Consider the following 56,090-nt stretch of genomic DNA (forward strand, 5'->3'; position numbering starts at 1 on the left):
GCGGCGGACGGGCGAGCGGGGCCCGCGGGCTGGAGTGTCTGGTGCATGGTTCCAAGGCTACGGGCGGGCACTGACAGCCACCTCCGTATTAAGGGTGGAACAGATCACCTGTGGAGGGCGTCCGTCGCTCCATGTGCCCGCTCACCTGCTCAGAGTGCCTGCGCGGCGGGCTTGACCATGCCGCGCACTGTGCGCGACTTCACAAACTCGCCCATGGCCGTCATCTCCCATTCGCCCGAAAACTGCTTGATCAGCTTGGCCATCATCACGCCGGTCTGCGGCTCGGCGCTGGTGAGGTCGAAGCGGACCAGCTCCTCGTTGGTCGCGGCGTCGATGAGGCGGCAGTACGCCTTGGCCACTTCGGTGAACTTCTGGCCGGAGAAGGAGTTGACCGTGAAGACGAGGCCCGTCGCGTCCGCGGGCAGCCGGCCGAGGTCGACGACGATCACCTCGTCGTCGCCCGCGCCCTCACCGGTGAGGTTGTCGCCGGAGTGCTTGACGGAGCCGCCCAGGATGGAGAGCTTGCCGAAGTAGCAGCTGTCGATGTGGTTGCGCTGCGGGCCGTACGCGATGACCGAGGCGTCCAGGTCGATGTCCCGGCCGCGGAACGCGGGCTCCCAGCCGAGGCCCATCTTGACCTGGGAGAGCAGCGGGCGGCCGCCCTTGACCAGGGACACGGTCTGGTTCTTCTGGAGGCTGACCCGGCCCTTGTCGAGGTTGATCTTCCCCGCGCCGGGGGCGGGAGCGGCGGCGGGAGCCGCGACCGGTGCGGGTGCGACCGGCGCGGGCGCCGGGGTCGCCCCGGGGGCGCCGCTGGTGAGCCAGGGGGAGGCCGCGTACGTGGGGGGCGCCGGGGGCACGGGCGGGGCGACCGGGGCCGGGGCGGCGGCCGCCGGGGCCGGCTCGTCCTCCACCGATACGCCGAAGTCGGTCGCGATGCCGGCGAGGCCGTTCGCGTACCCCTGGCCGACCGCGCGCACCTTCCACACGCCGCCGCGCTGGTAGACCTCGACGACCACCAGAGCGGTCTCGGTGCCGAGCCGCGGCGGGGTGAAGGTGGAGATCTCCGCTCCGCTGCCGGCGTCCCGCACGGTGGCGGTGGGCTCGATGCCCTGGAAGGACTGGCCCGCGGCGTCGGGGCTGGCGGTGATGACGATCCGCTCGATGCCGGGCGGGACCGCACCGGTGTCCACGGTGATCGAGTCCGGTGCCGTGCCGCCGCCCGAGCGGTAGCTGACGCCGGGGCCGGACGGCTGGTTGAAGAAGATGAAATCGGCGTCGGAACGCACCTTGCCGTCGGCGGCGAGGAGCAGCGCGGACACGTCGAGCCGCACCGGGGCAGCCACGTCCACCGTCACGCGGACGGCATTGAGCGGCAGGTTGGAACCAGGGGTCATAGCGGTCATGCCGGGAGAACGACCGAGGTGGCTTTGCCGTTCCCTTACTTTCACCCGGTTTCCCGGTTCTTCACTCTCGTCCCGCTCCCGTCCCGCTCCCGCCCTACTCCCGTCCCGCCTCCCGTCCCGCCCGCGACTCAGGCGCGGCCCTGGTTGCGGGGGTGGTTCCTGGCCGTCCGCTCGTTGCCGAACTTGTAGGAGCCGGTCCAGCGCGCCATCACGAGCTGGGCGTCGCCGGCTTCGACCTCGGCCAGGAAGGCGGCGGCCCGCCCGCCCCGGAGGGTGGCCGCGGACCGGCCCCGGTGGGTGATGACGACGCTCTGGTCGCCGCGTTGTTCGTATGAGAATCCGTGGGGTCTGGGCATGGGGCCGAGCGTGCCGTCCCCGGGCGGTGGCCTGCAACGCAATATGTCCCGAGCCGACCACGCGCTGACCCCGAGCCGCCTCGCGATGCGGTGTCAGCTCTGCCGAGTAAGATCCCTTTTGCGGTGATTTCATGCGCTAGGGAAGAGGTCTTGTTCATGCCTGCTGGTGCAGCTCTTACGGCCGAATCGATCGGCCCGGTGGACGTCGCCGTGGTCACCTTCGACGGCAATCGGTTCAACGGTGACGTGGCCCCCGCCCTGCGCGAACTCCAGGAGAGCGGAGTGGTGCGCATCCTCGACCTCACGTTCGTCCGCAAGGAGCGGGACGGCGCGGTCTCCGTGGTGGAACTCGCCGACTCCGAGGTGGCCGATCAGTTCGAGCGGGTCCTCGGCGAGGAGTTCGACCTGCTGAGCGACGAGGACCTGGAGACCGTGGCGCAGGGCCTGGCCCCGGAGTCCTCCGCGCTCGTGGTGGTGTGGGAGAACGCCTGGGCCACGCGGCTGGCCTCGGCGGTACGGGAGTCCAACGGGCGGGTGCTCTTCATGGAACGCATTCCACGGGACGGCGTCGAACGAGCCGTCGCCGCACTGACCGAGAAGTAGGGAGGAGAGTCATGCGTCGACGCATGGGGCGCCCGGGTCTGCTGGGCGCGATGGCCCGCACCGCGGTCGTGGCGGGCACGGCCACCGCGGTGTCCGGCCGGATGCAGCGCGGCCAGGCCGAGCGCAGCGCGCAGCAGCAGGCCGCGGCGGACGCCGAGCAGCAGGCCCTCGTCAACCAGGCGGCGGCCCAGGCGGCCGCGCAGCAGCAGGCCTGGCAGGCGCAGCAGGCCCAGCAGCCGGCCGCCGCGCCGGCTCCCGCGGTCGACCGGGTCGGCCAGCTCACCGCGCTGGCCGAACTGAAGGCCCAGGGGCTGCTCACCGACGAGGAGTTCGCGACGGAGAAGGCCCGGGTCCTGAGCGCGTGACCGCTTGAGCGCGTGACCGCTTGGTCGCACGGCTGTGCCGGGCCCCCTCCGATGCGACGGCCCCTAGCCTCCCGTGACCCGTCGCGGGAGGTTCAGGGGGTTGGCCTCGCGGAGTTCCGCCGGGAGCAGGGCGTCCGGCACCGACTGGTAGGCCACCGGGCGCAGCCAGCGCTCGATCGCCGTGCCGCCGACCGAGGTGGAGTGGGAGGTCGCCGCCGGGTAGGGGCCTCCGTGGTGCTGGGCCGGGGCCACTGCCACACCGGTCGGCCAGCCGTTGACCACGACCCGGCCCGCCAGTGTCGTGACCTGGGAGATCAGCTCCGCCGCCGGACCCGGGCCGCCGTCCACCTCGGCGGCCGACAGCTGCAGGGTCGCGGTGAGGTTTCCGGGGAGCCGCCCGAGCAGGGCGGCGGCCTCGTCCTGGCCGGCGTACCGGGCCAGCACGGTGACCGGGCCGAAGCACTCCTCCAGGAGCACCTCGTAGGGCCCGCCCTCCAGCAGGGTCCGCACCGGCACGCTCAGGTAGCCCGCGCCGACGGTGTGCTCGCCGCCGGCGCCGGGGGTGACCGGGGCGTCGACCCCGGGCAGCGCGGCGCGTTCGCGGACCCCGGCGACGAAGTTCTCCCGCATCCGGTGGTCGAGGAGCACCCCCGGCCCGGTCTCCCCGAGCGCCTTGCTCAGGGCCCCCGCGAGCCGGTCCCCGTCCGCGCCCTCGGGTACGAGCACCAGGCCCGGCTTGACGCAGAACTGGCCGACGCCGAGCGTGACCGAGCCGGCCAGCCCGCCGCCGATCTCCTCGGCGCGTTCGGCGGCCGCCGCCGGGGTGACCACGACCGGGTTCAGGGAGCCCAGTTCCCCGTGGAAGGGGATCGGTACGGGCCGCGCGGCGGCGGCGTCGAACAGGGCCCGCCCGCCCCGGATGGACCCGGTGAAGCCGGCGGCGCTGACCAGTGGGTGCCGGATCAGCTCCAGGCCCGCGTCGAACCCGTGGACCACGGCGACGACCTCGGCCGGCAGCCCGGAGGCGACGGCGGCCCGGCGCAGCAGCGAGGCGCACAGCTCGGAGGTGGCCGGGTGGTCGGGGTGCGCCTTGACCACGACCGGGCAGCCCGCGGCCAGCGCGCTGGCGGTGTCGCCGCCGGGCACGGAGAAGGCGAGGGGGAAGTTGGAGGCGGCGTAGACCGCGACCACGCCCAGCGGCACCTTGTAGCGGCGCAGCTCAGGGCGGGGCGGAGTGGCGACGGGATCGGCGCGGTCGATGCGGATGTCGAGGTAGGAGCCCTCGTCCACGGCGTCGGCGAAGGCGCGGAACTGGCCCGTGGTGCGGGCGAGCTCGCCGGTGAGCCGGCCGGGGCCGAGCGCCGTCTCGGCGTCCGCGGCCTCGATGACGTGGGAAGCTGCCTCGTCGAGCAGATCGGCGGCGGTGCGCAGGAAGGCGGCGCGCCTCCCGGCGTCGGCCAGCGAGCCGCGGGCGGCGTGGGCCGCGCGCACGGCTTCGTCCACCTCCCGGGGTGTGGCCTCCACCGCAACCTGCTCGCGGTGCTTCCCGGTGCGGGGGTCCACACTCCAGACTGGTGTTGCTGCCATGGCGAAACTGCCTCCTGGATCTACGCTGACCCGCGCGGATGCGTTCAGTATGGTGAACGCTGTTCCGTTGGATGAATGATCACATCCACCGTGGACTCTATTTCCGTGTCTTCCGGGTGACAAGAGACAGCAAGAGACAGAGGGGCACGAAGGCGGATGACCACCACAGCTGAGTCGGGGGGCTCGGGAGCACCGGCGGCCGTCAAGTCGGCGGTACGCACGGTCCAGTTGCTGGAACACTTCGCTTCCCGGCCGGGGCTGCACAGCCTGGCCGACATCCAGAGCGACCTCTCCCTGCCCAAATCCAGCCTCTACATGCTGCTGCGCACCCTGGTGAACCTGGGCTGGGTGGAGACGGACGCGACGGGCACGCGGTACGGCATCGGCGTACGGGCGCTGCTCGTCGGCAGCTCGTACATCGACGGGGACGAGGTGGTGGCGGCGGCGCGGCCCACGCTGGACCGGCTCTCCGACGACACGACGGAGACGATCCACCTGGCCCGCATGGACGGGACGAGCGTGGTCTACCTGGCGACCCGGCAGTCCCAGCACTACCTGCGGCCCTTCACCCGCGTCGGGCGGCGGCTGCCGGTGCACTCGACGGCCCTCGGCAAGGCGCTGCTGGCCACGCACACCGACGAAGAGGTGCGCGCACTGTTGCCGCGGCGGCTCGAAGCCGTCACCGAGCACACCATCACCGACCGGGAGCGGCTCATCGAGGACCTCGCACTGGTGCGGGAGCAGGGGTACGCGGTGGACCGGGAGGAGAACACGCTCGGGCTGCGCTGCTTCGGCGTGGCGGTGCCGTACCGGACGCCGGCGCGGGACGCGGTGAGCTGTTCGGTACCGGTCGCCCGGCTGACGCCCGGGCACGAACGGGGCATCAAGGCGGCATTGTTCGCGGCCCGCGACCGGCTGTCGGTGGCGACGCGGCGGATGTAGCCGCGCGCGGCGGAGGGGCTGTGGCGGAGGGTCTGGTTCCTCCCCCGGGCGGGGGAGGCGGTTCCCCTTCAAGGGGGAGGTGGCGGGGGCGCGGACACGGGACCGTTGAGCCATGACCACACGAGCGGTACACAGCAACGATGTGACGGACGCGGCGCGGCCGTCGGAGCCGTCGACCGCCTCGGCCCCCGCCCTGGGGACCGGGCGGCAGATCCTGCGGGCGGTGGCCCTGATCTCCACCCTCCCGTACCTGGCGATGAAGGCCGCGTGGCTGGGCGGGAGCCGGATCGGGATACCGGACGGCAGCGTGCTCCTGGAGCGCGGGCTGTTCTTCACCGTGGCGAACGCGGGCACGCTGGTCATGGACGCCACCGTGATCCTGCTCGTGCTGGTGCTCACCCGCCCCTGGGGCACGCGGGTGCCGTCGTGGCCGCTGGTCGTCCCGGCCTTCGTCGCGACCGGGCTGCTGATCCCGATCTTCACCGGGTTCCCGGGCCAGATGGCCGTCAAGGCGCTGGGCATGGGGCCGGACGAGGTGGCTCAGGCGGCTCAGGAGCCCTTCCTCGACCCTTGGGTGTTCAACGTCGTCTACATCGGCTTCATGCTTCAAGGACTCGCTCTGGCCGGGCTGTTCGTGCCCTATGCGCGGGAGCGCTGGGGGACGCTCTGGCAGGGCGTGCTGGGGAAGGGGCTTCCGTCGTCCACGGGGGTGGTGGCGGGAGCCTCGGCGGTACTGGGCCTGGCCGTGGCCGCGGTGCAGCTGTACTGGGCCTTCGGAGGCACGGCCGGGCTGAGCGCGAAGCAGGTCGCGGTGTACTCCGCGGAGACGGGCGTGGTCAACGCGGTCCACGCGATATGCGCCCTCGTGGCCGTCGCCGGGGTGCTGCTGCTGGCCAGGGGCGGGCAGCGGGCGGCGCGTTGGCCGCTGGTCCTCGCGTGGACCGGGTCGGCGGCGACGCTGAGCTGGGGGGCGTGGCTGCTGATCGCCGTGCTGGGACCGGACGCTGTCGGCGGACAGCCCTCCACGATGATCCATCTGGCCTACGCTGGCCAGATGGTCACCGGAATACTCGGCGCGGTCGTTCTCGCCCGGTTCCTCGCCTCCCGCCGTACGGCCTGACCCGGATGGGGGCGAGGGTCGGTCTGAGCCGGCTGCTGGGGGCGCGGGCCCGGCTGCGCTGGGTGCACCTGATACTCGGCGGGGCCCTGCTGATGCCGTACTTCCTCCTCATGGAGGTGGCGGTCGGTGTCCTCGCCGGTGGGAGCTCCGCACAAAACTCCCTGCCGCTCAGCCTGGCCGCCTACGCCCTCGCCCTGCCGCTCGTCACCGTGACCGGGCTGTTCGGACTGGTCCGGCCGATGTCCGTGACGGCGGTGCGGGCCCTGTGCAAGGTGCCGGGGGAGCGGTTCGCCGAGGGGCCGGCCCGGAGCTGGGCGGCCCGGGGGCGGGCCTCGGCCTGGTGGACCCTGCACCTGGGGGTCGGCGCCCTGGTCAGCGGGATGAGCCTGGCGGTGCCGCCCATGGCGGCGGTGCTGCTCGCCCTGCCGTTCGTGAGCGCGCTGCGGGAGCTCCCGGTCGGGATCGGCCCGTTCGACGCGCAGGCCGAGCCGTACGCGGCTCCCTTGCTCGGGATCCTGCTGCTGGCCGGGCTCGTGCTGTGCGCCGCCGGGGCGGGGGCGCTGCTGGCACGGCTGGCCCCCGTACTGCTCGGGCCGACGGCGGCGGACCGGCTGGCGGCCGCCGAGGAGCGCGCCGCGGATCTGGCGGTCCGCAACCGGCTGGCGCGGGAACTGCACGACGCCGTCGGGCACGCCCTGAGCGCGGTCACCCTCCAGGCGAGCGCCGCCCGGCGGGTGCTCGACAGCGACCCCGGCTTCGTCCGGGAGGCGCTGGCCGCGATCGAGGACACCACCCGGCGCACGGTGGGGGAGCTGGACGCCGTCCTCGGCCTGCTGCGCGAGGGCGACGGAGCGGGCGCCGGGGGGAGCGGGCTGCCCGCCGCCCCGACGCTCGCCGCCGACCTCGACGGCCTGCTGGCCCGCAGCCGGGCTTCCGGGACGCCGATCACCGCCCGCCAGGACCCGGGACCGGCCGGCGACTGGGGGCGGCTTCCGGCGATCGCCTCCCGCGAGGCGTACCGGATCGTGCAGGAGGGACTGAGCAACGCACTGCGGCACGGGACGGGCCCGGTCGATCTGCGGATCCTCGTACGGGTGCGCGGTGAGCAGGGGGAGCCGGGGGGACAGGGGGAGCGCGGCGGGCAGAGGAAACCCGGTGGGCAGGGGGAGCGCGGTGGATACGAGGAACTGGAGATCACCATGACGAACGATCCGGCGGCCGCGGCCGCTCCGGGGGCCCGCACCACCGGGGGCCGGGGCCTGCACGGCACCGCCGAGCGGGCCGCGCTGCTCGGCGGGCGGGTCGAGGCCGGGCCGCACGAGGGCCGCTGGCGGCTGCGGGCCGTCCTCCCGCTCGGCGAGGTCCCCCGGTGACGCCGCCCCCGGTGACGCCGCCGCCGACCGGGCCGCTGACACCGTCGTTGACGCCGCCGCCGACCGGGCCGCTGACACCGTCGTTGACGCCGCCGCCGACCGGGCCGCTCACCCCGCCGGTGACGCCGCCTCCGACCGTGTGGTCGACACCGCCGCCGAGCGCGCCCCAGACCCTGCCCGCGACCGCGACCGCGACCTCGACCGCGACCGCGACCTCGACCCTGCCCCAGACCCTGCCCGCGACCGCGACCTCGACCCTGCCCGCGACCGCGACCCCGCCCTCGCCCTCGGCCGCGCCCCCGCCCCCGCCCCCGCTCTCGGCCTCGGCCTCGGCCTCGGCGGCCGCCGGGCCGGCCCGGGCGCCGTTGCGGGTGGTCGTGGCCGACGACGAGCGGATGGTCCGTACCGCCCTGCGGGTCATCCTCGACGCCGAGCCCGACCTGGAGGTCGTCGGGGAGGCGGCCACCGGAGCCGAGGCCGTGGCCGTGGTCCGGGCGCTCGCCCCGGACGTGGTGCTGATGGACGTGCGGATGCCGGAGATCGACGGCATCCGGGCCACCGAGCGGATCCTCGCCACCATGGCCGAGCCGCCCCGGATCGTGGTGGTGACCACCTTCGAGAACGACGCCTACGTGTACGACGCGCTGCGCGCGGGAGCCGCCGGTTTCCTCCTCAAGCGGGCCGACCCCGACGAGCTGACCGCCGCGGTCCGGCTCGTGGCGCGCGGGGACTCGCTGCTCTTCCCGGCGGCCGTCCGCTCCCTGGCCGCCGCCCACACCCCGCCCGGGGCCGGCCCGGCCGCCGCCCCCTGGGTCGCCCGGCTCACGGACCGGGAGGCCGAGGTGCTGCGCCTGATGGCCGCCGGGCTCTCCAACCACGAGGTGAGCGAGCGGCTCGGAGTCGGCCCGCAGACGGTCAAGACGCACGTGGCGGCGGTGCTGGCCAAGACCGGCTCCCGGGACCGGACCCAGGCGGTCATCGCGGCGTACGAGGGAGGCTTCCTCATGAAGAAAGGCTGAGAACTCCGCCACAATCGGGGCAGAGCGGAACGGCCGGGGCGGCTGGGGCGTCCTTCTGGGGGATGAACAAGACGATCAGGCGTGCGTCGGTCTTCTGTCTGCTTCTGGTGCTGGCCCTTTTGGTGCGGGTCACCTGGGTGCAGGCGTACCAAGGCCAGGCCCTCGCAGACGACAAGAACAACCGGCGCAACCTCATCGGGAAGTACGAGAACCCGTTGGGGAACATCATCGTGGGCGGGGAGGCGATCACTGGCTCCACGGACACGGGCGGCAAGGACTTCCGGTACAAGCGGACCTACACCGACGGGCCGCTGTACGCGCCGATCACCGGCTACAGCTCCCAGGCCTTCGAACAGAGCATGCTGGAGGGCGTCTACAAGAACATCCTCAACGGCACCGACAACCGGCTCAAGACGATCATGGACACGCTCACCAACAAGCGGGCGGCCCCGGGCAACGTGCTGACCACGATCGACAAGGACGTCCAGAAGGCCGGCTGGGACGCGCTCCAGGGCAAGCAGGGCTCGGCCGTGGCCATGGACCCGGTGACGGGAGAGATCCTGGCCGTCGTCAACAACCCGTCCTACGACCCGGGCAGCATCTCCGGTGCCGGCGACGCCGAGCAGAAGGCCTGGGAGGCGCTCAGCGCCGACAAGGGCAAGGCGCTGGAGAACACCGCCCTGCGCAAGCCGCAGGCGCCCGGATCCACCTTCAAGCTGGTCACCCTGGCGGCGGCCATCGAGAACGGCCTGGTCACCAACATCGACACGCCGACCGGGGTCCCCGGCGACTACACGATCCCCGGGACGAGGACCAAGCTGCGCAGCGAGGTGGACGACTCGCTCTGCAACAACGCGACCCCCCGCAACGCGCTGAAGCTGTCCTGCAACAACGTCTTCGCCGATCTCGCCCACAAGCTCGGCCAGGACAAGATGCGCGCCATGGCGGAGAAGCTCGGCTTCAACGTGGTGCAGAAGACCCCCGTGTGGACCACCCCGTCCAGCAAGTACCCGGAGAAGAAGATGTCGGTCGACCAGGTCGCCCAGACCGGTATCGGCCAGTTCGACGTCCAGGCCACCCCGCTCCAGATGGCCATGGTGACGGCCGCGATCGAGAACGGCGGGAAGCTGGTCTCCCCCCACATGGTCTCCGAGGTCACCGACTCCAACGGCAACGTGCTGGAGAGCTTCAAGGACCCGAAGTCCGCGCAGGTGATGAGCGGGAAGACGGCCTCGATGGTGCAGGACGCCATGCGGACGGTCGCCACCGAGGGCGGCGGCAAGAACGTCCAGATCCCGGGCGTCGAATCGGGTGCCAAGACCGGTACCGCCCAGCGGGGCGTGAACAACAGCCTGCCGCCGCTCGCCTGGTACACCACGTACGGAAAGAAGGACGGCAAGCAGATCGCCGTCGCCGTCGTGATCGAGAACTCGGACACCGACCGCTCCGAGATCGGCGGCGGCAAGCTGGCCGCGCCCATCGCGCAGAAGATGATGCAGGCCTGGCTGAAGAAGTAGGCCCGCGCCGGGAACCGGAGGGGTTCCCGGCGCGTTGTCCTTCCCATGATCAGGACCGCGCAGCCCGAAGACCTCGACGCCATCGCAGCCCTCCACACCCGGGCCCGGGCCACCTATTACCGGGGCCGGATACCCGCGGAGGCCTACGGCGGCGCCGCCGAACTGGCGCGCACCCGCGAGGGCTGGTCCCGGGCGGTGGCCCGTGCCGCGGCGGACGGCGGGGTGCTCTGCGCCGAGAGCGGCGGCGAGCTCACCGGGGTGGCGGCCTTCCGCACCGCCGACGGCGAGACCACCCTCACCCAGCTGCACGTGGATCCCGTCCACTGGCGCCGCGGCACCGGAGCGGCCCTGCACGCCGCCTGCCTCGACACCTGGCGCCGCGCGGGCGTCCGCAGGGTCCGCCTGGAGGTCTACGAGCACAACCTCCGCGCCCAGGCCTTCTACGCCATCCACGGCTGGCTCCCGGACCCCGCCGGACCCCGGGCGGCGGGCACCCACCGCATCCTGTGGCTCACGGTGGGGGACCCGTCCGGGGAGTGACCCGTCCGGGGAATGAGACGCCCAGGCGGATGGTTGAACACGGAACAGTTGATTCCGTGGAGGGAAGAAGGAACATGCGCGTCGAGATCTGGAGCGACATCGCCTGCCCGTGGTGCTACATCGGCAAGGCCCGGTTCGCCAAGGGGCTGGCCGGCTTCGCACACCGCGAGGAGGTCGAGGTGGTCTACCGCTCCTTCGAGCTCGACCCGAACGGCCCCAAGGGTCAGGTGGCGCCCGTCCTGGAGATGCTGTCCAAGAAGTACGGCCGCACCCTCGACGAGGCCCGCGGCATGGAGGAGCACGTCGCCGCGAGCGCCCGCGCCGAGGGGCTGACGTACCGCACGGAGGGCCGTGACCACGGCAACACCTTCGACATCCACCGCCTGCTGCACCTGGCCGCCGACCGCGGCCGCCAGGAGGAGCTGCTCGACCTCGCCTACCGCGCCAACTTCGGCGAGGAGCGCTCCGTCTTCGATCCCGAGGTGCTGGTCGTGCTCGCGGTCGAGGCCGGACTCGACGAGGGGGAGGCCCGGGCGGTGCTGGGCGACGAGTCCGCGTACGCCGCCGAGGTGCGGGCCGACGAGCGCGAAGCGGCCGAACTGGGCGCGAACGCCGTGCCGTTCTTCGTGCTCGACCGCCGCCTCGGGATCTCCGGCGGGCAGCCCGCGGAGGTGTTCACGCAGGCGCTGGAGCAGGCCTGGGCCGGCCGCGAGGTCCTCGCGCCCGCCGCCCCCGAGGGCGAGGCCTGCGAGCCCGACGGAGCGTGCGCGGTACCGCGCCCGTAAGGCCCTGTCATAAGTAGTCCTTTGGTGTGGTGCGTAAAACCCGGCAATGGACTTGGGGAGGGTCCTGGCGCAGAGTGAAGGTCATGGACCTATCTGTGCCAGGAGCCGTCCGCGGCGAGTTCGCGCACTCCACCACCTACCTCAACACCGCCACCTGCGGGATCCTCCCGCGAGCCGCCGTCGCCGAGGTGCGGCGGCTCGCGGAGGCGGCCGGGGCCGGACTCCCGGAGGGCTTCGGCGACTTCGGCCGTGTCGAACGGGTCCGGGAGGCCTTCGCCCGCCTCGTCGGGGTCCCCGCGGACCGCGTGGCCGTCGGCGCGTCCGTCTCCACCCACGTCGGCCTGGTCTCCGCGGCGCTCCCGGCCGGATCCGAAGTCCTGTGCCCCGAGGAGGACTTCGCCTCCGTCATCAACCCCTTCGTGGTGCGCGACGACCTCAAGGTCCGCTTCGCCCCGCTGGAGTCCCTCGCCGAAGCCGTCGGCCCGGACACCGCACTGGTCGCGCTGAGCGCCGTACAGTCCGCCGACGGGCGTACGGCGGACCTGGCGGCCGTCCGCGCCGCCGCCACCGCGCACGGGGCGCGGATGCTGGTCGACGCCTCGCAGGCGGCCGGCTGGTTGCCCTTCGACGCGAGCCCGTACGACTACACGGTCACCGCCGGCTACAAGTGGCTGCTCGCCACGCGCGGCGTCTCCTACCTCACCGTCTCGGAGCAGGCCCAGGACGCCCTGACCCCGCTGCACGCCGGCTGGGTGGCGCTCGCCGACATGTGGGACGCCATCTACGGCCCGCTGCGCGAACTGGCCCACGGAGCCCGGCGCTTCGACGAGTCCCCGGCCTTCCTGGCCTACCACGCCGCCGAACCCTCGCTGGCCCTGCTGGAGCGGATCGGCATCGACGCCGTCCACGCCCACGACACCGCCCTGGCCGCCCGCTACCGCGCCGGCCTCGCCCGCCTGGGCCACGAGCCCGTCCCGGGCGGATCTCCGATCGTCTCGGTGCCGGGCCTCGCCGGCCGCCAGGCCGCCCTGCTCGCCGCGGGCATCCCCACGGCCGCCCGCGCCGGCAGCCTGCGGGCCTCCTTCCACGTCTACAACACCGAGGCGGACGTGGACCGGCTGCTGGACCTCTTGGAGGGCTGACCGGGACGGGCTGACCCTGACGGGCCGATCTGGCGGGCTGACCCTGACGGGCCGACCCTGACGGGCCGACCCGACGCGCCGACCCCGGAAGGCCCGCCGGCTCAGGCGGAAGGCAGGGCCGCCGACCAAGCGGAGCCCGCCGCCGCGAGAGCCGGGGCCGGGTCCACCGACAGGGCCCCGGCCAGGGCCGTCAGCGAGGCGCCGACGGCGTCCTGCGAGGCCGCCGTGCCGTAATGGTTGACCCGGACCATCTCCCGGGCCAGCGCGCCGCCGCCCGCCGCGAGGGGGGCCGCTGGATCCGCCGCGAGGGCCTTCGCCACCACCAGGGAGGCCTCCGGGACCCGCAGGGTGGTGGCCACCGGGGCCGCCGCCGCGTCCCGGCCGACGTACGGGGTGATCCCCAGCGCCACCGCACCCGCGCGGGTCGCCGCCGCGGCGGCCGCGTGGCGGGCCGTCACCGACGCCAGTCCCTCGGCCGCGATGCGGTCGAGGCAGGCCTCCAGCGCCAGCATCTCCAGCTGCGCCGGCGCGTGCGGAAGCGCCGTGCGCCCGCCGTCGATCCAGCGCTCCTTCCAGTCCAGCAGGGAGAGGTACGAGCGGCGCGGCGCCGAGGCGTTCTCCGCGAACCGGGCCCACGCGCGGTCGGAGACCGATACGGCCGAGACCCCCGCCGGTCCGCCCATCGCCTTCTGCGCGCCGATCACGCACAGGTCCACGCCCCACGCGTCCGGCAGCAGCGGCTCCGCGCCCACCGAGGCCACCGCGTCCAGCATGAACAGCGCCCCGTGGGCCCGTACGGCCTCGCCGATCTCCGCGACCGGGTTGGTGTTCCCGGTGGCCGCCTCCGCGTGGACCAGGGACACGAAGTCGATCTCCGGGTGCTCCGAGAGGGCCCGGTCCACCTGGGCGGCGGACACGGCGGTGTCGAAGGGGACCTCCAGGTCCACGACGTGCGCCCCGCAGTCGCGCAGCCAGTTGCCGAAGGTGGTCCCGTAGGGGCCGGTCACCACGTTCAGCGCGGTCGAACCGGGCCGTGCGCCCGACCGGATGCACCCCTCCAGCGGCAGCAGGGCCTCGCCCTGGGTGATCACCACGTCGGCCCGGGTCCCGAGCAGCTCCGCGACCCCCCGCTCGATCGACGCGAAGCGCGCGGCGGTCAGGGGCGGAAGGTCCAGGAGGGGGTGGTTCACGGCGCCGCTCTCTTCGTTCTCTCGGGTTGGGCTCGTTCGTCCGGATACGTCCGGACCGGTCTGGAGAGCCTACCCAGCCCGCACATAGAGTGCCGCCATGAGCGACGAGGTCAACGGAGACAGCGCGAAGTCGGGTCTGCTGCACGTGAAGGGGCGGGTGCTGGTCGGGCCCGAGGAGGTCCGCGACGAGCTCTGGGTGATCGGCGGCCGGATCTCCTACGAGCGCCCGCGCGGTGCCCGGGAGGTCACCGAGGTCACCGGGTGGGTCCTGCCCGGGCTGGTCGACGCGCACTGCCACGTGGGACTCGACGCCCACGGGCCGGTGGACGCGGACACCGCCGAACGGCAGGCCCTGACCGACCGGGACGCCGGCACCCTCCTCATCCGCGATGCCGGATCCCCCTCCGACACCCGCTGGATCGACGGCCGCGAGGACCTGCCGAAGATCATCCGGGCGGGCCGGCACATCGCCCGCACCCGCCGCTACATCCGCAACTTCGCCCACGAGATCGAGCCCGCCGACCTCGTCGAGTACGTCGGCCGCGAGGCGCGGCGCGGCGACGGCTGGGTCAAGCTGGTCGGGGACTGGATCGACCGCGAGGCCGGGGACCTGACCGCCTGCTGGCCGCGCGCCGAGGTCGAGGCGGCCATCGCCGAGGCCCACCGGCTCGGGGCGCGCGTCACCGCGCACTGCTTCGCCGAGGACTCCCTGCGGGACCTGGTCGAGGCGGGCATCGACTGCATCGAGCACGCCACGGGGCTCACCGAGGACACCATCCCGCTGTTCGCGGAACGCGGGGTGGCCATCGTCCCGACCCTCGTGAACATCGCGACCTTCCCGAAGATGGCCGCCGGCGGCGAGGCCAAGTTCCCGCGCTGGTCGGCGCACATGCGCAGGCTGCACGAGCGGCGCTACGACACCGTCCGCGCCGCCTACGACGCGGGCATCGGGGTCTACGTCGGCACGGACGCGGGAGGTTCCCTCCCGCACGGCCTGGTCGCGGCCGAGGTGGGCGAGCTGGTCAAGGCCGGGATCCCGCCGCTGCAAGCCCTCTCGGCGACGGCCTGGGGCGCGCGCGAGTGGCTCGGCAGGCCCGGCCTGACCGAGGGTGCACCGGCCGACCTGGTGGTCTACGCGACCGATCCGCGGGCCGACGTACGGGCGCTGGCGGATCCGCGGCGGGTGGTGGTGAACGGGACGGTGGCGGCCTGAGGCTCACGGGCCTCATGGGCCTCATGGGCCTCACGGGCCTCACGGCCCGCAGGGGTGCGGGAGTTGACGGGGCGTGACGCCGGCGGCCGCGCGGTCGTTGTGTACGCCCGGTGCGGGTCCTGGTGGCCGAGATTTCCGGGATGGGAGGGAACTCCCGTTCCGGATGAGGCGGATGCATTCGAACCTATGCGTGGAAACCACCCTTTGGGGTGAACTCACGTCGGGTTGACCCCCGTTCACTCTCGGTGCGTAAAGATTCCGGGGTCGAGGCCGTCGGCGCGCGCAATGTCCCCCATTGGCGGCGCGACGGCTCCCATCTCCCTGGGGGTTCCACCACCTTGAACAGCAACACCTTCCGCATGCCCGTGGCCGCGCTCGTCGCCACGGGAGCGGTTGCCCTGCTCGCCGCCCCGCCCGCCTTCGCCACCGGCTCCGCCGGTTCCACCGGATCCCGCCCGGGGGCCGGCAAGGCCAGTGCCGTCGTCCTGCGCACCACCCTGGACGTGGGCCTGCTCAACAAGACCGTGCACGTCCCGCTGAACGCGACCCTCAACGAGGTCAGCGCCCCGGCGGATTCCGCGAAGACGGCGCTCACCGTCACCCTCGACGGGGTCGAGGGCGGGCAGCCGGTGAGCGTCCTGCGGGCCGACGTCGCCACCTCGAAGGCCACCTCCGACGCCGACCGCGCCGCGGCGGAGGCGAACCTCGCCAAGGCCCGGGTCCACGTGCCGGGCCTGCCCCTGCTGTCCGTGATCGAGGTGGAGAAGGTCACCTCCAAGGCCGTCTGCGAGGCGGGCGAGAAGCCGGTCGCGAGCTCCAACGTCCTGGGCACCGTGACCGTCCTGGGCAAGAAGGTCACCCTCTCGGCGGGCGGCCCCACCAAGGTGGAGGTCCCCAAGGTCGGCCTGGTGGCCCTGGAGCTCTCCGCCACCCAGACCACCTCCACCACGGCCGCCGCGACCGCGCTGCGGCTCAAGGTGTCGGTGAACCCGCTCGATCTGAACGTCGCCGAGGTCGAGGGGGAGATCGTGCTCGCCGAGGCCCGCTGCGAGTCCCCGGCCGCCCCCGCCCCCACGGCCGGCGCCTCGAAGCTGCCCGACGTCAAGCCCCAGACGGCCACCACGGGCGGCTCCGGGTCCCAGGCCGGCCTCGCCGAGACCGGAGGCGGCTCGCTCACCCCGTACGTGACGGGCGGTGCGCTGATCCTGCTCGGCTTCGGCGCCGCCGCGCTGGTCGTGACCCGGCGCGGCAGGGCCTCGTAGGGCCGGAGTCTCGTGGGGCCAGGGCCTCGTGGGGCCTGGGCCGTCCTCGCGCCCTACTTCGTCGCGCGCGTGAGCCCCTGCTCCCCGGCGCCGCGTGACATCACGGCCTTCGTCACCTCGCGGTCGGCGGCGGCGTACGTGCTGTCGGCGGAGGAGGTGGCGGCCTCGCAGGAGGTGCAGACGACGCGGAACGGAGGCCGCATGTCGGAGAACTGGGTGAGGTACTCGGCCTTCACCACCTCCCAGCGGCCCGGGTGGGCGGCCGCCGGGGCGAAGGTGAAGCGGGGGATCGAGGACATGTTGCCGCGGGCCTTCTCGGCCTCGTAGAAGCTGGCGACCTGGTCGCCCATGCCGTAGACCACCCAGGTGCCGTTGACCTTCTCGTACGGCTGCGGCACGTGGTTGTGGGTGCCGAGGATCAGGTCGATGTCGGGGAGGCCGTCCGCCCCGCGCGAGGCGGTCAGCGTCTGGGCCAGGTCCAGTTGCTGCTTGTCCGGGGCGGTCTGCCACTCGGAGCCCCAGTGGACGCTGAGGACGACGACGTTCGCGCCGGCCGCGCGCGCGGCGCGGGCGTCGGCGACGATCCGCGCCGGGTCGATCAGGTTCACGGCCCAGGGCTTGCCCTCGGGGAGCGGGACGCCGTTCGTCCCGTACGTGTAGTCCAGTTGCGCGACCTTGGCACCGCTGGCCTCGATCACGGCCGGGGCCTTGGCCTCCTCGGCGCCGCGGGCCGATCCGACGTGGCGGATGCCGACGCGGTCGAGGTGGTCGAGGACGCGGACCAGGCCGTCGTACCCGTCGTCCAGGGTGTGGTTCGAGGCGGTCGAGCAGCTGTCGTAGCCGGTGTCCTTGAGGGCGTCGGCCAGTTGGTGCGGGGCCTTGAAGAGGGGATATCCGGTGTAGGGGCCGCCGGGCCGGCCGTACGGTATCTCGTGGTGGCATATCGCCAGGTCGGCGGCGGAGACGATGGGCTTGACCCCGGCGAGTATCTTCCGGAAGTCGTAGCCGCCCTTCTCCGCGGAGTCGTCGGCGGCCCGCTGGATGATCGACGGGTACGGGATGATGTCGCCCGTGCCGACGAGCGTGAACGGCTTCCCGCCGGGCGGGGCCGAGGCCGTGGCTCCGGCCGCGGCGTCGCCGCTCGGACTCGCGGCCGCCCCCGGCTTCGCCCCCAGCCGTTGCTTCGCCGCCGCGCCGCCGTCCTCGCCGGCCAGCTGCGTCACGCCGTAGGCGGCGCCCCCCACCACGGCCAGTCCGACCACGGCCGCACCTATCCTGCCGACTGTGTTCATCCCCGTACCCCCGGTGTCGCATGGTCACTACCTGCGGAAATAGTCGCGCACCGGTGCGACCGTCGCGATGCGCGACCCGCGCAAACGCGCCATCGGGGTGAGGCCCGCGCGGTGCGGGCCCCACCCGGCGACGTGCCCCCGGCGCGTGGTCAGTGCGTGGTCGGCACGTGGTCAGCGCGCCGCGAGGGCCAGGTCGAGCGCCTGGAGGAGGCGGCCCGTCGTCGCGCGGTCGCGGACCGCCAGCCGGAGCCAGGAGCGGTCCAGCCCCGGGAAGGTGTCGCCGCGGCGCACGGCGAAGCCCAGCGCGCGCAGCCGGGTGCGGATCTCCGCCGCTCCCTCGACCCGGATCAGCACGAACGGCCCCGCCGCCGTACCCGCCACCGAGATCTCCTCGAACTCCGCGAGCCCCGCCAGGAGGTGCTCCCGGTCCACCGCGATCTGCCGGGCCGCGGCCTCCGCCTCGGCCAGCGCCGCGGGGGCCACGCACGCCTCGGCCGCCACCAGCGCCGGCGTGGACACCGGCCACAGCGGCTGCGCCGCCGCCAGCTTCGCGATCACCCCGGGCTCGGCCAGCACGTAACCGATGCGCAGCCCGGCCAGGCCCCAGGTCTTGGTCAGGCTGCGCAGCACGACCAGGCCCGGTACGTCCGTCCGCCCGGCCAGCGCCTCGCGTTCGCCGGGGACCGCGTCCATGAAGGCCTCGTCGACCACCAGGATCCGCCCGGGCCGGGCCAGCGCGGCCAGGGTCGCCGCCGGGTGCAGCACCGAGGTCGGGTTGGTCGGGTTCCCGACCACCACGAGGTCGGCCTCCTCCGGTACCGCCGCCGGGTCCAGCCGGAAGCCGTCCGCGGCCCGCAGCACCACCCGCTCCACCCGGTGGCCCGCATCGCGCAGGGCCGCCTCCGGCTCGGTGAACTGCGGATGCACCACCACGGGCCGTACGGCGCCCAGCGCCCGCGCGATCAGTACGAACGCCTCCGCGGCCCCCGCGGTCAGCAGCACCCGCTCGACCGGCAGCCCGTGGCGCCGGGCCACGGCCGCGCGGGCCGGACGGCCGTCGGGGTACGCGGACAGGACGTCGAGCGAAGCCGCGATCCGGTCCTTCAGCCACTGAGGGGGCGTGTCGGACCGTACGTTCACCGCGAGATCGACCAGTCCCGCGCCCCCGTCCGAGACCTCCGCATCCCCGTGGTGGCGCAGATCGTGCGTGTGGGCCGTGGCGACGGCGCAGGTCGCCGCCACCGACCGCCGCTTGGGCACGAGGAGTTCCCCGCCCCCGGCGAGCGCGGCGGCCTCCGCCACCGACGCGGTGCCGGCGGCCTCGCGGGCGGCGTCCGAGGGGTGCGGTACCGGGATCGCGGCCAGGCGCTCGGCCGGGTAGCTGAGCAGGGGAACGCCGAAACGTTCCGCCGCACCCGCGATCCCCGCCTCCAGGACCTTGCCCTCCACGGTGGCCAGGGCCGTCACCGCATCCGACGCCAGGCCGGCGCCGCGCAGGGTCTCCTCCACCAGCGCGCAGACCTCCGCGACGGACACGCCCGCGCGGCCACCGACCCCGACGACCAGTTGCGTCGCGTACTCGCCCAACAGGTTCACCCGTTCTCCGTCGTCGTGTGCGTGGTGCTGCTCGTGCTCGTGCTCATGTTCGTGCTCATGGTCGTGGACTTCGTGCGCGGGTGCGTCGTGCGCGGGGACTGTACGCACGGCCGGCCCGTCAACCGGCCGTGGTCCGCCACCCGGGCGCGGAAGTGCGCGGGCGGCGCGGAGTCGGTATGCAGGGGCACATGGCCGTGATCGTGGCGTTGGGTGCGTTCCTGATGACCCTGGCAGGCGGATGGACGGCGCAGCGCGTCACCGACCGCCGCCACCTCGTGCTGGGCCTGGCCGGCGGGCTGATGCTCGGCGTCGTGGGCCTCGACCTGCTCCCGGAGGCCATGCACGCCGCCGGTGACGAACTCTTCGGCGTCCCGCTCGCCCTGCTGCTCTTCGTCGGAGGCTTCCTCGCCGCGCACTGCGTGGAACGCCTCCTGGCCGTCCGCCAGGCCTCCCACGGGGCCACGAACGGCGACGGGCACCCGGACCACGGGAAGAGGGTCCCCCAGGTCGGCCTGACGGCGGCCGCCGCCATGGTCGGCCACAGCCTCGCCGACGGGGTGGCCCTCGGCGCCGCGTTCCAGGTCGGCGGGGGGATGGGGGTGGCCGTGGCACTGGCCGTCATCACCCACGACTTCGCCGACGGGTTCAACACGTACACGCTCACCCGGCTGTACGGCAACGCCCGCCGCAAGGCCCTGCTCATGCTCTTCGCGGACGCGGCCGCCCCCGTCGTGGGGGCCGCGTCCACTCTGCTGTTCACCCTTCCGGAGGAACCGCTCGGGGCCTACCTCGGCTTCTTCGGAGGCGTCCTGCTGTACCTGGCCGCCGCCGAGATCCTGCCCGAGGCCCACCACAAGCACCCCGCGCTGTCCACCCTGATGTGCACCGTGGGCGGGGTGGCGGGGATCTGGCTGGTCGTGGGCCTGGCGGAGTGACGCGGCGGCCGGCCCCGGGCGTCTCCGGTTCACCGGTGCGCTGCCGCGGCCTCGGCAAACCGCAGGGCCACGGAAGGCTCCGCCGCCCAGTGCGTGTGCAGGTAGCTGGCGTGCACACCGCCGGCCACGAACCCCTCGACCCGGCGCTCCGGATGCGTGAAGCCCCACGCGGGCGCGGCGCCGGCGCCCGGCTCGATCACCGTCCGGTGGAACTCGTGCCCGCGCAGCCGGGTCCCGGCCGGTGCGAGGACGCTGTCCGAGACGGCGACCGCCTCGCGGTAGCCGAGCGTGAGCCGCTCCGACATCCGCGCGTCGGCGTCGAGCACCCCGCACATGGGCTTGCCGTCCAGCGACCGGGCCAGGTACAGCAGCCCCGCGCACTCCGCGGCCAGCGGGCCGCCGGCCGCGGCGAACGCGGCGACGGCCTTGCGGAGCGGCTCGTTGGCGGACAGCTCCGGGGCGTACACCTCGGGGAACCCGCCGCCGATCACCAGGCCGGTGGTGCCGGGCGGGAGTTCCTCGTCCCGCAGCGGGTCGAAGGTCACCACCTCCGCACCGGCGGCGGTGAGCAGCTCCGCGTGCTCGGCGTACGAGAACGTGAAGGCGGCCCCTCCGGCAACCGCGACGACAGGTCCCCCAGCCCGCCCTTCCACCGTTCCCCGGGCTCTGCCCGGACCCCGGTCCTCAAACGCCGGACGGGCTGAAAGATCCAGCCTCGCCGGCGTTCGAGGCGCGGGGTCCGGGGCGGAGCCCCGGTTTCGGGAAGGGGCGGGGTGGGGGAGAAGAGCTTGGTCGGGAGCCCAGGCCTCGCAAGCCAGCGCCGGGGCCGTCCGAGCCAAGGCCATCAGCGCGTCCAGGTCGCAGCCCTGGCGAACCTGGTCGGCCAGCGCGGCGACGGAAGACACCGCATCCGCCCGCCGCTCGGCGACCGGCACCAGCCCCAGGTGCCGCGAGGGCGCGGCCACCTGCGGAGCCCGCCGCAGGACGCCGAGCACCGGCATCCCCGCTTCCTCCAGCGCCTCCCGCAGCATCACCTCGTGCCGGTCGGAGCCGACCTTGTTCAGGATCACGCCGCCGAGCCGCACCTGCGGGTCGAAGGAGGCGAAACCGTGCACCAGCGCCGCCACCGACCGCGACTGCGAGGACGCGTCGACGACCAGTACCACCGGCGCCCGGAGCAGCTTCGCGACCTGCGCCGTCGAGGCCAGTTCGCCCCGTCCCGCGGCCCCGTCGTAGAGCCCCATCACGCCTTCGATGACGGCCAGATCGCATCCGGCCGCCCCGTGCGCGAACAGCGGAGCCACCAGCTCCGGTCCGCACATGAAGGCGTCCAGGTTGCGCCCCGGCCGGCCCGTGGCCAGCGCGTGGTAGCCCGGGTCGATGTAGTCGGGCCCGGCCTTGTGCGGGGACACGGCGAGGCCGCGCTCCGAGAAGGCCGCCATCAGGCCCGTCGCCACGGTGGTCTTGCCGCTGCCGGAGGAGGGCGCGGCGATGACCAGTCTCGGTACGTTGAACGAGGTCACCACTCGATGCCCTTCTGGCCCTTCTGGCCGGCGTCCATCGGGTGCTTGACCTTGGTCATCTCGGTGACGAGGTCCGCGAACTCCACCAGCTTCTCCGGCGCGTTGCGCCCGGTGATCACCACGTGCTGGGTTCCGGGACGGTTGCGCAGCACCTCGACGACCTCGTCGACGTCGATCCAGCCCCAGTGCATCGGGTACGCGAACTCGTCCAGCACGTACAGCTTGTGCGTCTCGGCGGCCAGATCGCGCTTGACCTGCTCCCAGCCCTCCTTGGCCGCCTGCTCGTTGTCGAGCTGGGCGTCGCGCTGGACCCAGGACCAGCCCTCGCCCATCTTGTGCCAGACGACGGAGCCGCCCTCGCCGGAGGCGCCGAGCACCTTCAGCGCGTTCTCCTCGCCGACCTTCCACTTCGCCGACTTGACGAACTGGAACACCCCGATCGGCCAGCCCTGGTTCCAGGCGCGCAGCGCCAGACCGAAGGCGGCCGTCGACTTGCCCTTGCCCGGTCCGGTGTGGACGAAGACGAGCGGGCGGTTGCGGCGCTGACGCGTCGTGAGTCCGTCGTCCGGAACGACGGACGGCTGTCCCTGCGGCATTACGCGGCCCTCCTGAGGGTCGGGGATGGAGTACGAACGTTCTTCACGAGCCCGGCCAGCGAATCGGCCCGCAGCCCGTCGAGGGTGACGGCCGGGCCGCCCAGATCGGCGGCCAGCGCTCCGGCCAGCCCGAGCCGGACCGGCCCCGACTCGCAGTCCACGACCACGGAGGCGACCCCGCCGGCCGCCAGCAGCCGGGCGCTGCGCGCGGAAAGCTCGCGCGGGTCCCCGCCGACGGCGCCGGCCGAGGTGGCCCGGCCGTCGGTGACGACCACGAGCAGCGGGCGCCGGCTCGGGTCCCGCAGCCGCTCGATCCGCAGCACCTCGTGGGCCTTGAGCAGCCCGGCGGCGAGCGGGGTGCGGCCGCCGGTCGGCAGGTTCTCCAGCCGGGTCGCGGCGGCGTCGACGGAGGAGGTGGGCGGCAGGGCGAGCTCGGCCGAGGAACCCCGGAAGGTGATCAGGCCGACCTTGTCCCGGCGCTGGTAGGCGTCGAGCAGCAGGGACAGCACCGCACCCTTGACCGCGCTCATGCGCTGCCGGGCCGCCATGGAACCGGAAGCGTCGACGAGGAACAGGACGAGGTTGCCCTCGCGGCCCTCGCGGGTCGCCTGCCGCAGGTCGTCCTTGCGGACGACCAGCCCGCGCCCGGTGCGGCCGCGCGCCTTCTGGTGCGGGGCTGCGGCGTGGACGGTCGCCGCCAGGTGCAGTTTGGTCAGCTGGCCCCGGGGGCGCTGGGCGCCGGTGGTGCGGCCGTGCGCGGTGCGGGCGCGCGAACGCCGGCCGGACGCGCCCTCGCCGAGGCCCGGGACGCTCAGCATCTTGGTGCGGAAGGGCTCGGCGGCCCGTACGGGTGCCTGCTCGGCCGGACCGGCCGCCGCCTCGTTCTCCTGGGCGGAGGGCTGCGTCTCGGGCCGCTGCTCGGGCGCTTCCGGCGCCTCCGGCCCGTCCTCGGCCTCGGGCGCGTCCGGGCCGGAGCCCTGCGGGGGTACGCCGCCCCCGCCATCGGGGCCGCCGCCGTCCGGGCCGCCGTCCTCCGGGCCCTTGCCCGGACCCTCCGGCTCCGGCTCGGGCTCGGGCTCCGGCTCGTCGTCCGGGAACCCGTCCAGGATCCGGTCCAGCTTCTCCTCGTCGAGACCCGGCGCGTCGAAGGGGTTGCGGCGGCGCCGGTGGGGGAGCGCCAGCAGGGCGGCCTGCCGCACGTCCTCCTTGCGCACCTCGGTCCGTCCGGCCCAGGCGGCGAGCGCGGTCGCGGTACGGGCCATCACGATGTCGGCGCGCATGCCGTCGACCTCGAAACCGGCGCAGGTCGCCGCGATCTGCAGCAGCGAGGTGTCGCCGAGGCGCACCTGCGGGAGCAGCGCCCGCGCGGCCACCACCCGGGCGCGCACCGCTTCCTCGTCCCCGGACCAGCGGCCCGCGAACCCCGCGGGGTCGTCCTCGTAGGCGAGCCGGCGACGCACCACCTCGACCCGCTGGAGGGGCTCGCGGGAGGCGGCGACCTCGACGGTCAGCCCGAACCGGTCGAGCAGCTGCGGGCGGAGCTCGCCCTCCTCGGGGTTCATCGTGCCGACGAGGAGGAAACGGGCGGCGTGCCGTACGGAGACGCCCTCGCGCTCGACGTAGGAGGCGCCCATCGCGGCGGCGTCGAGGAGCAGGTCGATGAGGTGGTCGTGGAGCAGGTTGACCTCGTCGACGTACAGGATCCCGCGGTGCGCGTCGGCGAGCAGGCCGGGCTCGAAGGCCTTCACGCCTTCGGCGAGGGCGCGTTCGATGTCGAGGGCGCCGACGAGCCGGTCCTCCGAGGCGCCGACGGGCAGCTCCACCATGCGGGCGGGCCGCGCGGCGGCCGGTCCCGGCTCGTGGGGGCCGTCGGGGCAGGCGGGGTCCGGGGCGGTGGGCGCGCAGCTGAACCGGCAGCCGGGGACCACGTCCACCTGCGGCAGCAGGGTGGACAGGGCGCGGACGGCGGTGGACTTGGCGGTCCCCTTCTCACCGCGCACGAGAACACCGCCGACCGCGGGGCTCACGGCGTTGAGCAGCAGCGCGAGGCGCAGGTCGGTCTGGCCGACCAGTGCGGTGAACGGGTAGGGCGTGCTCATGCGGTGGCCCCTTCTTGTATGGGTGTACGGGTACGCGTGCGCGGGCGGGCGTGGACGGCGGGTCCGGGCTGCGGGTGCGCCGCTGCGCGGGGCGGAGTTCCCCTACCCGCCCTTCGCCCGTTCCCCGGGGCTCCGCCCCGGACCCCGCGCCTCAAACGCCGGCGGGGCTGGATGTGATCGGCGTCGGCCCGCACGTGACCGCCGGGGGCCGGAAAATCCAGCCCCTCCGGCGTTTGAGGAGCGGGGGTCCGGGGGCTGGCCCCCGAGGGGTCCGGGGCGGAGCCCCGGGGAACGGTGGAAGGGCGGGTAGGGGACGGCCCCCGCAGGGCTGCGCCGGTCATGGCGCGCCCGGGGGGAGGAAGGGGAGGCCCGACGGGGCTCCGGTCTCGATGAGCCGCATCAGCGCGTCCGTGTCCGCGTGTTCCTCGATCAGGTCGCCCAGCAGGTCGAGCTGTTCCTCCCGCAGGGAGGCGAACGACGTGTCCGGGGCCGGGACGAAGCGGCGGCCGGCCGCAGCCGCGACCTCGCGGAGGAAGGCCCGGCGGAAGCCGTCCGACTCCAGCGAGCCGTGCCAGTGGGTGCCCCACACCGACCCGACCCGGCATCCGTCCAGGAAGGGCGTTCCGCCGAGGACTTCGGCCACGCCGTGGTGGATCTCGTACCCCTCCACCGGCTCGCCCAGCGCCGAGCCGACGGGCCGGGCCAGGGTCTTCTCCCGTTCGAAGCGGACCCGTACCGGAAGGAGCCCGAGCCCCGGCACGGAGCCGGCCTTCGACTCGACCTCGTCCTCGATGTGTTCGCCGAGGAGCTGGAACCCGCCGCAGATGCCCAGGACCGGCCGGCCCTCGGCGGCCCGCCGGGCCAGCGCGTCCGCCAGCCCGCGTTCGCGCAGCCAGGCCAGGGCCTTGACCGTGCCGCGGGTGCCGGGGACGACGACCAGGTCGGCGTCGGCCAGTTCCTCGGCGCGGTCCACGAACCGCACGACCACCCCGGGCTCCGCCGCGAGCGCGTCGACGTCCGTGAAGTTGGACATCAGCGGCACCGCGCAGACCGCGACCCGCAGCACGTCCTCGCCGACGGGCGGGGCGACCACGGATTCCCGTACCGCGCCCCGCAGGGAGACCCGCAGGCCGTCCTCCTCGTCGATGCCCAGCCCGTGCTGGAAGGGGAGCACCCCGTACGTCGCCCGCCCGGTCAGGCCGCGCAGCATCTCCATGCCCGGCTCCAGCAGGGTGACGTCGCCGCGGAACTTGTTGACCAGGTAGCCCGCGATCAGCGACTGGTCCTCGGGCGAGAGCAGCGCCGTCGTGCCGAAGAAGGACGCGAAGACCCCGCCCCGGTCGATGTCGCCGACGACGACCACCGGGAACCGCGCGGCCCGCGCGATGCCCATGTTCACGATGTCGGTCCGGCGCAGATTGATCTCGGCCGGGCTGCCCGCCCCCTCGCAGATCACGGCGTCATACGTGCCCCGCAACTGCTCCAGGCAGTCCGTGACGATGCCGAGCAACTGCTCCTGCCGCCCCCCGTGGTAGCCCCGCGCGCTCATCTCGCCCACCGGCTTGCCCAGCAGCACCACCTGGCTGCTCCGGTCACTGCCGGGCTTGAGCAGCACCGGGTTCATCAGTGCGGTCGGCTCCACGCGGGCCGCCTGGGCCTGCATGGCCTGTGCGCGGCCGATCTCGGCGCCCTCCCTCGTCACGAAGGAGTTCAGGGACATGTTCTGTGCCTTGAACGGGGCCACCTTCACGCCCTGCCGGGCCAGCCACCGGCAGATGCCCGCCGTGACCACGCTCTTGCCCGCGTCCGAGGTCGTACCGGCGACGAGGAGGCCCCCGCCGCGCTTCGCGCCGTCGCTCATGCGCGCCGCCCCTTCTTCTTCGTCGTACGGGAGACCAGCGTCCGGGAGACCAGCGTCCGGGCGGCCACACAGGCCCCGAGCGCCAGCCACGTCACCTGGCGCGACAGCCGCACCGCCCGTTCGATGTCGGCGACCTCCACCGGCCGCCCGGCCGCTCCGTTGAGCACGGCCCGGTGTTCGACCCGGCCCGCGTACGCCAGGGTTCCGCCCAGCCGTACGCCGAGCGCCCCGGCGAAGGAGGACTCCACGGGGCCCGCGTTGGGGCTCGGGTGCTTGGCGGCATCCGCGCGCCAGGCCCGTACGGCTCCTCGCCGGTCGGGCCCGGCCAGTACGGCGGCGAGGGCCGTCAGCCGGGCGCCCGGCCAGCCGGCCACGTCGTCGAGCCGGGCCGAGGCCCAGCCGTAGCGCAGGTGGCGGGGGGACTTGTGGCCGACCATCGCGTCCAGGGTGTTCACGGCGCGGAAGGCCAGCAGCCCGGGGACGCCCGCGACGGCGCCCCACACCAGGGCCCCGACCACGGCGTCGGAGGTGTTCTCGGCGACCGATTCGACGACCGCGCGGGCCATCTGCTGCTCGTCCAGCGCCTGCGGGTCGCGCCCGCACAGGTGGGGCAGCCGCTCGCGGGCCACCTCGGCGTCCCCGGCGGCGAGCGCGCCGCCGATGGCGCGGGCCTCGCGGCCCAGCGAGGTGCCGCCCACGACGGCCCAGGTGGCGGCGGCGGTGAGGGCGATGCGGGCGGCCGCGGGCCGGGAGCGCACGGCGCGGGCGCCCAGCGCGCCGACGGCGGCCGCGCCTCCAGCGCACAGCAGGGTGTGCAGGGCGCCCCGCGCGCGGTCGTCGCGCCACAGGGCGCGTTCGACGGCGGCGGCGGCTCGTCCGAAGGCGGCCACGGGGTGCCCTCGGCGCGGATCCCCGAGGATCCGGTCGCCGATCAGGCCCGCCGTGACGCCGTACGCGAAGACGCGATCGGCACGCATGGTGGCAGGTATGTCCTCACTCAGGGTCCGCGCCCTGGTTCGACGTGTCCGGCGGCGAGAGTTCCTGGCTCCCGGCCGCACACGGGGTCCGCGTGCGCCGGTGACAGTGGCGGGACCGCGCCGGATTCGCACCGGACTTCCTCTCCATGCCGCCGTAATGGCTCGCGCAGTCCACCACGCAGCGCGAAGGCCCGTCAACTCGCCGTTGACCTGCGGCGGGGTGGCGGGGGAGGGGGCGGTGCCGGGCCCGCGCCGGGGGCCCGGGGCGCGTCGGGCGCGGGCCCGGGGCATGCGAAAGCTCCCTCCGGGACGAACCCCGAGGGAGCCTTCGTACGTGCCGTCCGGCGCCTCAGGCGACGATCAGGTAGATCCCGTAGGCCACGGCCACCGCGCAGAGCGCGAAGCAGGCGTACGCACCGCTGCGGGCCAGGGTGGCGGCGCCGCCCTGTTCGGTGGCGGCCTCGTGCTTGGAGAGCCCCATCAGACCCAGGGTGAACAGGGTCACCAGGACGACGGTGGCGGAGAGGCTGACCCCGAAGACGGAGCCGAGTGCTTCCCAGTCGATCTTCATACCGCTGAATCCTCTGTCGTTCTCGGGGGTCAGACGGCCGCGGCCGGAGCCGCGGGAGTCGTCGTCGCGGCCGGGATGGTGGCCTTCAGTTCCTCGTCCGTCACCGCGGCGGTGCTGCCGACGGCGGCGGTCGGCGGGACGGCGACGGCCGCCATGGCCGTGGTGACGGCACCGGCCGGCTCCTCGGCGTCGGCCGGGGCGACCTCGTTGACGTTGGTGTGGTCGACGACCTGGCGGCGCGAGATCAGCCAGATGGCGACGCAGGAGCCGACGAGGAAGACCGTGACGCCGGCGACGCCGATGTCCCCGGTGCGCATGACCAGCTCGGCCAGCGCGGCCACCAGGCCCGCGGCCGGGAGGGTCAGGCCCCAGGCGATGAACATGCGGGAGGCGGTGGACCAGCGGACCACGCCGCCCTTGCGTCCCAGACCCGAACCCATGACGGCGCCGGAGCACGCGTGGGTGGTCGAGAGGGAGAAGCCGAGGGAGGAGGAGGCCAGGATGACGCTGGCGGCCGAGGTCTGGGCGGCGAAGCCCTGCTGCGGCTGCAGGTCGGTCAGGCCGCTGCCCATGGTGCGGATGATGCGCCAGCCGCCCAGGTAGGTGCCCATCGCGATGGCCAGACCGGCGGAGACGATGACCCAGACCGGCGGGTTGGAGCCGGGAGCGAGGGCGCCGCCGGCGACGAGCGCCAGGGTGATGATGCCCATCGTCTTCTGCGCGTCGTTGGTGCCGTGCGCCAGCGAGACGAGGCTCGCGGAAGCGATCTGACCGGCGCGGTAGCCCTTGGCCGAGGTCTTCTCGCCCATGCCCTTGCCGACCTTGTACGTGACCTTCGTGGCCAGGTAGGCGGCGAAGCCGGCGACCAGCGGCGCGGCGATCGCGGGGATCAGCACCTTGGTGACGACGACGCTGCCGTTGACGGCGCCCATGCCGGCGGAGGCCACGGCCGCACCGATCAGGCCGCCCATCAGGGCGTGCGAGGAGCTCGAGGGCAGTCCGACCAGCCAGGTGACGAGGTTCCAGAGGATCGCGCCGACCAAGGCGGCGAAGATGACCTCCGGCTGGATGCCTTCCTCGTTGACCAGTCCCTTGGAGATCGTCTTGGCGACCTCCACGGACATGAAAGCGCCGACGAGGTTGAGCACGGCGGACATCGCCACCGCGGTCTTGGGCTTGAGGGCGCCGGTCGAGATGGTGGTGGCCATCGCGTTGGCCGTGTCGTGAAAACCGTTCGTGAAATCGAACACGAGAGCGGTGATGATCACGATCCCGAGGAGAAGCGTTATGTGCTCCATTTACCCAGGCTTCTGTTTGACGTCAGTGGTTCGTGGACCGTAGGCAACCTGGATGAACGGAAGGTGAACTGGCAGGGTTCATGTGGTGTATCGACTCGGCACCCCATCGGGACCTTCGTCCCGGGAGGGGCGTTGATATGTCGATTAATGCATGTCACGGCGGGGTGTCCGCACGTTTCGGGGCGGGACTTCCGGTAGGTGCTCCGGTGCGCCCGGGACCCCCGAAGAGACCTAGATCACCTTCCCCGCCGCCTCTCCGGACCGCCCTCCGGAACGATTCCCTCCGGTGGCCCGCCGACCCGTCCGCCTCGACACTGGAGCGGTGCGTACCGCTACCGCGACGGCAGCCGCCGTCACCACGACCCTGCTCGGCGCCGGCGCGGCCGCCGTCACCGCCGCCGCGCTCGCCGGGCGGTACGCCGCCGACGCGGCCCTGCGGACCGAGCCCGGCCGCCCGCTCCCCGGCAGTCCCCGGCTCACCGTCCACTCCACCGCGGCCGGCCGGGTCGAGCTGACCCGCTCGCTCGCCTCCCTGTGCCCCGGCACCTACGGGCTCACCGCCCCGGGCGTGCACGCCGTGGTCGGGCCCGTCCTCCCCGACGCCCCGCACGGCCCCGACACCGTGGTGCGCCGGCTCGTCGCCGTCACCCACGGCAGCCTCGACCCCGGAACCCGCGTCACCCTCACCCCCCAGGTCCACCTGGGCAACCCGGGCACCGCCCTCGGGCTGGACCACGCCGACGTGGACGTCCCCGGGGAGCTCGGCGCACTGCCCGCCTGGTTCGTGCCCGCGGCCCGCGACACCTGGGTGATCACCGTCCACGGGCTCGGAGCCACCCGCGAGCACCCGATGGTCGTCATGCCCTTCCTCCACCGCAACAAGCTCCCCGTCCTGGACCTCGGCTACCGGGGCGACCTCGGCGCCCCCGCGTCACCGGACGGCCTCGGCCACCTCGGCGAGTCCGAATGGCGCGATCTCGACGCCGCCATCCGCTACGCCCTGCGCTACGGCGCCCGCCGCGTGGTCCTGCACGGCTGGTCGACGGGCGCCACCATGGCCCTGCACGCCGCCGAGCGCTCGGCGCTGGCCGACCGGATCTCCGGACTGGTCCTCGACTCGCCCGTACTGGACTGGCACGCCACCCTGCGCGCCCTCGCCGCCGCGCGCCGCACCCCGGCCCCCCTGGTCCCGTTCGCCGTCAAGGCGGCCGAGGGCCGTGCGGGCCTGCGCGCCGACCGGCGGGCTCCGGGGTCGGATCCGGCTGCGCTGAAGGTCCCCGTACTGATCTTCCACGGCCCCGACGACGCGCTCGCCCCCTGGGAGCCCTCGCGCCGGCTCGCCGCGGCCCGACCCGACCTCGTCACCCTGCACTCCGTTTCCGACGCGGCCCACGGGGCGATGTGGAACGCCGACCCGGCCGCCTACGAAGAGGCGCTGCGCCGCTTCCTGACCCCTTTCATGTGAAGCGCCGGGTGACGGACCGTCGGACGAGTTGTCCGAAGAGTGTGGGGCGGACGGGGCGGGGAGGGTGGATCGTCCCGTTCTGTCCCCGAGGGATCTTGTGGCAATGGCTGGTTCCGTTTGGGCTTTCGGCCAGTGACGGGCGAGACTGCTCACGTGACGTCCCGAAAGCCTGATGAGCAGTTGGCTCGCGACTCCAGACTCCGACTCGTCGCCCCGCGGTCCGTGGCCACGGCCCGCAAGGCGGTGACCGACCGGCGCACCCGGACCGCCCCGCGGCCTCCGGCGGGTACGCCCGCCACGGCCGACCTCGCGAACAGGGCCCGCGCCTCCCTCGCCGACGCGGTACGGCTCGCCCGCTGGGCCGAGCTCCACCTCGGCGTCGCGGACGGCGGTGGGCCCGCCCCGGCGGGCGCCCTGCCCGCCGCCGAAGCCGAACGCGCCGCCGACCGGCTGAGCCTGACACCGGGCCAGATCCGGGTCGGCTGGGACCGCGCCCGGCTCGCCGGCCTCATCGAGATGCACGGCGGGCACGCCCGGCCGGGCTGGCGCCTGCGCGCCTGGGACCGGGACGACACCGCCGTGCTGCGCGGCTGGGTCGCGCTCTTCGACGCCTGGTCACTGGTGCACCCGGCCCCGGCCGACATCGCCCCCGCGGCCGTCGCCGAGGTGGTCGAGGCCATGCCCCAACTGCTCTCCCTGCTCCAGCTCTCCGCCGGTCCCGTGACCGTCCCCGATCTGCTGGACCTGCTCCGGCAGCGCGTCGACGAACTGCGCGACGAGCGGTGCGAGGTCCCCTACGAGTCCACGGCGCAGGCGGAGTCCCCGGCGCAGGCGGAGGAGTCCCCGGCCGCGGGCCCGACGGGCTCCGTACCGTCCGGTTCCGCGCCGGCCGCACCGCCCGTCCCGCTCGCCCGGCTGCTGCGCTGGGCGCTCGGCGGGCTCGCCGCCGTGGACGCCGTCACCCTCGGCCCCGCCCGGGCCACCCTCACCCCGCTCGGGAGCTGGGCGGTCTGGGTCAAGCTGGAGCAGATCTGCGTCGCCGCGCAGAGCCCGGCCGGGAACATCGAGCAGTCCGCCGCCGCCATGCTCCACGGCTGCGCGCGGCTCACCCCCGGCCCGGCCCGCGCCGAATACCAGGCCTGGCTGGCCGCCCGGCCCGTCGGCCACGCGGTCTCCGAGCTGCTGCTCGCGGCCCGCGGCGAGGACGCCCTGCTGCGCGGGCTCGCCTTCGAGGCCCTGCGCGTGGTCGGAGCCCCCGCCGAGCCGGAGGTGCGCAAGGCCTCCCGCGAGGCCGCGCTGCGCCCCTACGCCCTGCTCTGGCTCGCCGAGCACGACGGGGTCGACCCCGACGAGGCGCAGGACGTGCTCACCGCCGAGGAGCAGACCTGGCTCTGGGTGGACACCGCGGCCGCCATCGCCGACCACGGCGAGGCCGAGCTGCTCGCACGCCACCTGGACTCGGCGGTGCGGACCACGGTTCCGCGGCTGCTGGACGAGGTCCGCGCGGTCGGGCACCCCCGCACCGTGCAGGTGCTGGTCGCGCTGGCCGCCGCCCATCCCGATCCCGCCCTGGCCAAGGCGGTGCGCCGGGCCGCCTTCCAGGTCCACACCGGCGGCGCGTAGCGCCCCGTACGGGCGCCGTGCGCGCCGCAGGGGTTTCGGTCAGACCTGCGGCGCGTACGTCCCGAAGCTCCACACGTTGCCCTCGGCGTCGCGGGCCATGTAGTCCCGCGAGCCGTAGTCCTGGTCGGTCGGCTCCATCAGGATCTCCACACCGTGCTCGGCGGCCCGGCGGTGGTGGGCGTCCACGTCGTCGACGAGCACGTAGACCCCGGCCGGGCCGGCCGTCTCCATCGCCTTGTCGAAGGCGCCGCCGGTGCCCTTGCTGCCGAGCATCACCATGCCGTTCCCGTAGGACAGCTCGGCGTGCGCCACCGCGCCGTCCTCACCTTCGTACGCCGCGACCTGGGTGAAGCCGAAGGCTTCCGTGAGCAGGTGGATGGCGGCCTTGGCGTCGGTGTAGAGCAGGGTCGGACAGATGGACGGAACGCCTGCCATGACGATCACTCCCTCTCGTGCCGTGGGTGGATGGTGATCCACGTCACAGCATGACAGGCGCCGCCGACACTCAGCGGAAGGTGTTGCACTGGGCCATGTCGCCCGTGCGGTAGCCCTGGTAGAACCACTGCTGGCGCTGCTCGGCCGAGCCGTGCGTCCAGGACTCCGGAGACACCCGGCCCTGGAACTTCTCCTGGATCCGGTCGTCGCCGACCGCGGCCGCCGCGTCCAGGCCGTCCCTGATGTCCTGGTCGGTCAGGCTCGTGATCAGGGGCTTGCCCGTGGACTCGTCCGGGGTCTTCGTCGCGTTGTGCGCCCAGACGCCGGCGTAGCAGTCGGCCTGCAGCTCGACCCGTACCGCGTTGCTGTTCGCGCCCTGCCGGCCGTCCTGGGCCTTCTGCAGGGTGCCGGTCAGGTTTTGGATGTGGTGGCCGTACTCGTGGGCCACCACGTACGCCTGGGCGAAGGGGCCGCCGCTCGCGCCGAACTTGGTGCGGAGCTCGTTGAAGAAGCCCAGGTCCAGATAGACCTGCCGGTCACCGGGGCAGTAGAACGGGCCGACCGCAGAGGTGGCCGCCCCGCAGGCGGTGCCCACCTTGCCGGTGAAGAACACCGTCTGCGCCGGGCTGTACTGCGCGCCGCGCCTGGCGAACTCCTGCTTCCAGAAGTCCTGGGTGCTGTTGATCACCGCCACCAGCCGGCAGTCCTCCTTGGCGTTCGCGTCCGCGCCGGTCTTGCAGCTCTGCTGCACCTGGGCGGCCGAGGAGGAGGTCGACGCGGGCTCGGGACTTCCGTCGGACAGGCCCAGCTGCTCCGGGCCCACCCCGAACAGCAGACCCATGATCAGCGCGATGATGCCGATGATGCCGCCGCCGACCGTGGCCTTCCCGCCCGGGATGCGGCTGCCGCGTACGTCCTTGACCTCGGAAGTGTCCAGATTGGCGTTGTCGTCGAACTGCATCCCGCACCGCCCTCCATTCCTACCAAGGGGGGTACGAGTACGCCCCTGCGGCGAGTATCAACCCGTTCATCCTCATACGCCCTCCGGCCGGGAGGCGTGTTCCCTGGGCCGAACGGGGGACGCGCCGGTGCGGGCGGTGCGGGTCCCGGGAGGGGCGGGCGGGCCCGAAACTAGTTGCGCACCCCCGGTAGAATGACTCCCATGGCAAATCTCCTCGCGGATTAGCGGCGTCGAAGCATCGCGTCCTGCCCCCCTTCCGCCGTCCCGACCCGCCCTGGAGTATTTCCGTGATCACCGCCACCGGCATCGAGCTGCGCGCCGGCGCCCGCATCCTCATCGAGAACGCCTCCTTCCGCATCGCCAAGGGCGACCGGATCGGCCTCGTCGGCCGCAACGGAGCCGGCAAGACCACCCTCACCAAGTGCCTCGCGGGCGAGGGAACCCCGGCCGGCGGCAGCATCGCCCGCTCGGGCGAGGTCGGCTACCTCCCGCAGGACCCGCGCACCGGCGACCTCGACGTGCTGGCCAGCGACCGGATCCTGTCCGCGCGCGGCCTGGACGTGCTGCTCAAGAAGATGCGGATGAACGAGGAGCGCATCTCCTCGGGCTCCGGCGCCACCCGCGAGAAGGCGATGCGCCAGTACGAGCGCCAGGAGACCGAGTTCCTCACCAAGGGCGGGTACGCCGCCGAGTCCGAGGCCGCGACCATCTCCGCCGCCCTCGGCCTGCCCGACCGGGTCCTCGGCCAGCCGCTGCACACCCTCTCCGGTGGTCAGCGCCGCCGCGTGGAGCTCGCCCGCATCCTCTTCTCGGACGCCGACACGCTCCTCCTCGACGAGCCGACCAACCACCTCGACGCCGACTCGATCGTGTGGCTGCGCGACTACCTGAAGACCTACCGCGGCGGCTTCATCGTGATCTCCCACGACGTGGACCTGGTCGAGACGGTCGTCAACAAGGTGTTCTACCTCGACGCCAACCGTTCCCAGATCGACGTCTACAACATGGGCTGGAAGCTCTACCAGCAGCAGCGCGAGGCCGACGAGAAGCGCCGCAAGCGCGAGCGCCAGAACGCCGAGAAGAAGGCCGCGGCGCTGAACTCGCAGGCCGACAAGATGCGCGCCAAGGCCACCAAGACGGTCGCCGCCCAGAACATGGCCAAGCGCGCCGACCGCCTGCTCGCGGGCCTGGACGCCGTCCGCGTCTCCGACAAGGTCGCCAAGCTGCGCTTCCCGGACCCGGCGCCCTGCGGCAAGACCCCGCTGACCGCCGAGGGCCTGTCGAAGTCCTACGGCTCGCTGGAGATCTTCACCGACGTCGACCTGGCCATCGACAAGGGCTCCCGCGTGGTCATCCTCGGCCTCAACGGCGCCGGCAAGACCACACTGCTGCGCCTGCTGTCGGGCACCGAGAAGCCCGACACCGGCACGGTCGTCCCCGGCCACGGCCTCAAGCTGGGCTACTACGCCCAGGAGCACGAGACCCTGGACCCGGAGCGCTCGGTCCTGGAGAACATGCGCTCCTCGGCGCCCGACCTGGACCTGGTCTCCGTACGCAAGACGCTGGGCTCCTTCCTGTTCTCCGGCGACGACGTGGACAAGCCCGCGGGCGTCCTGTCCGGTGGTGAGAAGACCCGTCTCGCCCTGGCGACGCTGGTCGTCTCCTCGGCCAACGTGCTGCTGCTCGACGAGCCCACCAACAACCTCGACCCGGCCAGCCGCGAGGAGATCCTGGGCGCCCTGCGCACGTACAAGGGCGCCGTCATCCTCGTCACCCACGACGAGGGCGCGGTCGAGGCGCTGGAGCCGGAGCGGATCATCCTGCTCCCCGACGGCGTCGAGGACCTGTGGGGCCCGGACTACCGGGACCTGGTGTCGCTCGCCTGAGGCGCTTCCGCTTGCGTGATCCTTTGCTTATGGATCATTCGGCTCAGACGTGATCCATCATCTGAGTGAGTCGGTCTCATACCGCTCCGTGCTCGACGAAGGCCCCGGCCGCATCTCCCAGGATGTGCGGCCGGGGCCTTCCGTTTCTGCGCTCCGGCCCCTGACCTGGTGATTCACGCCGGGGGAGCGGAAATGTGACGGAGGTCATGCAGCGGAAGAGAAGATTCCGTTCTGCTGGTGCGTCCACGGCTGAAGAAAAGCCGCCGTACCACCTTGCTGAATGGGTGGCCAGGAAGCCGGGGAGGGGTGATCATGAGAAGTCAGAGCGCACTTCCCATGAGGAGGCACGGGTGGCCGAAACTCTGAAGAAGGGCAGCCGGGTAACCGGCGTCGCGCGCGACAAGCTCGCGGCAGACCTGAAGAAGCAGTACGACTCCGGTGCGAGTATCCGGGCACTGGCCGAATCGACTGGCCGGTCCTACGGATTCGTCCATCGGATGCTCAGCGAGTCCGGAGTCACGCTGCGTGGTCGCGGAGGCGCGACACGCGGCAAGAAGGCGGCTACGGCCTGACCATTTGGTTCCCCTTGGTTCCAACGGTTTTCCGTAATCAGCTTCACGGTTCCAGTTCCAACCGTCCTTCGGTGACCCCCGGTCGGCTCCATGGCCGGCTGGGTGGTTACTGTGCAGTCACTTAGGCCGAGATCCCGGCCGAACGACGGCACAACCACCGGAGGCACACAGATGGCTCTGCTCGACAAGGACGGCGTACGGCTCACCGTCGACGACACGGTCGCCACGGTGACACTGACCAATCCGGCCAAACGAAACGCTCAATCCCCCGCGCTCTGGCGGGCGTTGACGGAGGCTGGAAGGTCGTTGCCGGGCACCGTCCGGGTCGTCGTGCTGCGCGGCGAAGGGCAGTCCTTCTCCGCAGGGCTCGACCGGCAGGCGTTCACCCCCGAAGGCTTCGAGGGCGAGCCGTCCTTCCTTGACCTGGCGCGCGGTTCGGAGGAACTGCTCGACTCCACCATCGCCGAGTACCAGGAGGCGTTCACCTGGTGGCGGCGCAACGACATCATCTCCGTCGCCGCCGTTCAGGGGCACGCGATCGGTGCCGGTTTCCAGCTTGCCCTCGCGTGCGATCTGCGCGTCGTCGCGGACGACGTGCAGTTCGCCATGCGCGAGACCGGGCTGGGGCTGGTGCCCGACCTCGGTGGTACCCAGCCGCTGACCTCGGCGGTCGGCTATGCCCGCGCGCTCGAAATCTGCGCGACGGGACGCTTCGTGCACGCCGAGGAGGCGGAACGGATCGGCCTCGCGAACCTGGTCGTCCCCGCGGGCGAGCTCGACGCGGCCGTCCAGGACCTCACCACCGCGCTGCTGGCTCCGCCGCGGGACGCGGTGACCGAGACGAAGGCGCTGCTGCGGGGTGCGGTGTCGCGCCCTTACGAGGACCAGCGCGCGGCCGAGCGCGCCGCCCAGGCCCGCCGCCTGCGCGACCTGGCCGGCCTCTCGGACTAGCAGCGCCGCCGCTGCACGGGGGCCAGCCCCCGGACCCCCGCTCCTCAAACGCCGGAGGGGCTGGATTTGGCCTGGCGTCAGCCTGTACGTGCACGCAATCCAGCCCCGCCGGCGTTTGAGGCGCGGGGTCTGGGGCGGAGCCCCAGGGGGTCCGGGGTGCAACCCCGGGGAACGGGCGAAGGGCGGGTAGGGGACAGCCCCGCAGGGCCGATCACCCGCAGCCGCGTCGGGACGGGCGGCGGGGCCGGTCCCGACTTACCGTGGTCGGGAGCCCACCGTGCGAAGGGATCCGCCATGACCGAATCCGCCGCCACAGGCGGCAGCGCCGCCAAGCCCCCCGCAGACCGCGGCCGCACGAGCATCGCCGACGGAGTCGTGGAGAAGATCGCCGGCCTGGCCGCCCGCGAGGTGGCCGGCGTCCACGCCATGGGCAGCGGCAGCGGCCTCTCCCGTACCTTCGGCGCCGTCCGCGACCGCGTCCCCGGCGGGGCCAAGTCAACCGTCAGCCGCGGCGTGAAGGCGGAGGTCGGCGAGGTGCAGACCGCCCTCGACCTGGAGATCGTCGTGGATTACGGCGTGTCGATCAGGGACGTGGCCCGGGCCGTCCGTGAGAACGTCGTCTCGGCGGTGGAGCGGATGACCGGCCTCGAGGTCGTGGAGGTCAACATCGCGGTCAGCGACGTCAAGCTGCCGGACGAGGACGACGAGGAGCCGGAGTCCCGACTGCAGTAGAGGAGCCCGCATGAGCATGGCGGTCGTCGGCCTGGTGGCCGGCATGGCACTGGGGTTCGCCGGGTACTTCGGCGGCTTCGGGGCCTTCCTGCTGGTGGCCGCGCTCGGCGCCATCGGCTTCGTCGTGGGCCGGTTCCTCGACGGGGATCTGGAACCGGGCGACTTCTTCCGTCCCCGGGGCCGCCCCGGGGACCGGGACCGCGACCGGGACCGTCCCCGCGACGGGGACCGGGACCGGGACCGATGAGCACCCCCCGGCCCACCCCGCCCCGGGTGCCCGCCGCCGAGCGGGGCGCCACCCGGATCGCCGACCGGGTCGTCGCGAAGATCGCCGCCCGGGCCGCCCGGGAGGCTCTGACCCGGCCCGCTCCGGACGCGGCCCCGCCGCACGCCACCGTCACCGTGCACCACGACATCGCCCGCGTACGGGTGGTCCTGGAGCTCCCCTACCCCTCCGACCTCGCCGCCCAGTGCGCGGCCGTACGCCGCCGGGTCGCCCAGCGCGTCGAGGAGTACGCGGAGATGGCCGTACCCGAGGTGGACGTGGACATCGAGCACCTGCGCCCCGCGCGGCCCGCGGCCGGGCGGGACCGGCGGGTCCGGTGAGCGCCCGCTTCCGGTCGCCCCGGCGGCTCCCGGCCGCCGTGGGGGCGTTCGCCGTCCTCGGGGTGGCGGGGCTGTTCCTGTACGACCTGGCGGCGGTGCGGGCCCACCACCCGGGCATGCGCTGGCGCGACGAGCTCTCCCGCGCGCTGGAGCGGCACACCCCGGCCGACCCCGGCGTGCTGATCGGCGCCGGGGTCCTGGCCGCGGCCGGGGCCGCGCTGCTGCTGTACGCCCTCACCCCGGGCCTGCGCGGAATCCTCCCGATGGCCTCCGGGCACCCGGAGGTCCGGGGCGGACTGGAACGCAAGGCCGCGGCCCAGGTGCTGCGCGACCGGGTCATGGAGGTGTCCGGGGTGCGGTCGGTGCGGGTCAGGGTGGGCCGGGCCCGCATCGGGGTCCGGGCGGTGTCCCACTTCCGCGAACTGGAGGACGTACGGGCCGATCTGGACGCGGTGCTGGCCGTCGGCGTCGACGAGCTGGGCCTGGCCCACGAGGTACGGCCGAGGGTACGGGTGAACCGCCGGTGACCCTGGGGACGGTGAACCGGGTCCTGCTCGCGCTGCTCGGACTGGTCCTGCTGGCGGCGGGGGCGTCGGTGCTGAGCGCGTCCGGGCCGTTCGGGGGCCGCCACGAACCCCTGCTTGCTCCGCACGGGCCGGGCTGGCCGGCGCCCTGGTGGCTGGTGCTCGCCGCCCTCGGGGCGTGCGTCCTGCTGGCGCTGTGGTGGCTGCTGTCCCAGCTGCGGCGGGCCCGGCTCGCGGCGGTGCTCGTGGACACCGGGGACGGGGCGTTCGCCGTACTGCGCGGGCGGGCGCTGGAGGAGGCCGTCGAGGCCGATGTCCAGGAGGCCGTGGAGGGCGTGGCCCGGTGCCGGGTCACCTTGTGCGGGCGGCGCGGGGCCCCGGCCCTGCGGGTCGCCCTGGAGCTGGAGCCGCACGCGGTGCCCGCCGACGTACTGGCCGCCCTCGCCGGCCCGGTGCTGGCCCGGGCCCGCACCTCGGCGGCGCTCCCGGCCCTCCCGGCGGAGGCCCGCCTCCACGTCACCCCCCGCCGGGCGCGGCGGGTGACCTGAGGCGGAGCCGGGGCGGACGGCTCAGAAGCCGTGCCGGGAGCCGCCGTCCACCGGGAGCATGACGCCGGTCAGGTAGGAAGCCGCCGGGGACAGCAGGAACGCCGCCGAGCGGCCGAACTCCTCCGGGGTGCCGTAACGCCGCAGCGGGATCCCCGCCTCGTTGCGGGTGCGGGCGAGGTCCGCGTCCCCGGACAGGGCGTCGAGCTCGCGGACCCGGTCGGTGTCGATGCGGGCGGGCAGCAGGCCGACCACCCGGATGCCGCGCGGGCCCAGCTCCACGGAGAGGGACTTCGCGAAGCCGGCCAGGCCGGGGCGCAGTCCGTTGGAGATGGTGAGGCCCGGGATCGGCTCGTGCACGGAGCCCGACAGGACGAAGCCGATGACCCCGCCGTCGGAGAGTTCGGCGGCCGCCGCCCGCGCGAGGCGGACCGCGCCGAGGAAGACCGACTCGAAGGCCGCCGCCCACTGCTCGTCGGTGTTGTCCGCCGCCGAACCGGGCGCCGGGCCGCCGACGCTGATGAGGATGCCGTCGAGGCGGCCGAAGTGTTCCCGGGCCGCGGCGACGAGCCGGGAGGCGGCCCCGGGGTCGGAGTTGTCGGCGGCCACGCCGACCGCGTTCGGGCCCAGCGCCTTGGCCGCTGCTTCGGCGCGCCCGGCGTCCCGGCCGGTCAGCACCACCTTGGCGCCGTCGGCGGTGAGTTCGCGGGCGGATGCGTAGCCGAGGCCCCTGGTGGCGCCGGTGACTACGTAGACACGGTCCTTCAGTCCAAGATCCATGCCCGACACGCTACGCGGTCGCCACCGGCTCCCGCTCGGCAGCGGAGGTGCCGGCGGCGGCCGCCGCCTCGCGGTCGCGCTTCTCGCGCCGTACGAGCACGATCCAGCCCACCGGCACAGCGGAGGCGAACAGCCACCACTGCACGGCGTAGGCCATGTGCGCCCCGATCGAGTCGTGGTCGGGCTCGGCGATCACCTCGGGCTTGTCGTCGGCCGGGACCGGGGCGGTGAGTTCCAGGTAGCCGCCGAGGACGGGCTTGCCCAGGTACTCCGCCTGCCGGGTGCTGCTGATCAGCATCACCTGGCGGTCCGGCAGGCCCTTGCGGTCCTTGATGCCGCTGCCGCCGCTGGTCTCGTCGGCCTTCAGCCGTCCGGTGACCGTGACCTCGCCGGTGGGCGCGGCCGGCACCGGCGGGTAGGCGCGCGGGTCGTCGCCGCCCGCGACCCAGCCGCGGTTGACGAGCACGACCCGGCCGTCGGCCAGGACCAGCGGGGTGAGGACGTGGAAGCCGACCTTGTCGTCGTTGTCGGTGCGCATGCGCACGACGACCTCGTGCGCGGAGTCGTACGTACCGGTGGCGGTCACGGCCCGCCAGTAGTCGGCGCGCGGGACCACGTGGCCGGGGGAGGTGACCTCGGTCATGGGGACCGGCTTCGCCCGCAGGTTGGCGTCGATCAGCTCGTTCTGCGCGACACGGTGCTCGTGACGGTGGAACTGCCAGAACCCCAGCTTGATCATCGCGGGGATCAGGGCGAGGCCGATGAGGGTGAGGCACACCCACTGCCGGGTCAGCACAAAGCGGTACACGCCCACGACGGTACCCCCAGTGGCGAGGACCCCGGCGGCCGGGTGGCCGTCCGGGGTCGTGGCGGAGGGGGGTGGGGCAAGCGGGGGAGGGCGGGACGGGAGTCAGACGCGGTCGGTGATGCCCACCTTCCCCTCCGCGCGAGCGCAGTGCCCTCCGCAGAACCACTGTCCTTCGACCTCGACGCCCTGCCCGATGATCTGGACCCGGCAGTGCTCGCAGATGGGCGCCATGCGGTGAATGGCGCAGGAGAAGCAGTCGAAGACGTGCACAGCACCCTGTGCGTGTACTTCGAAGGACATGCCGTAATCGTTCCCGCAGACTTCGCAACGTGCCATGCGCGGCATGCTGCGCAGGGCGGACCGCCGGAACAAGATCCACCGGGGTGAGTCGCCGAGCGTGCACCCGGCCGGCCCAACGTCGGGCTCCACGCCGGACCCGACGTCGGGCTCCACGCCGGACCCGACGTCGGGCTCCACGCCGGACCCGACGTCGGGCTCCACGCCGGACCCGACGTCGGGCTCCACGCCGGACCCGACGTCAGGCCCCATGGCCGGCCCGGGGTCCGGCCCCCGACCCGCCCCGGGGTCAGTCCTGCGCCGGAGCCACGTCCCGCAGCAGCTGGGTGAAGGCCGCCTCGTCGACGACGGGGGTTCCGAAGGACTTCGCCTTCACCGTCTTGGAGGTCGAGGAGTCCGGGTCGTTCGTCACGAGCAGGCTCGTGAGCCGGGACAGGCTCGTCGCCACGTGCAGGCCGGCCTCCACGGCGCGGTCCTCCAGCAGCTCCCGGTCCACCGAGGTGTCGCCGGAGAAGGCGATCCGCATGCCCTGCTTGAGCGGGGTGCCGTCCGTCCACCGCCCCGGGTTCGGGTGCGGGCACGGCGGCCGCTTGCGCGAGGGCCGCCAGCTCGACCCGGCATTCCCACCGCCCGCCCCGTGCGAGGCCTGGTACCCGACGCGCGGGGCGGCGGGGGTGTCCGACCACTCCGTCAGCGGCCGGCATTCCAGCAGGGGCAGCCGTACGTTGTCCCGCGCGGCCGCGTGCAGGGACGGACGGAACGCCTCCGCGAGGACCCGGGCGTCGTCGAGCGCGTGGTGGGCGCGCTGCTGGACCACGCCGAAGTGGGCGGCGAGCGACTCCAGCTTGTGGTTGGGCAGCGGGAGGTTCAGTTCCTTCGACAGGGCGATGGTGCACAGCCGCTGGCGCACCGGCGCGGTGGCCTCGGCCCGCGCGTACTCGCGGGCGATCATCTGCCAGTCGAAGATCGCGTTGTGCGCGACCAGCACGCGGTCGGCGAGCCGGCCCGCGAACTCCTCGGCGATGTCCTTGAAGAGCGGCGCGTCCTGGAGCATGTCGCTGGTCAGACCGTGGATCCACACGGGCCCGGGGTCCCGGAGCGGGTTGACCAGCGTGTACCAGTGGTCCTCGACGTTGCCCTGAGCGTCGAGCCGGTAGACGGCGGCGGAGATTATCCGGTCGTCGCGAGCGAGCCCGGTGGTCTCCACGTCGACGACCGCGTACCCCTGTGGGTACGCGGTCGGCCACATCGTCTCTGCGGTCGTACGGTCGGCGAGCATGGTCACAGAGGATATCGGCCCGCGCCGACACTCGGAGCCCTACGGCCTTTCAGCCCAGCTCGGCCACGAGGTCCCCGGCCGTCATCCGGGCGAAGGACCCGGGCACTTCGGCCGGTCCGGGGAAGACCCGGCAGGCCGTCCCCGAACCGCCTTCAGGGGATACGGTCGCGCAGGTCAGCGCCAGGAACGCGCGCTTTCCGGCGGCCAGTTCGGCGGCCTCCGCGTCTGCCTCCGGCCGGGGCCGGCGCTCCTCGGGCGGCGCCAGGGCGCGGATCCGGGCGGCGAACGAGGCCGGTTCCTCACCGTCCGCGGCCCGGTAGAGCCACACCTCGCCGGAGACCGAACTCTCGCCGGCCCGCCGGATCACCGCCACCTCCCGGGTGCGGGCCGCGGCCCGCCACACGGCGAGGTCCCACAGGGTGGTGCGGGTGCCGGAGGTGAAGTGCGCCCATGCGTCCGAGGCCACGGCCGCGACCCGGTCGCCGCGCGGGGCGACGCTCTCGAAGGCGTCCGACGGCGGCAGGCGCAGGTCCGCCCACAGCGCCCGCCGTGCGGCCAGGTCCACGACCATCGGAACCCGGGCCCGCGTCGCGGGACCCCTCAGCTCGAAGCGCGGGCCGGCCGTCCGCGGATCCTCCCCGGAAGGGGAAGGGGGAGACGAAGGGGAAGGGGCGGCGGGCCGGGCCGTGAACCCGGTGAAGGCCCGCGCCAGCTCCTCGAACGGCACCCCGCTGTAGCCGGACACCAGGGGCACCGCGTACGCGTCCCCGCGCCCGGCGAGCCCCGCCAGGTCGAGGTCGACGTACTCCGTGTCCCCCTCCCGTACGGGGACCGGTACGGGCGCCCAGCCGTGGCCGCCCGCGTGCACGGCGCCGGCCCCGGGCTCCCCGTACACCGGGCGCTCGCGGTCGCACAGGCCGGTGAACCGCCAGTCGGCGTCGAAGAAGGCCACCGCCAGGTCCAGGTGCGCCACTTGGTCCCGGGCCTCGCTCCAGTGCAGGAACACCCGGAGCGCCTCGCCCGCGGGCAGCGCGAGGACGCTGCCCCGGGGCACCGCGACCGCGGCCCCGGCGCGGGCCCGCTCCCCGGAGGGCGCGGGCAGGTCCGCGAGCCCGGAGTCCAGGACGGCCAGCTCGTACGGTTCCCCTTCGGCGAGGGCGAACCGGCGCAGCACCTCCGCCTCCAGCAGGGCCGCTGCCGCCGCGACGAGCGGGCCCGGAAGCGGTGGGCGGTCCTCCGCCACGGACCGGAGGTGGCCGTCGGGGCCCTTGGGGAAGAACACGCGCCGCGAGCCGGTCCGGTCCGAGGCGCGCCCGCGCAGGGCCCCGAGGGCGGCCAGCAGCGGACCCGCGCCGACGGCGGGGAGGGCACGGGCCAGTTCCCGGGCCAACTCGGGGGCCGGCCGGTCGCCGGTGTGCAGGCGCAGCAGGTGGTCGAGGCGCAGGAGGAGTTCCGCCGGGCGTTCCCCGGCCACCGCGGCGGCGGCCCCGGGGTCCGCCCCGGCCAAGGCCTGCTCCAGCCGCCCGGCCCAGGTCGCGGGCCGGAGCCGGTCGCCCTCGACGCGTACGGCGTCCGGATGGGCGGCGGCGCTCTCCCGCAGGGCCGCGCCCATGGCTCCGGACAGGGCGGTGCCCCGCAGCACCGCGAAGGCCAGGGCGGCCCGGGGACGGCGGGCGTACCGCTCGAAGGGGTGCAGGGTCTCGGCAGCCCGCTTCCAGGCCGTCGGATACCGCAGCAACTCCTCGACGAGGCCGGGGACGGGCAGCGCGTCGAGCACCCCGAGCAGTGCGCGGCGCAGCGGCCGGGCGGGGGAGCGGAACCCGGACGGTGGTGGCGCGAGCAGCCCCGGATCCCCGCCGGACAGCGCGGCGAGGAGCCGCAGCACATCGGTGGCACTGGTCAACCGCCCCGCGAGCAGCGGCAGTACGGCCGCTTGCGGGGCGGTGCCGGTCAGCAGGTGAGCCAGGACCAGCGCCAGGGTCTGCGGTACGGGGATCCGCGCGGGCAGCCAGTCGAGCCCGGCCGGGGCCAGGTGGAGCAGCAGGGGCAGGTCGGCGTGGTCCTCGGGGGACAGCGGGGCCGGCCGTGCGAGCAGTGGGGCCAGCACCCGGGCGGCGTCGGCCGCGGGGTCGGTGCCGAGCCGCAGCAGCCGGAGCGGGCCGGGCGGGATCCCGCTCCCGTCGCCGTCGGGCGCGCGGTGCTCCGTAGCGAGGGAAGCGGGGGAGAGGAAGGGCGCGTCCGGGTCGAGGGGGCGCAGGCAGACGGGGCAGCCGGTGCGGTCGGCCCCGTCCAGGGTGGCGCCGACCACACCGGCCCCGACCACACCGGCCCCGACCACACCGGCGCCGTCCAGGCAGGAGCCGCAGACGAGATGGGCGCACGGGGCGAGGGGACGCACCGGCCGGGTCTCGCCGCAGAGGGCGCACGGCCGGGCGGGGTCCCGGCGCAGCAGGGTGCGGACGCGGTCGGTGTACCAGCGCTCGGTGTCGTGCGGGATGGAGAAGGGGAAGCGGCGGAAGGCCGGCCGGGGCCCCCGGCCGTCGCCCGCGAGCCCGTCGGCCAGCGCCAGCAGGTGCGAGCGCTCCTCGGCGAGGTCGGTCGGCGCGAGGACGGCCAGGGCGGCGTACAGCTCCCGGCTCATGGTGTGGCCGCGTTCCAGGAGTTCGCCCTCCAGCGGGCGGACCCCCTCGGTGCCGGGCGAAGCGGCGGCCGACGGCCGGTCGACGTAGACGGTCCGGAGCCGGCGCAGCATGAGCTCTTCGACGGATCGGGTGACGGGCACGGCCTGGTTTCCCTCGTTTCCCTCCGCGAACGAAAAGCGGGGGCGGAGAGAGGGCGCGCGGACTTTCCGTGAAAGGGAGAGGATGCACGCCGGGGAGCCGCCCCCGTGGGGCAGATCCCACCACGGGCGGCCGTGCGGCGGCAAGCCGGTTACCCGGCCGGCGGCGTCAGCAGGGCCCGCACCAGGGCCCTCAGGGTCAGTTGGAACAGCCGCTCCGGATCGACCGGCCGGGCCAGCGCACGCGCCAGCGCCGGGTCGTGCGGGGCGTCGGCCGGGTCCCAGAGCTCGCTCTCGGCGGGGGACTGGGCGGGGGAGCGTTCGCGATTGCGCTCGACCAGGACGAAGCCGATGATCTGGAACTGGATCGCCCGCACCGCGTCCGCCGCCCGGGTCCCGCGCAGACCTGCCGCGTGCACCTCGTGGACCAGGGCCTGCTGGGCGGGCAGGAACATCCGGTCGGTGAGGCCGCGCTCGTGGACCATCGCGATCAGGTGCGGGCGCTCGCGCAGCTCGCGGCGCAGGATCCGGGCGACCGAGAGGATGCGGTCGCCGGGGTTGCGGCCGACCGGCCGGATGGCGCCCACCTCTTCCACGGTCCGCTCCACGAGGGCGTCGAGCAGCGATTCGCGGTTGCCGACGTGCCAGTAGATGGAGGTCACCGCGGTGCCCAGTTCGGCGGCGAGCTTGCGCATGGTGAGGGCGGCCGGGCCGTGCTGCTTGACCAGGGACGCGGCGGCGTCCAGTACCTCCGCGCGGGTCAGCGTGGTTCTGGCCATCGTGTCCGTCCCAACTTTCCATTGATCTGTCGATCCGTCAGATCGGTTACGTGCAAGGGTCTTTACCCTTCATCGGCGGCGGTGTAACTGTGTTACAGAACCAACTGCGTCAGAACCAACTGCGTCAGAACCGACCGAGTCCTGGACGAAGGATGGTGCGATAGATGGCACGCGTACGGTACGGAGCGCGCACCGAGGCCGAGATCGCCGCTTCGCGCGAGAAGAGTTCCAAGCTCCCCGACATCTGGTCCACCGGTGTGGTGGCCGTCTGGGAGACCGATCCGGACGTGGTGGCGGCCGTCCTCCCGCCGCCGCTGAAGCCCGCCGAGCGGCCCCTGGTGCGGGCCAACATCAGCAAGGTGGACCTGCCCGGCTACCCGCTCGGCGCCGGCTCGGTGGCCGTCGCCGCCCAGCACGACGGGGTCGAGGGCTGGTACCCGCTGGTCATGCCGATGAGCATGGAGCGCGCCCTGATCGGAGGCCGCGAGGTCTTCGGCGAGCCGAAGAAGCTCGGCGAGATCACCGTCGAGCGCGACGGCCTGGTCGTCCGGGCCTCGCTCGCCCGGCACGGGATCGCCTTCGTGGAGGTGCGCGGCGCGGTGGACCGCGAGCTGCCGCTGCCCGAGCCCACCGTGAAGACCGACTTCTACTTCAAGTTCCTCCCCGCGGTGGACGGTTCGGGCTTCGACGCCGATCCGGTGCTGGTGCACTGCACCCGCAACGAGAAGGTCCGCAAGCTGGAGCACATCACCGGAGACGTGGTGCTCCGCGAGTCGATGTTCGACCCGATCGCCGACCTCCCCGTACGGCGGCTCGTCGAGCTCACCATCGGCGAGAAGACCACCGACCAGCGGGGCAAGGTCGTCGAGCGGGTCAGCGCCCAGGCCCTGCTCCCGTACATCCACCAGCGCTACGACGACCCGATGCAGATCCTCGACGGACCGCCCGAGGGGAGCGTCTGATGCGACTCGAACCGGGACAGGTGGCCGTGGTCACCGGAGCCGCCAGTGGCATCGGCCTCGCGATGGCCCGCCGTTTCGCCGCCGAGGGGCTGAAGGTGGTCCTCGCCGACGTGGAGGAGGGCGCCCTGCGCAAGGCCGCCGACGAACTCGCCGCCGACGGCGCCGAGGTGCTCGCCAAGATCGTCGACGTCAGCGACCGCGACTCGGTGATCTCCCTCGCCGACGCGGCGTACGAGGCCTTCGGCGCCGTGCACGTCCTCTGCAACAACGCGGGCGTCGGCTCCGGAGCCGAGGGCCGCATGTGGGAGCACGAGCCCAACGACTGGAAATGGGCCTTCTCCGTCAACGTCTGGGGCGTCTTCCACGGCATCCAGGCCTTCGTCCCCCGCATGATCGCGGCCGGCGGCCCCGGCCACATCGTCAACACCTCCTCCGGCGACGGCGGCATCGCCCCGCTGCCCACCGCCTCCGTCTACGCGGTCACCAAGGCGGCCGTGGTCACCATGACCGAGTCGCTCTACGCCCACCTCAAGGCGGAGGGCGCGGCCATCGGCGCCTCCGTGCTCTTCCCCGGACCGCACATGCTGCGCACCGGCCTGTGGGAGTCGCACCGCAACCGGCCCGACCGGTACGCCAAGGAACGCCCGCGCAAGTCCCCGTACCGCAGCCTCGACCAGTACGAGTCCGCGATGAAGAAGGCCGGCCACGAGGTGAACTTCACTCCGGTCGAGGACGTCGCGGACCACGTCGTGGACGGCATCCGCGCCGACCGCTTCTGGATGCTGCCCGACAGCGAGCACAGCGACCGGCAGATCCGCGCCCGGTCGCAGTCGATGCTCGACCGCGCCAACCCCGCCTACCTGGAAAGCTTCATCCTCGACTGAGGAGCCTCAATCGTGAGTGCGTACGAAGACCCGTACCTGATCATCTCCTCCGACTGCCACGCGGGCCTGCCCACCGAGCAGTACCGCCCCTACCTGGACAGCGCCTTCCACCCGCAGTTCGACGAGTTCCTCGGCGAGCGCGACGCCCGCCGCGCCGAGGCCACCAAGCTCGGCGTCCGCAACGAGGCCTTCGCCGAGAAGTGGTTCCACGACCACGAGGAAGGCCTCAAGGGCGGCTGGGACGTCACGCAGCGGCTGAAGGAACTCGACGGCGACGGCGTGGCCGCCGAAGTCGTCTTCCCCGACGCCGACGCCGTGGACAGCCAGACAGCCGCCCCCTTCGGAGTGGGCCTCGGCCTCTCCGGGGACCAGGACCCCGAGCTCGGCATGGCCGGCGCCCAGGCGCACAACCGGTGGCTCGCCGAGTTCGTGTCGGAGAACCCCGAGCGGCACTGCGGGGTCGCCCTGCTGCCCATCACCGGCGAACCGGACAAGGTCGTCGCCGAGATCTACCGCGCCAAGGCATCCGGGCTCGGCGCCCTGATGATCCCGGCCATGTGGGTGGACAAGGCGCCGTACCACGACCGCCGTTACGACCCGGTGTGGGCGGCGGCGGCCGAGACGCAGATGCCGATCGTCACCCACTCGGGCTCCTCGCCGCGCCACGAGTACGGGGACCACCTGGGCATCTTCGTCTCCGAGGTCACCTGGTGGCCGGCCCGCCCGCTGTGGTTCCTGCTCTGGTCCGGGGTCTTCGAGCGGCACCCGGGGCTGAAGTTCGGCGTCGCCGAATCGGGCTGCTGGTGGCTGCCGAACCAGCTCTGGTTCATGGACCGGCTCTACCTCGGCGCGCACGGCGGCAAGAAGCTCTCGCCGTTCGAGGAGCTGAAGCGGCCGCCGAGCGAGTACCTGGACCGGCAGGTGTTCATCTGCGCCACCAACACCAAGCGGCGCGAGCTCGCCCAGCGCTACGAGATCGGCGTGGACAACATCCTGTGGGGATCGGACTTCCCGCACCCCGAGGGGACCTGGCCGAACACCCGCAACTGGCTGAAGAACACCTTCCACGACATCCCCGTCGAGGAGACCCGCCGGATGCTGGGCCTGGCCGCGGCAGACGTCTTCGGCTTCGACACCGAGAAGCTGGCGCCGATCGCCCGCCGCATCGGCCCCACCCCGGCCGAACTCGGCCAGAGCGAGGACCAGGCGGCCGTCGAAGCCTCCTGGGCGCGCTCGCGCGACGTGGGCCGGCACTGGCTGACCGACAACGACTTCCCGGTGCTGGGGGTGAACCAGTGAGCTCCGAGGACCGCTACACGGTCATCTCCGCCGACTGCCACGCGGGCGCCGACCTGCTGGACTACAAGCCGTACCTGGAGAAGCGCCACCACGAGGCCTTCGACGCCTGGGCCGCGACCTACGTCAACCCGTACGAGGACCTCCTCGCGGACACGGCCGACCGAAACTGGAACTCGGCTCGGCGCCTCACCGAGCTCGAAGCCGACGGGATCGTCGCGGAGGTGCTCTTCCCGAACACCATCCCGCCGTTCTTCCCCAAGGCCTCGCTGATGGCCCAGCCCCCGACGGCGGCCGAGTACGAGATGCGCTGGGCCGGGCTCCAGGCCCACAACCGGTGGCTGGCGGACTTCTGCGCGGACGCGCCGGGCCGCCGGGCGGGCGTGGTCCAGATCCTGCTGAACGACGTGGACGCGGCGGTCAAGGAGATCCGCCGCACCCGCAACGAGGGCCTGACCGGCGGCATCCTGCTGCCCGGCGTCCCGCCCGGCTCCACCGTTCCCGAGCTCTACTCGGAGGTCTACGACCCGATCTGGGCCGTCTGCGACGAGCTGGACGTCCCGGTCAACCACCACGGCGGCTCCGCGTCGCCGCCGCTGGGCGACGAGCCGGCGGCCCGGGCCGTCTTCATGGTGGAGACCACCTGGTTCTCCCACCGGGCCCTGTGGCACCTCATCTTCGGCGGGGCCTTCCGCCGCAACCCCGGGCTGAAGCTGGTCCTGACGGAGCAGGGCTCCGGCTGGATCCCGGGCGTGATCGAGATGCTGGACTACTACCACGGCCGCCTGGTCGCGGCCTCGGCCACCGCCGAGGCCAAGTTCGGGGCCGGGCTGGCGGAGTCCATGGGCAAGGGGCCGGGCGAGGTCTGGCGGGACAACTGCTTCGTGGGAGCGAGCTTCATGCGCCCCCACGAGGTCCCGCTCCGGAACCGGATCGGCCTCGACAAGATCATGTGGGGCAGCGACTACCCCCACGACGAGGGCACCACGCCCTACTCCCGCGAGGGCCTGCGCATCGCCTACGCGGGCCTGCCCCGCGAGGAGGTCGCCGCCATGGTCGGCGGCAACGCCGCCCGGGTGTACGGCTTCGACCTCGCCCTCCTCGACGCGGTCGCCGCCAAGCACGGCCCCCTCGTCTCGGAGGTCGCGCAGCCCCTGACGGAGGTCCCGCCGGCCGCCACCAGCCCGGCCTTCGCCCGCGGGGGCTCGGTCCGGGTCTGGTGACGGGGAGCGCGCGAACGCCCCGTAGCACCACGGCCGCCTGACCCGGCGGTCCCGGCGCTCCCGGAATCCCCGCCGGAGCGGTTCAGTCCCTGCGGACGAGCCGCTCCGGCGGGATCAGCTCCGTCCCCCTCACGTGCGTGCCCCGGCGCAGTTCGATCACCAGCTGTTCCATGGGCGCGAGCGGCGACAGGTCCACGGTCCCCAGGCATTCGCTCAGCACGAGCCGGCGCAGCGCCGGGAACTCGTGCAGTGCCTCCAGCGACCCCTCCAGGGCGCACCGGATCAGCACGAGCCGGCCGAGGCGTTCGTACGGCAGGAGCGCCCCGGCCGATACCGGCGCGGCGTGCCGGATCTGCAGCGCGGTCAGTCCCCTCAGGGGCAGCGAGCGCACCAGCTGCCGGTACTGGCTGCTCCCGGCGACCGTCAGCTTCTCCACCCGCGGCCAGCGCTCGATCCCGTCGAGGGTCATCCGGCGGGCGCCCTGCCACAGGTGCAGCGCGGTCAGCGAGTCCGCGGCGGGGACGTCCCCGATCCGGCGCTCCTCCGGCTCGAAGCCGATGATCAGCGAGCGCAGTCCGGCCGCGCCCGCCAGGGGTGCGAGGGAGAGGTCGTCCCGGAGGTAGCCGAAGGCGAGGCTGTCCGCCCGGAGTTCGCCCACCACCTCGATCCCGGTGACCTGCGGGCAGTCCAGGACGCCCAGGTGCCGCAGCGAGGACTGCCCGGCCAGCGGAGACAGATCGGCCAGCCCCGGATTGCGGTGCAGGGTCAGCGACTCCAGGTCGCGCCGCCGCACTATCTCCGGCGGGACCGGGCCGTCCCAGGTGACGTGCAGCCGGCGGACGTGCCGGAGCCGGTCCAGGGCCCGTAACTGTCCCGGCGTCCGTACGTGCAGGTGGGCCGTGTTCATCGGGGCGTCCGCGAGCACCGTGTCCGCGTACACGTCCACGGGGAACCGCCCCCAGGCGTCGGAGAGTTCGCGGGCGGCCTCGTAGCGGTCGTCCGTCCGGAAGCCCGCGATCACCCGGAGCGCCCGGTCGCCGCCGACGAGCGCCGCCGTACGGATCGTCGCGGCCGCCTCGGCTTCGGCGAGCCCGGCCGGCTCCGGCAGCAGCTCCAGCACCAGTTCCCCCGCCTTGGCCAGTTCCTCGGCCTGGCCCGGGGAGCGAGGGGGCAGCAGGAGCGCCGTCCGGGCCGTCACCTCGCGCCGGACCTCCGGATCCAGCTCCGGCGCGTGTTCCAGGCAGGCGGCCGCGAGCAGCACGAGCCGGCTGCGGTCGGGCTCCGAGCGATCGGCTCGTGCGAGCAACTGCCTTAGCAGATAGGCGCGTTCGTCGGGTCGGGCGTGCCCCACGGCCATCCGGACCACGTTGTCCCAGGTGTACTCGTGCGCATTGCGCACCAGGACGCCGAAGTCCCGTGCCTCCACGGCCGCCTTGGCACCGAGGTAGTCCTGGAAGGTCTGGTGGACGAACAGGACCGAGCCCGGCACCGGCTCGCGGAGCAGCCCGCTGCGGATCAGCAGGTGACGGAACACCGTCTGCGCGCCGCCCTGCGCCGTGACCTGGGGCATGGAGCCGAGCGATTCGGCGATGATCGCGGTCGCCTCCTCGGCGGAGGCCTCCACCTGTCCGTTGCGGATCAGCCAGTACGCCAGCCGCTGGAGCAGCAGGGTCTGCTCGTCCCGGCTGAGGTAGACGCCCTCGATCCCGGAGATGTCGCGTTCGCTGTCGCGGCGGATCAGCAGCATGTCCAGAGCCGTGTCGTAGAGCTCCTTGCGGGCCCGGGGCAGATGCATCCGGCGGTCCCGGTTCAGTGCGCACAGCAGGGCGCACATGAGCGGGTTCGTCGCCAGCCTGCCCAGGTCCCGGCGCGATGCCACGGCCTCCAGGAGCGCCTTCTCGTACCGGTCGAGTAGTTCCCGCTCCGCCTCCTCGCCCTCGCCGTTCGCCTCCGCGCGGGCGGAGGCGTGCCAGTGCGTGATGAAGGCGCCGACGTCGTCCCGGTCCATCGGCAGCAGGGCGAGGGAGGTGAAACCGTGGGCGGTCAGCCAGTCCTCGGGTACGGCCGAGTGGCGGGTGGTGACCACGAAGCGGGCCGCCGGGTACTCGGTGAGCAGGGCCCGCAGCCAGGACTCGGTCCGGTCGCGCAGCCGCGGCGGCACCTCGTCCACCCCGTCGATCAGCACCAGCGCCCGCCCGGAGGCGAGGAGCCCGGTGATCCAGCCCTCGGGGGGCGGCAGCGGGACGCCGGTCGCGCCGAGCCAGTCCTGCGGCCGGGGCAGTCCGGCGGGGGAGTTGAAGGAGCGCAGCGGCAGGACGAAGGGGACCAGCCCGTTCCAGTCCGGCAGCTGGGGTCCGAAGCTGTTCCGGGCGGCATTGAGGGCCAGCCATTTCACGAGGGTGCTCTTGCCCGAGCCGGCCGGGCCGCGCAGCAGCACCCGCTCCGTGGCGTTCAGCGCCACCTCGGCCTTCACCGAGCTCTGCAGGCCGGGTTCCTCGAGGAACTCCCCGCCGCTGACCGCGAGGCTGATGTAGGCCAGGTCCAGCGACCAGTCCTGGCGGGCCTGGCTGAGCGTCAGGCCGAACAGCTGGACCCGCCCCTGGGCTCCGGCGACGTACCGGGCGTACCGCTCCTCGAAGGCCGCGGCCACCTCCGCGTCCGATGCGGCCCGGGAGCCGTCGCCCCGGGAGCCGGCGGAGTCCCCGGTCCCTGCCGGCCGGCCGCCGAGGCACCGTACGAACAGGTCCCGGTAGGCGGCCTCCGCCGCGGGGCCCGGCTCCCCGGGCGGCGGGGGCACGGGGACGGCCGAGGATCCTGAGGCGGCCGCGAGCAGGGCCCCGGTCTGCTTCGGGCTGAGCGCGGCGAAGGCCCGGCCGACGGCGTCCACCGCCGCCGAGCGGTCGACCTCGTCCAGTCCCGCGCTCGCCTCCGTCATCAGGGCGACCAGCCCTTGCGCGCGGCGCAGCCGTTCGGAGCCGTCCTCCCGCACCGGCCGGATCCTGGGTCCCCCCGGCGGCCGGACCCTGCCGAGCGCCCGCGCCACCGCGTCCGCCGCCGCGGAGACGATCTCCTCGAAACCCGGTTCGTACCCCATCCCCACGCCTTCCCCCCGTCGCGGACACCCTCACCCGGAAGCATCTCGTGAACCGTCGGTAACACCGATGGATACCGATCGGTAACAACCCCTAGCCGAGCCCCCGAAGCCGCCTCTATGGTGCGGACATGCCGAACCTGCCCGATGTCGTGCTGTGGTCCATACCCGCCTTTGTCCTGCTCACCGTCATAGAGCTGGTGAGCTACCGCATCCATCCCGACGAGGACGCCGCCGGGTACGAGACCAAGGACGCCGTCACCAGCCTCGGCATGGGGATCGGCAGCCTCGGCTTCGACTTCCTCTGGAAGATCCCGATCGTCGCGATCTACACCGCGGTCTACGAGCTCACCCCGCTGCGGGTCCCCGTCCTGTGGTGGACCGTTCCGCTGATGCTGCTCGCCCAGGACTTCCTCTACTACTGGCAGCACCGCGGCCACCACGTCATCCGGATCCTGTGGGCCTGCCACGTCGTCCACCACAGCAGCCGCAAGTTCAACCTCACCACCGCCCTGCGCCAGCCCTGGACCAGCGCCACCTCCTGGCCGTTCTACCTCCCGATGATCGCGCTGGGCGTGCACCCGGCCGCCATCGCGTTCTGCTACTCGGTCAACCTCGTCTACCAGTTCTGGATCCACACCGAGCGCATCGACAAGCTGCCCCGGCCGATCGAGTACGTCTTCAACTCGCCCTCCCACCACCGCGTCCACCACGCCTCCCAGGGCGGCTACCTGGACCGGAACTTCGGCGGCATCCTGATCGTCTGGGACCGGATGTTCGGCTCCTGGGTGGGGGAGACCGACAAGCCCGTCTTCGGCCTCACCAAGAACATCGGCACCTACAACCCGCTGCGCGTCGCCACCCACGAGTACGCCTCCATCGCCCGGGACGTACGCGGGGCCACCACCTGGCGCGAGCGCGCCGGACGCGTGTTCCGCGGCCCCGGCTGGCAGCCGGCGCAGGTCGTACAGCCGGCCCAGGCCGCCCAGGCCGCCCAGGCCGAGGCGCCCGCGCCCGCGCCCGCCCCGGAGCACGCCGCGTGAGCGCCGCCGGATCCACCGATCGCGCGCAGCCCCGTACGCCGTCCTGGGCGCGCGCCGTCGTTCCCCCCGGCTCCGGCCCCGCCGGCCGGGCGCTGCTCGTGGCCTTCGCGGCCGCCACCGCCCTCGACCTCGGATCCCTGCTGGCGGACTGGCACACCGGGCACCTCATCGCCAAGCCGCTGCTGATGCCGCTGCTCGTCGCCTACGTCATCACCCGGCGCGCCCCCCGCCTGCTGATCGCGGCCCTGCTGTTCGGCTGGGGCGGGGACCTGGCCCTGCTCTTCGACGCCGACCTCGCCTTCCTGATCGGCATGGGCTCCTTCGCCGCCGGGCACGTCTGCTATCTCACGCTTTTCGCCAGGCACAGCCTCTTCGGCCGCCGCCGGACCGGCCCCCTGCTCGGGGCCGCGTACGCCGTCGCGCTCCTGTCCACCGTCACGCTGCTCTGGGGCGACCTGCCCGCGGAGCTGCGGATCCCGGTCGCCGGGTACAGCCTGCTGCTCACCGCCATGGCCTACCGCTCCAGCGCCCTGGGGCGCCGGGCCGGGCTCGGCGGGGCACTGTTCCTGCTCTCCGACACGCTCATCGCCACGGGGGTCGCCGAGTGGCCCCAGCTGCCCCGCGCCGACTTCTGGGTCATGGCCACGTACGTGGCGGCCCAGTACCTGCTGGCCACGGGAGCACTCGCTGCGGAGCGGGCGTACGGTAGGGAGGCCCTACAGGGCTCAACCATTTCCTAGCCGGAGGACTGCACCACCATGCGCGCCACCGTCATCCACGCCCCGCACGACATCCGCGTGGAGGAGGTGCCCGACGCTGCCATCCAGCGCCCCGAGGACGCCGTCGTCCGCGTCCTGCGTGCCTGCATCTGCGGCAGCGACCTGTGGGCCTACCGCGGCGAGGCCAAGCGCCAGCCGGGCCAGCGGATCGGCCACGAGTTCCTCGGCGTCGTCGAGGAGACCGGCTCCGCCGTCTCGGGCCTGCGCGCCGGCGACCTCGTCGTCGCCCCCTTCATGTGGTCCGACGGCACCTGCGCCTACTGCACGGAGGGCCTCTACACCTCCTGCGAGCACGGCGGCTTCTGGGGCTCGGTCGGCCACGACGGCGGCCAGGGCGAGGCCGTCCGGGTACCGCACGCCGACGGCACGCTGGTGAAGCTGCCCGCCGCCGCCGCCTCCGACGACCACCTGCTGACCGCGCTGCTCGCGCTGTCCGACGTCATGGGCACCGGCCACCACGCCGCGCTCGGCGCGGGGGTCCGGAAGGGCTCCACGGTCGCCGTCGTCGGCGACGGCGCGGTCGGCCTGTGCGGGGTCCTCGCCGCCAAGCGCCTGGGCGCCGAGCGGATCATCGCACTGGGCCGGCACGCCGTCCGTACGGACATCGCGAAGCTCTTCGGGG

General features: G+C 73.6%; 52 protein-coding genes, 1 pseudogene and 1 riboswitch (2 of these 54 only partly in view). Of the genes and pseudogenes, 30 read left to right on the forward strand and 23 right to left on the reverse strand.

The genetic code is table 11. The features are described 5' to 3' along the window. The 3 genes from AC3IX6_RS29225 to AC3IX6_RS29235 all read right to left on the reverse strand — a co-directional run. Positions 1 to 47 carry the 5' portion of a hypothetical protein gene (locus AC3IX6_RS29225; RefSeq protein WP_243338429.1) on the reverse strand. 121 nt of this gene lie to the left of the window's left edge, so the window shows 47 of its 168 coding nt (coding positions 1-47); it begins with the start codon at positions 45 to 47; the stop codon falls past the left edge of the window. Positions 48 to 149: 102 nt separating this feature from the next. Beyond that, positions 150 to 1,397 carry a TerD family protein gene (locus AC3IX6_RS29230; RefSeq protein ID WP_489366040.1) on the reverse strand — a complete coding sequence of 416 codons (1,248 nt, stop codon included), beginning with the start codon at positions 1,395 to 1,397 and terminating at the stop codon, positions 150 to 152. 137 nt (positions 1,398 to 1,534) lie between these two features. Next, a complete protein-coding gene (locus tag AC3IX6_RS29235) occupies positions 1,535 to 1,762 on the reverse strand; it encodes a hypothetical protein (protein ID WP_489366041.1) in 228 nt (75 codons plus the stop codon). Between the two features lie 156 nt (positions 1,763 to 1,918). On the opposite strand from AC3IX6_RS29235, the gene AC3IX6_RS29240 reads away from it, so the two are divergent. Continuing rightward, positions 1,919 to 2,365, forward strand: a complete 447-nt coding sequence (locus AC3IX6_RS29240) for a DUF6325 family protein (RefSeq protein WP_422521744.1) — start codon at positions 1,919 to 1,921, stop codon at positions 2,363 to 2,365. Positions 2,366 to 2,376: 11 nt separating this feature from the next. Then, on the forward strand, positions 2,377 to 2,730 hold the full coding sequence (locus tag AC3IX6_RS29245) for an SHOCT domain-containing protein (RefSeq protein WP_489366043.1): 354 nt from the start codon (positions 2,377 to 2,379) through the stop codon (positions 2,728 to 2,730). A 63-nt stretch (positions 2,731 to 2,793) separates the two neighbouring features. Here the strand turns inward: AC3IX6_RS29245 and AC3IX6_RS29250 are convergent, their stop codons facing one another. Then, a complete protein-coding gene (locus AC3IX6_RS29250) occupies positions 2,794 to 4,317 on the reverse strand; it encodes an aldehyde dehydrogenase (NADP(+)) (RefSeq protein ID WP_489366044.1) in 1,524 nt (507 codons plus the stop codon). A 156-nt stretch (positions 4,318 to 4,473) separates the two neighbouring features. Between AC3IX6_RS29250 and AC3IX6_RS29255 the strand changes: the two genes are divergently transcribed. From AC3IX6_RS29255 to AC3IX6_RS29290, 8 genes are all read left to right on the forward strand, one after another. Next, positions 4,474 to 5,259 carry an IclR family transcriptional regulator gene (locus AC3IX6_RS29255; RefSeq protein WP_489366046.1) on the forward strand — a complete coding sequence of 262 codons (786 nt, stop codon included), beginning with the start codon at positions 4,474 to 4,476 and terminating at the stop codon, positions 5,257 to 5,259. Between the two features lie 112 nt (positions 5,260 to 5,371). Further along, complete coding sequence (locus AC3IX6_RS29260) at positions 5,372 to 6,379, forward strand: hypothetical protein (RefSeq protein ID WP_489366048.1); 1,008 nt, start codon at positions 5,372 to 5,374, stop codon at positions 6,377 to 6,379. A gap of 5 nt (positions 6,380 to 6,384) precedes the next feature. After that, positions 6,385 to 7,752 (forward strand): sensor histidine kinase, encoded by a 1,368-nt coding sequence (locus AC3IX6_RS29265; protein ID WP_489366050.1) that lies wholly within the window; start codon positions 6,385 to 6,387, stop codon positions 7,750 to 7,752. Between the two features lie 365 nt (positions 7,753 to 8,117). After that, a complete protein-coding gene (locus AC3IX6_RS29270) occupies positions 8,118 to 8,771 on the forward strand; it encodes a response regulator transcription factor (protein ID WP_489371594.1) in 654 nt (217 codons plus the stop codon). Positions 8,772 to 8,833: 62 nt separating this feature from the next. Beyond that, positions 8,834 to 10,288 carry a peptidoglycan D,D-transpeptidase FtsI family protein gene (locus AC3IX6_RS29275; RefSeq protein ID WP_489366052.1) on the forward strand — a complete coding sequence of 485 codons (1,455 nt, stop codon included), beginning with the start codon at positions 8,834 to 8,836 and terminating at the stop codon, positions 10,286 to 10,288. A gap of 45 nt (positions 10,289 to 10,333) precedes the next feature. Then, positions 10,334 to 10,828, forward strand: a complete 495-nt coding sequence (locus AC3IX6_RS29280) for a GNAT family N-acetyltransferase (protein WP_489366054.1) — start codon at positions 10,334 to 10,336, stop codon at positions 10,826 to 10,828. A gap of 74 nt (positions 10,829 to 10,902) precedes the next feature. Continuing rightward, positions 10,903 to 11,613: a DsbA family oxidoreductase gene (locus AC3IX6_RS29285; RefSeq protein WP_489366056.1), complete on the forward strand. Its 711-nt coding sequence runs from the start codon at positions 10,903 to 10,905 to the stop codon at positions 11,611 to 11,613. 83 nt (positions 11,614 to 11,696) lie between these two features. Next, complete coding sequence (locus tag AC3IX6_RS29290; RefSeq protein ID WP_489366058.1) at positions 11,697 to 12,755, forward strand: aminotransferase class V-fold PLP-dependent enzyme; 1,059 nt, start codon at positions 11,697 to 11,699, stop codon at positions 12,753 to 12,755. A 101-nt stretch (positions 12,756 to 12,856) separates the two neighbouring features. Here AC3IX6_RS29290 and AC3IX6_RS29295 read toward each other — a convergent pair whose 3' ends face one another. Beyond that, complete coding sequence (locus tag AC3IX6_RS29295) at positions 12,857 to 13,945, reverse strand: pyridoxal-phosphate-dependent aminotransferase family protein (RefSeq protein WP_489366060.1); 1,089 nt, start codon at positions 13,943 to 13,945, stop codon at positions 12,857 to 12,859. A gap of 97 nt (positions 13,946 to 14,042) precedes the next feature. Here AC3IX6_RS29295 and AC3IX6_RS29300 point away from each other — a divergent pair, with 97 nt between their 5' ends. Both AC3IX6_RS29300 and AC3IX6_RS29305 read left to right on the forward strand, forming a co-directional pair. Further along, the gene (locus AC3IX6_RS29300; protein WP_489366062.1) at positions 14,043 to 15,158 is read left to right on the forward strand and encodes an amidohydrolase family protein; all 1,116 of its coding nucleotides are present in this window, start codon (positions 14,043 to 14,045) and stop codon (positions 15,156 to 15,158) included. A gap of 338 nt (positions 15,159 to 15,496) precedes the next feature. Further along, on the forward strand, positions 15,497 to 16,420 hold the full coding sequence (locus AC3IX6_RS29305; protein ID WP_489366064.1) for an SCO1860 family LAETG-anchored protein: 924 nt from the start codon (positions 15,497 to 15,499) through the stop codon (positions 16,418 to 16,420). 53 nt (positions 16,421 to 16,473) lie between these two features. Here AC3IX6_RS29305 and AC3IX6_RS29310 read toward each other — a convergent pair whose 3' ends face one another. After that, complete coding sequence (locus tag AC3IX6_RS29310; RefSeq protein WP_489366066.1) at positions 16,474 to 17,712, reverse strand: CapA family protein; 1,239 nt, start codon at positions 17,710 to 17,712, stop codon at positions 16,474 to 16,476. Positions 17,713 to 17,883: 171 nt separating this feature from the next. Beyond that, on the reverse strand, positions 17,884 to 19,308 hold the full coding sequence (cobC, locus tag AC3IX6_RS29315; protein WP_489371595.1) for an Rv2231c family histidinol phosphate aminotransferase CobC: 1,425 nt from the start codon (positions 19,306 to 19,308) through the stop codon (positions 17,884 to 17,886). Positions 19,309 to 19,496: 188 nt separating this feature from the next. Here cobC and AC3IX6_RS29320 point away from each other — a divergent pair, with 188 nt between their 5' ends. Further along, positions 19,497 to 20,243 (forward strand): ZIP family metal transporter, encoded by a 747-nt coding sequence (locus AC3IX6_RS29320; RefSeq protein WP_489366067.1) that lies wholly within the window; start codon positions 19,497 to 19,499, stop codon positions 20,241 to 20,243. A 29-nt stretch (positions 20,244 to 20,272) separates the two neighbouring features. Here AC3IX6_RS29320 and AC3IX6_RS29325 read toward each other — a convergent pair whose 3' ends face one another. The 7 genes and pseudogenes from AC3IX6_RS29325 to AC3IX6_RS29355 form a co-directional block, all read right to left on the reverse strand. After that, a complete protein-coding gene (locus AC3IX6_RS29325; protein ID WP_489366068.1) occupies positions 20,273 to 21,769 on the reverse strand; it encodes a cobyrinic acid a,c-diamide synthase CobB in 1,497 nt (498 codons plus the stop codon). After that, positions 21,763 to 22,362, reverse strand: a complete 600-nt coding sequence (cobO, locus tag AC3IX6_RS29330) for a cob(I)yrinic acid a,c-diamide adenosyltransferase (protein ID WP_243338462.1) — start codon at positions 22,360 to 22,362, stop codon at positions 21,763 to 21,765. Before cobO ends, AC3IX6_RS29325 begins: the two co-directional genes overlap by 7 nt. Continuing rightward, positions 22,362 to 24,461, reverse strand: coding sequence for a putative cobaltochelatase (locus AC3IX6_RS29335; RefSeq protein WP_489366070.1), 2,100 nt, complete (start codon positions 24,459 to 24,461; stop codon positions 22,362 to 22,364). The genes cobO and AC3IX6_RS29335 overlap by 1 nt, the downstream gene beginning before the upstream one ends. 340 nt (positions 24,462 to 24,801) lie before the next feature. After that, positions 24,802 to 26,322: pseudogene (locus AC3IX6_RS29340) on the reverse strand (cobyric acid synthase); the annotation flags it as partial. Next, entirely contained in the window at positions 26,319 to 27,299 is a 981-nt protein-coding gene (locus tag AC3IX6_RS29345) for a cobalamin biosynthesis protein (RefSeq protein WP_489366072.1), read from the reverse strand. The pseudogene AC3IX6_RS29340 and the gene AC3IX6_RS29345, both read right to left, overlap by 4 nt. Before the next feature lie 37 nt (positions 27,300 to 27,336). Then, positions 27,337 to 27,482, reverse strand: a riboswitch (cobalamin riboswitch). 166 nt (positions 27,483 to 27,648) lie between these two features. Beyond that, entirely contained in the window at positions 27,649 to 27,870 is a 222-nt protein-coding gene (locus tag AC3IX6_RS29350) for a hypothetical protein (RefSeq protein ID WP_489366074.1), read from the reverse strand. Between the two features lie 29 nt (positions 27,871 to 27,899). Next, the gene (locus tag AC3IX6_RS29355; RefSeq protein WP_489366076.1) at positions 27,900 to 29,168 is read right to left on the reverse strand and encodes an inorganic phosphate transporter; all 1,269 of its coding nucleotides are present in this window, start codon (positions 29,166 to 29,168) and stop codon (positions 27,900 to 27,902) included. A 322-nt stretch (positions 29,169 to 29,490) separates the two neighbouring features. Here AC3IX6_RS29355 and AC3IX6_RS29360 point away from each other — a divergent pair, with 322 nt between their 5' ends. Then, a complete protein-coding gene (locus AC3IX6_RS29360) occupies positions 29,491 to 30,633 on the forward strand; it encodes an alpha/beta hydrolase family protein (protein WP_489366078.1) in 1,143 nt (380 codons plus the stop codon). 153 nt (positions 30,634 to 30,786) lie between these two features. Beyond that, positions 30,787 to 32,256, forward strand: a complete 1,470-nt coding sequence (locus AC3IX6_RS29365) for a hypothetical protein (protein WP_489366080.1) — start codon at positions 30,787 to 30,789, stop codon at positions 32,254 to 32,256. Between the two features lie 39 nt (positions 32,257 to 32,295). Here the strand turns inward: AC3IX6_RS29365 and AC3IX6_RS29370 are convergent, their stop codons facing one another. Together AC3IX6_RS29370 and ypfJ are read right to left on the reverse strand one after the other, a co-directional pair. Next, complete coding sequence (locus AC3IX6_RS29370) at positions 32,296 to 32,691, reverse strand: VOC family protein (RefSeq protein WP_489366082.1); 396 nt, start codon at positions 32,689 to 32,691, stop codon at positions 32,296 to 32,298. Positions 32,692 to 32,761: 70 nt separating this feature from the next. After that, entirely contained in the window at positions 32,762 to 33,652 is an 891-nt protein-coding gene (gene ypfJ / locus AC3IX6_RS29375; RefSeq protein ID WP_489366084.1) for a KPN_02809 family neutral zinc metallopeptidase, read from the reverse strand. A 287-nt stretch (positions 33,653 to 33,939) separates the two neighbouring features. Between ypfJ and AC3IX6_RS29380 the strand changes: the two genes are divergently transcribed. The 8 genes from AC3IX6_RS29380 to AC3IX6_RS29415 all read left to right on the forward strand — a co-directional run bounded on the left by AC3IX6_RS29380 (position 33,940) and on the right by AC3IX6_RS29415 (position 39,471). Beyond that, complete coding sequence (locus AC3IX6_RS29380; RefSeq protein ID WP_243338481.1) at positions 33,940 to 35,538, forward strand: ABC-F family ATP-binding cassette domain-containing protein; 1,599 nt, start codon at positions 33,940 to 33,942, stop codon at positions 35,536 to 35,538. 350 nt (positions 35,539 to 35,888) lie between these two features. Then, positions 35,889 to 36,110, forward strand: coding sequence for a helix-turn-helix domain-containing protein (locus AC3IX6_RS29385; protein WP_327307398.1), 222 nt, complete (start codon positions 35,889 to 35,891; stop codon positions 36,108 to 36,110). 171 nt (positions 36,111 to 36,281) lie between these two features. After that, complete coding sequence (locus tag AC3IX6_RS29390) at positions 36,282 to 37,061, forward strand: enoyl-CoA hydratase/isomerase family protein (protein ID WP_399377056.1); 780 nt, start codon at positions 36,282 to 36,284, stop codon at positions 37,059 to 37,061. Positions 37,062 to 37,355: 294 nt separating this feature from the next. Continuing rightward, a complete protein-coding gene (locus tag AC3IX6_RS29395; RefSeq protein WP_489366087.1) occupies positions 37,356 to 37,793 on the forward strand; it encodes an Asp23/Gls24 family envelope stress response protein in 438 nt (145 codons plus the stop codon). Positions 37,794 to 37,803: 10 nt separating this feature from the next. Then, entirely contained in the window at positions 37,804 to 38,040 is a 237-nt protein-coding gene (locus AC3IX6_RS29400; protein WP_489366089.1) for a hypothetical protein, read from the forward strand. Further along, positions 38,037 to 38,399, forward strand: coding sequence for an Asp23/Gls24 family envelope stress response protein (locus AC3IX6_RS29405; RefSeq protein WP_489366090.1), 363 nt, complete (start codon positions 38,037 to 38,039; stop codon positions 38,397 to 38,399). The genes AC3IX6_RS29400 and AC3IX6_RS29405 overlap by 4 nt, the downstream gene beginning before the upstream one ends. Then, positions 38,396 to 38,926 (forward strand): DUF6286 domain-containing protein, encoded by a 531-nt coding sequence (locus tag AC3IX6_RS29410; RefSeq protein ID WP_489366092.1) that lies wholly within the window; start codon positions 38,396 to 38,398, stop codon positions 38,924 to 38,926. Before AC3IX6_RS29405 ends, AC3IX6_RS29410 begins: the two co-directional genes overlap by 4 nt. Further along, positions 38,923 to 39,471 (forward strand): alkaline shock response membrane anchor protein AmaP, encoded by a 549-nt coding sequence (locus AC3IX6_RS29415; RefSeq protein ID WP_489366094.1) that lies wholly within the window; start codon positions 38,923 to 38,925, stop codon positions 39,469 to 39,471. Before AC3IX6_RS29410 ends, AC3IX6_RS29415 begins: the two co-directional genes overlap by 4 nt. A 21-nt stretch (positions 39,472 to 39,492) precedes the next feature. On the opposite strand, the gene AC3IX6_RS29420 is transcribed toward AC3IX6_RS29415, so the two are convergent. The 6 genes from AC3IX6_RS29420 to AC3IX6_RS29445 form a co-directional block, all read right to left on the reverse strand. Then, entirely contained in the window at positions 39,493 to 40,248 is a 756-nt protein-coding gene (locus tag AC3IX6_RS29420; protein ID WP_489366096.1) for an SDR family oxidoreductase, read from the reverse strand. A 10-nt stretch (positions 40,249 to 40,258) separates the two neighbouring features. Next, the gene (locus tag AC3IX6_RS29425; RefSeq protein ID WP_489366097.1) at positions 40,259 to 41,056 is read right to left on the reverse strand and encodes an SURF1 family cytochrome oxidase biogenesis protein; all 798 of its coding nucleotides are present in this window, start codon (positions 41,054 to 41,056) and stop codon (positions 40,259 to 40,261) included. 102 nt (positions 41,057 to 41,158) lie between these two features. After that, a complete protein-coding gene (locus AC3IX6_RS29430) occupies positions 41,159 to 41,392 on the reverse strand; it encodes a hypothetical protein (RefSeq protein ID WP_112453882.1) in 234 nt (77 codons plus the stop codon). 250 nt (positions 41,393 to 41,642) lie between these two features. Further along, entirely contained in the window at positions 41,643 to 42,632 is a 990-nt protein-coding gene (locus AC3IX6_RS29435) for a DEDDh family exonuclease (RefSeq protein WP_489366099.1), read from the reverse strand. A 49-nt stretch (positions 42,633 to 42,681) separates the two neighbouring features. Further along, a complete protein-coding gene (locus AC3IX6_RS29440; RefSeq protein WP_489366101.1) occupies positions 42,682 to 45,414 on the reverse strand; it encodes an MXAN_6230/SCO0854 family RING domain-containing protein in 2,733 nt (910 codons plus the stop codon). Between the two features lie 149 nt (positions 45,415 to 45,563). Beyond that, positions 45,564 to 46,190 carry a TetR/AcrR family transcriptional regulator gene (locus tag AC3IX6_RS29445; RefSeq protein ID WP_489366103.1) on the reverse strand — a complete coding sequence of 209 codons (627 nt, stop codon included), beginning with the start codon at positions 46,188 to 46,190 and terminating at the stop codon, positions 45,564 to 45,566. 164 nt (positions 46,191 to 46,354) lie between these two features. On the opposite strand from AC3IX6_RS29445, the gene AC3IX6_RS29450 reads away from it, so the two are divergent. The 4 genes from AC3IX6_RS29450 to AC3IX6_RS29465 are packed head-to-tail and all read left to right on the forward strand — an operon-like array spanning position 46,355 to position 50,555. Next, positions 46,355 to 47,152 (forward strand): acetoacetate decarboxylase family protein, encoded by a 798-nt coding sequence (locus tag AC3IX6_RS29450; protein ID WP_489366104.1) that lies wholly within the window; start codon positions 46,355 to 46,357, stop codon positions 47,150 to 47,152. Beyond that, positions 47,152 to 48,036, forward strand: a complete 885-nt coding sequence (locus AC3IX6_RS29455; RefSeq protein ID WP_489366106.1) for an SDR family NAD(P)-dependent oxidoreductase — start codon at positions 47,152 to 47,154, stop codon at positions 48,034 to 48,036. Before AC3IX6_RS29450 ends, AC3IX6_RS29455 begins: the two co-directional genes overlap by 1 nt. A gap of 12 nt (positions 48,037 to 48,048) precedes the next feature. After that, positions 48,049 to 49,335, forward strand: coding sequence for an amidohydrolase family protein (locus AC3IX6_RS29460; protein WP_489366108.1), 1,287 nt, complete (start codon positions 48,049 to 48,051; stop codon positions 49,333 to 49,335). Continuing rightward, positions 49,332 to 50,555 (forward strand): amidohydrolase family protein, encoded by a 1,224-nt coding sequence (locus tag AC3IX6_RS29465; RefSeq protein WP_489366110.1) that lies wholly within the window; start codon positions 49,332 to 49,334, stop codon positions 50,553 to 50,555. The genes AC3IX6_RS29460 and AC3IX6_RS29465 overlap by 4 nt, the downstream gene beginning before the upstream one ends. Before the next feature lie 82 nt (positions 50,556 to 50,637). On the opposite strand, the gene AC3IX6_RS29470 is transcribed toward AC3IX6_RS29465, so the two are convergent. Beyond that, entirely contained in the window at positions 50,638 to 53,649 is a 3,012-nt protein-coding gene (locus AC3IX6_RS29470; RefSeq protein WP_489366112.1) for an NACHT domain-containing protein, read from the reverse strand. A 128-nt stretch (positions 53,650 to 53,777) separates the two neighbouring features. On the opposite strand from AC3IX6_RS29470, the gene AC3IX6_RS29475 reads away from it, so the two are divergent. The 3 genes in view from AC3IX6_RS29475 to AC3IX6_RS29485 are tightly spaced (at most 18 nt apart) and all read left to right on the forward strand, a layout consistent with a single transcriptional unit that may run on beyond the window. After that, positions 53,778 to 54,689, forward strand: a complete 912-nt coding sequence (locus AC3IX6_RS29475; RefSeq protein WP_489366114.1) for a sterol desaturase family protein — start codon at positions 53,778 to 53,780, stop codon at positions 54,687 to 54,689. Continuing rightward, positions 54,686 to 55,429 carry a lysoplasmalogenase gene (locus AC3IX6_RS29480; RefSeq protein WP_489366116.1) on the forward strand — a complete coding sequence of 248 codons (744 nt, stop codon included), beginning with the start codon at positions 54,686 to 54,688 and terminating at the stop codon, positions 55,427 to 55,429. The genes AC3IX6_RS29475 and AC3IX6_RS29480 overlap by 4 nt, the downstream gene beginning before the upstream one ends. Before the next feature lie 18 nt (positions 55,430 to 55,447). Next, on the forward strand, positions 55,448 to 56,090 hold the 5' portion of the coding sequence (locus AC3IX6_RS29485) for a zinc-dependent alcohol dehydrogenase family protein (protein WP_489366118.1). It continues 401 nt past the right edge of the window; only the first 643 of its 1,044 coding nucleotides appear in the window; it begins with the start codon at positions 55,448 to 55,450; the stop codon falls past the right edge of the window.

The organism is Streptomyces sp. GL_141 (genome assembly GCF_057834385.1).

Bases quoted from the DNA above. Each gene is read 5' to 3' on its own strand.
- AC3IX6_RS29235 (WP_489366041.1), bottom strand. From the start codon at position 1,762: ATGCCCAGACCCCACGGATTCTCATACGAACAACGCGGCGACCAGAGC.
- AC3IX6_RS29450 (WP_489366104.1), top strand. From the start codon at position 46,355: ATGGCACGCGTACGGTACGGAGCGCGCACCGAGGCCGAGATCGCCGCT.
- AC3IX6_RS29445 (WP_489366103.1), bottom strand. From the start codon at position 46,190: ATGGCCAGAACCACGCTGACCCGCGCGGAGGTACTGGACGCCGCCGCG.
- cobO (WP_243338462.1), bottom strand. From the start codon at position 22,362: ATGCCGCAGGGACAGCCGTCCGTCGTTCCGGACGACGGACTCACGACG.
- AC3IX6_RS29420 (WP_489366096.1), bottom strand. From the start codon at position 40,248: ATGGATCTTGGACTGAAGGACCGTGTCTACGTAGTCACCGGCGCCACC.
- AC3IX6_RS29285 (WP_489366056.1), top strand. From the start codon at position 10,903: ATGCGCGTCGAGATCTGGAGCGACATCGCCTGCCCGTGGTGCTACATC.
- AC3IX6_RS29430 (WP_112453882.1), bottom strand. From the start codon at position 41,392: ATGGCACGTTGCGAAGTCTGCGGGAACGATTACGGCATGTCCTTCGAA.
- AC3IX6_RS29245 (WP_489366043.1), top strand. From the start codon at position 2,377: ATGCGTCGACGCATGGGGCGCCCGGGTCTGCTGGGCGCGATGGCCCGC.
- AC3IX6_RS29345 (WP_489366072.1), bottom strand. From the start codon at position 27,299: ATGCGTGCCGATCGCGTCTTCGCGTACGGCGTCACGGCGGGCCTGATC.
- AC3IX6_RS29405 (WP_489366090.1), top strand. From the start codon at position 38,037: ATGAGCACCCCCCGGCCCACCCCGCCCCGGGTGCCCGCCGCCGAGCGG.
- AC3IX6_RS29255 (WP_489366046.1), top strand. From the start codon at position 4,474: ATGACCACCACAGCTGAGTCGGGGGGCTCGGGAGCACCGGCGGCCGTC.
- AC3IX6_RS29370 (WP_489366082.1), bottom strand. From the start codon at position 32,691: ATGGCAGGCGTTCCGTCCATCTGTCCGACCCTGCTCTACACCGACGCC.
- AC3IX6_RS29280 (WP_489366054.1), top strand. From the start codon at position 10,334: ATGATCAGGACCGCGCAGCCCGAAGACCTCGACGCCATCGCAGCCCTC.
- AC3IX6_RS29390 (WP_399377056.1), top strand. From the start codon at position 36,282: ATGGCTCTGCTCGACAAGGACGGCGTACGGCTCACCGTCGACGACACG.
- AC3IX6_RS29275 (WP_489366052.1), top strand. From the start codon at position 8,834: ATGAACAAGACGATCAGGCGTGCGTCGGTCTTCTGTCTGCTTCTGGTG.
- AC3IX6_RS29250 (WP_489366044.1), bottom strand. From the start codon at position 4,317: ATGGCAGCAACACCAGTCTGGAGTGTGGACCCCCGCACCGGGAAGCAC.
- AC3IX6_RS29470 (WP_489366112.1), bottom strand. From the start codon at position 53,649: ATGGGGTACGAACCGGGTTTCGAGGAGATCGTCTCCGCGGCGGCGGAC.
- AC3IX6_RS29310 (WP_489366066.1), bottom strand. From the start codon at position 17,712: ATGAACACAGTCGGCAGGATAGGTGCGGCCGTGGTCGGACTGGCCGTG.
- AC3IX6_RS29290 (WP_489366058.1), top strand. From the start codon at position 11,697: ATGGACCTATCTGTGCCAGGAGCCGTCCGCGGCGAGTTCGCGCACTCC.
- AC3IX6_RS29260 (WP_489366048.1), top strand. From the start codon at position 5,372: ATGACCACACGAGCGGTACACAGCAACGATGTGACGGACGCGGCGCGG.
- AC3IX6_RS29395 (WP_489366087.1), top strand. From the start codon at position 37,356: ATGACCGAATCCGCCGCCACAGGCGGCAGCGCCGCCAAGCCCCCCGCA.
- AC3IX6_RS29300 (WP_489366062.1), top strand. From the start codon at position 14,043: ATGAGCGACGAGGTCAACGGAGACAGCGCGAAGTCGGGTCTGCTGCAC.
- AC3IX6_RS29350 (WP_489366074.1), bottom strand. From the start codon at position 27,870: ATGAAGATCGACTGGGAAGCACTCGGCTCCGTCTTCGGGGTCAGCCTC.
- AC3IX6_RS29320 (WP_489366067.1), top strand. From the start codon at position 19,497: ATGGCCGTGATCGTGGCGTTGGGTGCGTTCCTGATGACCCTGGCAGGC.
- AC3IX6_RS29240 (WP_422521744.1), top strand. From the start codon at position 1,919: ATGCCTGCTGGTGCAGCTCTTACGGCCGAATCGATCGGCCCGGTGGAC.
- AC3IX6_RS29355 (WP_489366076.1), bottom strand. From the start codon at position 29,168: ATGGAGCACATAACGCTTCTCCTCGGGATCGTGATCATCACCGCTCTC.
- AC3IX6_RS29435 (WP_489366099.1), bottom strand. From the start codon at position 42,632: ATGCTCGCCGACCGTACGACCGCAGAGACGATGTGGCCGACCGCGTAC.
- AC3IX6_RS29335 (WP_489366070.1), bottom strand. From the start codon at position 24,461: ATGAGCACGCCCTACCCGTTCACCGCACTGGTCGGCCAGACCGACCTG.
- AC3IX6_RS29400 (WP_489366089.1), top strand. From the start codon at position 37,804: ATGAGCATGGCGGTCGTCGGCCTGGTGGCCGGCATGGCACTGGGGTTC.
- AC3IX6_RS29265 (WP_489366050.1), top strand. From the start codon at position 6,385: ATGGGGGCGAGGGTCGGTCTGAGCCGGCTGCTGGGGGCGCGGGCCCGG.
- ypfJ (WP_489366084.1), bottom strand. From the start codon at position 33,652: ATGCAGTTCGACGACAACGCCAATCTGGACACTTCCGAGGTCAAGGAC.
- AC3IX6_RS29230 (WP_489366040.1), bottom strand. From the start codon at position 1,397: ATGACCCCTGGTTCCAACCTGCCGCTCAATGCCGTCCGCGTGACGGTG.
- AC3IX6_RS29455 (WP_489366106.1), top strand. From the start codon at position 47,152: ATGCGACTCGAACCGGGACAGGTGGCCGTGGTCACCGGAGCCGCCAGT.
- AC3IX6_RS29475 (WP_489366114.1), top strand. From the start codon at position 53,778: ATGCCGAACCTGCCCGATGTCGTGCTGTGGTCCATACCCGCCTTTGTC.